We start from the raw sequence: 57,671 nt of genomic DNA on the forward strand, positions 1-57,671 counted from the left end.
GGTACAAGCTACGCTCATTGGGTAAGCACGAGTACGATGTGTCGTGCATTGCAAAAACAAAAACTAACAGTAAAAAAAAGACGTTACGCAGCAGCCAAGGGAAAACAGAAAGAATCCAAAATTTGAGAACTGAGTATTGGCAAAAAGTCCAACAAATAGACCCAGAAAACTTAGTTTTCATTGATGAAATGGGTGTTTTATTGGGTTTAACAAGAACCCATGCTCGAAGTCCTCAGGGAAACAGGGTGTATGATTTTAAACCATTTTATCGGGGAGCGAAGGTAACAGTAATCGGGGCAGTAAGCATGAAACAAGTTTTGGCTGTGATGACGTTGAATAGTTCAATGGATGGAAATGCATTTAAAGTCTTTATTGAAAAGTGTTTACTTCCCCAACTCTGGACGGGTGCTGTAGTTGTTATGGATAATGTCCCTGCACATAAAGTGGAAGGAATCGAGTCTTTAATTCAATCAAAGGGTGCAAATGTTCTTTATCAGTCACCTTATTCTCCTGACTTTAATCCCATCGAACATTGGTGGTCACAATTAAAAGCTTTTTTACGCTCCTTTTCTCCAACCTCTTCAAAAATGGTTGATGTTCTCATCGCAACTGCACTTAATTTGATTAATCCAGAGCATTTAAAAAACTGGTTTACAAACTGTTGTTACTGTACCTCATAAACCTGCAATACGCTGTATATCAGGGCGCGCTTCGTGAATTTGGGAATGAATTGCAAAAGCTGCCCGATTTACTGGTGCATTTCCTTTAACAACTTCCCCGTGACTATCCACCAAAATCAGGTCAGAAACGCGGATATGACCGAAGTATTTCCCAAAAGGATTTACCCAAAAATGATCGGTAAATTCTGGGTCGCGGGCTGTAATATGGCCTGCTGTTCCTTCACTAAAGCCAAAACGCGCAAATAGACGAAAAGCCGCAGCTAAGTGTTGTTTGCGGTAAAGGCGTTCATCTTCAACTCGTTCAAAAACTGGTGGTTGGGGTCTATCGAATTTCGGCATGATTGTTTCTTTAATCCCCATAAGGTGTATTGGAATATCCAGAACGAAAAGACCGCAGACTTCGTTGTTCTGGATGATACTGGTTTCTCAAAATGCTGCCAGTATCATTTCCCATAACATGAATTGAGATGGATGGAGTAAATACCGTGGTAGCTTTCACAGAGTGAATATCTTTATCGGGAGGCAACAGACGGTAAATATCGCCACTTTTAACTTGATAACGATCGATAATTTCTAACTGAGCAAATCCTTGTAATTCACCTTTATCCAGACGACGGTACACAGTTTCTTCTTGTTTGCCTTGATACAAACCGACAAGCCCCCAAGATAAATGGTCGTGGACAGGAGTGATGGAATCAGGGGGAATCACTAAACTAAAAATAGTTAGCGATCGCTCTTGAGAACGATAAAGCAACCATTGTCCGATATCTCCACCCAAACCACTGCTAGAATTTGGTTGAGCAAAATGCTGTGGTAGCCAATCTCGTTTCTTGAGTAAGGCAGCAAAATAGGGTTCAAGGGTATCGAGAGTTGCTGTGCGATCGCCACTTGTACTAGCAATAATTTCTTTGGCAGTTGCAACAAACTCAGAAAATCCCGGACTATCAACAAACCATTGGTCTGCTTTTAAGGGTTCGAGAATAGTTGTGTGAGGCATGAAATTTCAGATATAGAATTTAGGATGAGAACTTAGACTTTCTCGTCTTTTAATCTAGGCAACAGTGGCTGTTTGTTTTTCTCGTCGCTGGATTTCTTGACGTACCAACGGAATTACATCTCGACCGTAAGCGATCGCATCTTCAACTGGATCGAAACCACGAATCAAAAGTGTTGTCACTCCAGCTTGATAATAGTCAAATAACGATTCTGCCACTTGTTCGGGAGTTCCTACCAAAGCAGTCGTATTCCCAGAGGCCCCTGTAACCGCTGCAATGGGTGTCCACAAACGCTTATCGTAAATTTCGCCATCTTTGGCAAACTCCAGCAGCCGCCGCGAACCGACGGCTTGGGGTCTAGCTGAAACACCAGCTGGTAGTTGAATGCCTGCTTTCACCCGGTTTTCTTTCACACGCGAGAGAATATATCGGGCTTTTTCCCATGCTTTATCTTCCGTCTCAGCCAAAATCGGACGTAAGGAAACACTAAACCCTAAAGACTTTCCTGATGGTGCGGCGGCTTTGACTTCAGCAATGCGTTGTTTAATAGCAGCGATGGGTTCTCCCCAAAAAGCATAGACATTACTGTGTTTTGCACCGACACCCACAGCCGCACCAGAAGCACCACCAAAGTAGATAGGAAGATGAGGTTTTTGTAATGGTTTTACATCCGAAAATGCTTGTTTAACTTGGTAAAATTCACCCTCATAATCAAATGGTTCCTCACTTGTCCAGACTTGCCGCACAATGTCGAGATATTCATCGGTACGACGATAGCGGGTATCGTGGTCAAGCCAATCACCATCCCGTTGTTGTTCGGCATCACTACCACCAGTAATGATATGCACAGCAACGCGACCACTAGTAAAATGATCTAAAGTTGCCAGTTTGCGTGCTGCTAAAGTAGGAGCGACAAAACCCGGTCTATGGGCCAATAAAAACTTCAGTTTTTCTGTGACATTGGCCGCATAATTCACAACATTAAAACCATCAGGCCCTGTAGAACTGTATCCAACTAGCACCCTGTCAAATCCACCATCTTCATGGACTTTTGCAAACTTACGAACATAAGCAGTATCTATACTCCCCCCCGTCAGCGATACAGCAGCACCATGTAATTCTGATGCTTCTCGCGTGCCAATCATGCCAATAAATTCAAGCGGCATACAGTTTTACTCCTACTTTTTAATTAACAAATTGGGGATTTCCAACAAATTAGATTATTCAATTGGCAAAGACGATTGTGAGATTCTTCTCCCCATCTCCCTCATCTCCCCCATCTCCCCCAGTTCTTCAATTAGAAGTTCCCAAAGGACAGACCGCAGCTGCAATATCTACTCGTTGAGAAAGAATTTTTTGCTCTAATAGCCAGTCAGCAGTTTTTTGTAAATTGCTGATGTCTTCACTACTAGGAAAAACATAAGATTCTCGACCTCGATTTTTAGTCGCCTGTTTAGCCACAGCCTCAGAAACTTTTAGCTCTTTAACCATATAAGTTGCGGCAGCATCAGTATTTTGATTCAGCCATTCTCCATCCTGACTCAAAGCAGTCAGAGCCGCTTTCACTGCTACGGGATTTTCTTTAGCAGCATCAGTGCGAACCACCATTACACCGTAGGTAGGAGCGGGGTGAGTAGTGGTAATTCTCCGCGCATGATATTCTAGTTGAGCAATGGAAATATAAGGCTCCCAAACTGCCCAAGCATCAACAGCACCTTGGTACAAAGCTGGTGCAGCATCATTTGGCGATAGATAAACTCGCTGGACTTTTTCTTTGGGAATCTTTGCTTTTTCTAAAACTTTTAATAGCAAATACTCTCCTGCACCCCCTTGATTAACTGCGACTTTTTTACCTACCAAATCATCAGGTTTCCTAATAGAGGAATTACCACGAACTAAGATGGCACTGCTTAAAGAATCTGGTTGAGGACGCTGTAAAGAACCGATACAAAGAGGCTGTCCAGCAGCAATCCCAGAGATGGAAGGAATATCACCGCACCCACCAATATCTGCGCGATTTCCATTCAAGGCTTGCAAGAGTGTTGCACAACGGTCAAAGGGGCCACTCCACTCTACTTTGATATTTCGAGTTAGTAGCTGGCGCTCTAATTCGCCACGCTGACGTGCAATGGGAATCACCCCGCCTTTTTGATACCCCAATCGAATTACTTGGGGTTTTTCTGAAGTTTGGTTACTTACAGGTATTGCTGTAGAGTTAGTGGTAGTTTGAGTACAACCAGCAGCGAGCGAACTTGTAATTAAAAAGCTACCGATTTGCTGCCGTCTTAACTGTGAGAGAGGAATCATCAAAGTAGTACCAATGAATTAATAACCTGCTCTTTGATCTACAATGTTACGTAGAGGTTTACCCTGGCGATAACGTGCAAAATTGTCGAGAAAAAGAGCAAGCGATCGCTCCTTAACTCTGGGAGAATTACCAGAACAGTGAGGTGTAATAAAAACGTTGGGTAACGACCACAATGGGCTTTCTAGTGGTAGCGGTTCGGCGAATACAGTATCTAAAGCAGCACCCGCAATCTCACCATTCTGCAAGGCTTGGATCAGTGCAAATTCATCCACAATTGCACCACGAGCAATATTAATTAAATAAGCATTGGGACGCATTAAGCGCAGGACTTCCGCATCAATCATGCCTTTAGTATCCCAGGTCAAAGGTGTGCCAATTACAACATAGTCAGCTTCGCCTAAAAGCGCTTTCCATTCATCTGCACCTACTACTTTGTCAAAGTTAGATAGTGGTTGCGGGTGACGGCGACTGCCAAAAATTCGCATCCCAAAAGCTTTAGCACGGGAAGCAATTTCTTGCCCAATTCCACCTGCACCAATAATTAATAACGTTTTATCTAGTAATTCTTGAATTGACAGACCTTTTTGCCAACGGTGTTGAGTCTGTTGTTGGTGTAATCTGGGTAATTGCTTGGCATGAGAGAGCATATAAGCAATGACGAATTCAGCAATAGGAATCGCATGAACCCCCGCACCATTAGTCAAAATCAGGTTGCGTTCGATATATTTGGGTGTAATGATGTGGTTTACACCTGCATTTGGGGCGTGATGCCAACGCAGTTGAGGCGCAGATTCTAGGACTCGATGCAACGTTGTCAGTTTGAGAAAAAACCAACTAAAGTAAACCTCAGCATCTGTAGCATCGCCATCCAAGTTGCCTTCGCTATCCACACGCACAACCACTATGTCCTCAGGTAAATGCGCTTCAAGTTCTGTAGCAATGTCTGTTGGTAGAATAATTTTCAAAGCTGACAACTCCCTTAATATAGCTGGGGACTGGTGACTGGTGACTGGGGACTGGGTGAAAAGTCTTTTTGTGTCTAGGTTTGATTGTCTGTTGATGTCCTAACACTACTGGCGACGGCTATAGTTGCTTTTTCGGTAAATTTTCAGCAGTACATCCAATACTTTGTTGCAGAGATTATTTTGGCAAAATTAATGCAAATATGACATTTCATCTTTTGGATTGAAGGTAGAAAATTAAGCCTAGGCGATCGCCTGTTTCTTTCTAATACCTATTTCTTCTGCTTGTATCCAAATCTGAGTTTTGCTGATGAGTAAAAAAGCAGGTGCGATGCCTAAATTGAGAAAGTTCCATCTCCGACATTCTCGCACCAGCCTCAACTACTGTAACTTGTAACTTATCCATCCCCAACACATTACAACCTAGTGCTTGGCTTAAAAAAGCACAGCCTTCAGTGGCAATGATGACTGCGTGCGATAATCTTGCCTTACCTTTGGCGATCGCACTCGATAATTTTACTACTATTTGTCGGTCGATTTACCGTATTTTATATATAAAAAAGCTTTACATACTTTTTTCGGAAAATCAAGGACTATCTGCATAAATGTTAAAAGAGTTAGAAGTATGCCAACAGTGAATAGTTGTCTTTTCAGCAACACCTGAGATTTAAACTGTTTGCAACTGAAGGTTTCTTTGGAACAGTTTTAGAACCTGTTGCCAAGCATCGGCCGCAGCTTCGGGATTATAGCTGGCGCGATGGTTGCAGAAAAAGCCATGCTCTGCACCAAAATAGCGGAAGATTTCATGAGGAATGTGATGTTTATTTAACTCTGCTTCAATCTGTTCTATATGTTCTAAGGGGATTCCTTTGTCTTCAGTACCAAAGAAGGCGTAAATGGGGGCTTTAATCTTTGATGTCCGAGCGATAGTAGGCTCACCACCACCGGGTGTAGAGTTGGTAATGCCGCCACCATAGAAGGAAGCAGTAACTTTAATGTCTGGCAGAGTGGCTGCTAGGTAAACAACATGACCGCCAAAGCAGAAACCAATAGAGCCGATCGCATCGTCTTGGACATTTGGCAAAGTTCTCAAATAAGCGATCGCGGCTTGAATATCACTCAATATTTCTTCTGCTGTGGTTTGCTCTTTATAGGCTCTACCACGCTGGATATCTTCTGGGGTGTATTTAGCCTCGAAACCGGGAGCAGTACGTTGATAAAGTGCCGGAGCGATCGCCACATACCCTTCCTTGGCAAACTTCTCGGCCACTTCCCGAATATGAATATTCACCCCAAAGATTTCCTGAATCACAATAACAGCAGGGAAAGTTCCCTCTTTTGCAGGTTCAGCTAAGTAAGCATCAATTTGCAAATCGCCGTTTGGGACTTTAACTTGAGTTGTGCGAATTTCTGTGCTTGTCATTTTCGGGTGTAGTTCGCAATCTTGTTGAGAGTGGATTGTTTTTGATACAGATAAGTATACTACGGTAAATTTATCGTATTACCGTAATTTATATGGAGTATCATTCCACAACCAAGTCAGAAAAGCAAGTCTTATCGGAAAGATTCCCAGCTCGTGATATTTGCACAAGGGCAAAGGGGAGCAAAAGACTAAGGGACTTCCAAATAAATATCCCATCGCTGGGGAGCAGGCGAGAGTTATTGTACAAGTTCTTTCCCCTGTGCTCCTCCGCCCCTCTGCCCCTTCTTCACTTCAAGAAGAGTGAGAAATGCGGGTTAATTTTGTACTCTCAAGTCAGCTTGTAAACTTTGTAACTAAAGATAAAACCAATGGAGGAAATCGAAGTGTGGCTGGATGCAATCGAACATATTCAAATAACATCATCTCCGGAAGCAGAAAATGCCATGCTGTTTTTTTACAGCCAAGTTTTGGGACTGACAGAAATTACTAAACCGGAGGCTCTCAAAGCTAATGGTGGAGCATGGTATGTACTGGGAGATATTCAGATACACGTCGGTATAGAAAAGCAAGCTAATAACCAAATATCTAGGCGGCACATATGTTTCCGAGTTTACAGCTTAGAAGCATTCGCCAAACATCTCCAAGCTCATGGAGTAGAAATTATTAGCGATCGCCAATTTATAGGCGGATACAATCGCTTTTTTATCCGCGACCCTGGAGGGAATCGCATAGAGATAGCAGAATTCGCCCCAGACAAAACAAACTCTTGACTTTCAGGTAAAATGTGCGATCCTAATAGTTAGAATATCTAATTATTAGAAATACATTAAAGTCGTGACAACACTTAGAGGCAACGCTGATTTATCAGAACCACTTGCTAGTAACCCTAAAGCAGCGATCTTAGAGACACAAGGACTGACACGTTACTTCGGTAAAGCGATCGCTGTAGATAATTTGAGTATCACCGTAGAACAAGGTGAAGTATTTGGCTTACTCGGCCCGAATGGGGCAGGCAAAAGCACAGTAATTAAGATGTTGACCGCACTACTACCAGCAAGTGCAGGCAGAGCGACTATAGCTGGCTATGATGTAACTCATCAAGCTGCGGCTGTGAGGCGGCTATTTGGCTATGTACCCCAAGCTTTGTCTGCTGATGGTAGTCTTACAGGCTACGAAAATCTCTTAATCTTTGCCAAGCTATACGACATTCCTAGTAAGCATAGGCAAAGGTGCATCCGAGAAGTTCTAGACTTCATGGGTTTGCAAGCAGCGGCTCATCGTCTAGTACGTAACTACTCTGGTGGCATGATCCGCAAGCTAGAAATTGCTCAATCTATCATGCACCAACCGCGAATTTTGTTCCTTGATGAACCGACTGTAGGACTAGATCCAATTGCCCGCACGCAGGTATGGCAACTCGTGCAACAACTGCGTACAGATTATGGCACAACCATATTTTTAACCACTCACTTTTTAGAAGAGGCCGATAATTTGTGTAACCGAGTAGTCATCATGCAGCAAGGCGAAGTTGTGACAAAAGGCACACCTAGCGACTTAAAAGCTTCTTTGGGTAAGCCGAATGCAACTTTGGATGATGTGTTTATTCACTACACAGGAGATTTATTAACATCAGGAGTTAACTATCGTGATACAGCAAGAACCAGACGTACAGCCCAACGGTTGGGTTAAGGCAAAACCAACTCAGCGAGCCAATTTTATCTCTGCAATTATGCAGATATTTTCCAAAACCCTTGTAATTGCCGAAATGGAAGTGCGGAAACTCAGGCACGATCCCACTGATTTAATAGTCAGAGCCGTGCAGCCATCATTGTGGCTGTTAATTTTTGGGCAAGTATTCACCCGGATTCGGGCAATTCCGACAGGCGACTTACGCTATTTAGACTTCATGACTGCGGGTATTCTAGCCCAAAGTGTATTGTTTGTCGCAATTTTTACGGGTGGGATGACGCTGATCTGGGAGCGAGACTTAGGAGTTGTGCATAAATTCTTGGCTAGTCCGACACCTAGAGTAGCAATGGTATTAGGTAAATCTTTGGCTTGTGGAGTCAGGTGTTTATCACAGGTATTTGTCATTTATGGATTAGCTCTACTATTAGGTGTCAAACTCAACCTTTCTCCTCTAGCTTTTATTCAAGTGCTATTAATTGTCATGCTGGGAGCAGGTTGTTTTTGCACTTTTTCTTTAATTATTGGCTGTCTAGTGAAAACTAGAGAACGGATGACAGGTATAGGGCAATTGTTAACTATGCCGTTATTTTTTGCCAGTAATGCCATCTATCCGATTTCAATCATGCCCAACTGGTTAAAGTTCCTATCTCACATTAATCCCTTGACTTATGAAGTGGATGCATTACGCGGCACAATGTTAGTAAATGGAACTAGTCTTTATGCCTATGGTTGGGACTGTGCAATTCTCTTGTTAACATTAATCGGCTTAACCCTAATCTGCGGACGACTTTATCCACGGGTAGCAATGTGATTAGGAGAATAAATAGCCTATGAACGGTAAACCTTTGCCAGGCGCAACTTCTGAAGAATGTGCCGCCAGCGTAATGGATACAATTCCTTTAATGATGCGGTTTATCCGAGCGGATATGCGAGCTTGCAGTGCTGCTTGTTTATCTATACCACAGTTGCGATCGCTAGCATTTCTCAACCGCAATCCCAGTGCTTCATTATCTGATTTGGCAGAGCATCTAGGTGTCACCTGTGCGACAGCATCAGCAACCACAGAACGGCTAGTACAACGCAACTTAGTGCAACGTATAGACGATCCCCAAGAGCGGCGGCGAGTTCTCCTCAATCTGACTGAAGATGGAAAGCATCATTTAAAACAATCCCAAGACCAAACTCGCGCTCATATTGCCGAGCTTTTCACAGGTTTTACAGAAGAACAAATTTCCCATATAGAACAAGGGTTAGCTCTACTAAAAAATGTCTTCGAGCAAACGGAACTTAAACCCCCCCAACACTAAGTCTGCACAACACGATCCTTTTGCAGCGCTGAGATTTCGAGATTATCGTCTATTTACCATTGGGCGCGTACTTTTGTTCGTTGGGTCGCAAATGCAAACCGTGGCCATTGGCTGGGAACTCTACGAACGCACCGATTCAGCTTTGGCCTTAGGTGGTGTCGGGTTAGCACAGGTCTTGCCAATGATTGCGCTCACCTTGATTACTGGTCATGTCGCGGATCGCCGCGATCGCAAATTGACAATGTTGCTGTCAGTGCTGCTATTGGCTTTGTGTTCCCTAGCTTTAGGAGTACTTTCCTGGACTAAAGGCGCAGTAGTGTTAATTTACACCTGCTTGGTATTGACAGGTGTTGCCAGGGCTTTCTTAAAGCCTGCTAGTGATGCTTTGATGTGGCAATTGATACCTGTCAGTGCCTTTACGAATGCAGCAACTTGGAATAGTAGTAGCTTTCAGTTAGCCGCAGTCATCGGCCCAGCCTTGGGAGGATTTGGCATTGCCTTTTTAGGAAGTGCTACAGGAGTGTATGTACTGGCTGCGATCGCGGGATTGATGTGTTTTATCTTAACAGCGGCGATTTCCAAACAACAAACAATTCGTTCCACAGAACCAATCTCACTCAAAGCACTCTCCGCAGGCGCTAAATTTGTCTGGGAAAACCAGCTGATTTTAGCAGCCATTACCTTAGATATGTTTGCAGTTTTGTTAGGAGGTGCGATTGCCCTACTACCCATCTTCGCCAAGGATATTTTGCATGTAGGGCCATTAGAGTTGGGTTATCTGCAAGCAGCCCCCTCCATTGGGGCTTTATTTATGGCGATTGTACTGGCGTATTTACCGCCGTTACGCCAAGCTGGCCCAGCCTTACTCTGGTCAGTAGTTGGCTTTGGTGTTGCGACAATTATCTTTGGGTTATCTCGTTGGTTTTGGCTATCACTATTGATGCTAGTGCTGAGTGGCGCACTAGACACGATTAGCGTTGTGATTCGCCATACCTTAGTGCAAATTAGAACGCCGGATAATTTACGCGGTCGGGTTGCAGCCATCAATAGTGTATTTATTAGTGCCTCCAATGAATTAGGAGGCTTTGAATCAGGCTTGACAGCTGCTTTATTTGGCCCAGTCATTTCTGTAGTTGGTGGTGGAATTGGCACGATTGCAGTGGTAGTTGCTGTAGCTGCCATCTGGCCGGGAATTGCCAAACTAAAAGCATTACAAGACTAGGAGTCTGCCAACCCAAAAATGTTAGGTGGAGGTTGGGAAAAGGGGAAAGAGGAAAGGGTAAGGGATAAAAAACCTTTTCCCCCACCAAAATTAATTAAATGCTCTACTTAGTTCCTATAAGCAGGTATCAGAAATTTAAGGATTGAGTTATGACAGGAAAATTAGAGGGTAAAGTAGCAATTATTACTGGAGCTTCTTCAGGTATTGGTGAAGCCACTGCGATCGCCTTAGCAGCAGAAGGAGCAAAAGTAGCGATCGCAGCTAGAAGAAGCGATCGCTTAGAAGCATTAGCAAAACGCATTGCAGCCAGTGGCGGTCAAGCATTGCCCATCGTGACTGATATCACCGACGAAACACAGGCGAAAAACTCTATCCATCAGGCAAATGCAGAGTTGGGACGAATAGATATCCTTGTTAATAACGCAGGTGTAGCGCTGACTGGTAATATTGATGGCGGCAACACTTCAGACTGGCGACGGATGTTTGATGTCAATGTTCTGGGATTGCTTTACACAACTCATGCTGTCTTACCTATTCTTAAAGCCCAAGGTGTGGGGCATATCGTCAATATCTCATCAGTCGCAGGTCGGATAGCTCGTGCAGGTGTGGGTATATACAACGCAACGAAATGGGGTGTAAATGCAATCTCAGAATCCTTGCGCCAAGAAGTGTTAAAAGATAATATCCGCGTTACAATCATCGAGCCAGGTTTAGTAGAAACGGAAATCAATAATCATACTACCGACCCTGTAGCAAAAAAAATCAGTGAAGAACGACTGAAAGCGATCGCACCATTGCAAAGCGAGGATATTGCAGCCGCGATCGTTTATGCTGTAACCCAGCCACAGCACGTTAATGTGAATGAAATTCTGATTCGACCAACTCAGCAAGAACGGTAAAGTTGCTGAATGCTGAATTAGTTGTCGTAGAGACGCGATTAATCGCGTCTCTACATGCCACCGCAATCGAAGGCACTTTTTTGCTAATTATTCCTAATTTTAATTAGGATTTTTCCCCTCAATTACGAATTACGAATTAGTAATTATTATCAGCTTCTAGTTTGTCTTGATTTACCCAACGATTGACAAACTCATTGTTGTTTTTTTGTACTTTGACTTGCACTTGCTTAGAGCCTAATTTGACTACTTCAGCAGGGATTCTTTGGATGCGATCGGAGTCAGCGCGAGCTTTATAAAGCCAAATAACTTTTTGTCCTACGAAATAGTGAGGATTTGTAGTTAAGGGTGCTGTTACATCTGCCCAAGAGGATGTAGCAATTACTAAACTTATTAAAACTATTAAAACGATTTTGAGAAATTCTTTCATAAGATGGTTGAGGCGATCGCCACCAATTAGTGTTAAATTGCAATAGACTTAGGACGAATTAATAATATTGCTGACTGAGAGCCTATATTGTGAACGTTCAAGATGGTTTGACTTTCATCAGATGTGCAGTCCAAAAGTATTTTGATTTCTGTATCACGCTTTTCCAAATCTACACTACAGATAATGGCAGTTACTGTTTTACCAGATAAACTGCCAATCCAGATATCGACATTAGAACCATCTCCAGCTTGAGTATCTTGCAAATATCCATAGTCAAATGGGTAAACAAAGGATGGATACTTTGGATGTGGGGTTCCTCTTGGACGTTCTATTTTGAGATTGCTAGCGGCTACTAATCGATCTAGTTTGTCCCAAAAGTCATTGCTATCGTTCATTGCAACTTATAACTCTCAATTTGAGACGTGCAGTACAGCTTTACCTGGAAAGTTTCTATCGAGTAGTTGTTGCGCTACATTAGCTATTTCTGTCCAAGAAGTTTCAACATCAATCACAGGACGCAGTCGCCCTATTTCCACTAAATTCAAAAGCCTTTGTAAGCCTACTGCGGCTGATTCTCGTCTCAACTCGTGGAATAAAATCAGACCGTATAAACTAGCACCACCTGTTGCAAAAAAACGTTGGGCATTGAATGTCACCTCTGCTCCCCCGGAAACTCCAAACAGGACTACTATCCCATCTTCTGCTAACAACTCAAGGGCTGTTTTGAGGATATTTCCACCGACTGACTCGACAATTAAGTGATAAGGGCCGTATTCGCTAGCTGATGAAAGATCGTCACCAATGATTACAGAATCAGCGCCAGCATCTTTCACAAATGTCTCGTATTCTGGACGGCGAATATGGGCTGTTATTTGTGCGCCGCTGAGGCGTGCTAATTGAATAGCGAAGTGACCCACACCACCAGATGCCCCTGTAATCAAAACTGGACGACCTAAAACTGAGCCACCTTTGAGCAGGGCATGATACGCAGTTAAGCCGGCGACAGGTAGTGTAGCAGCTTGAGCAAAGGAAACTGACAACGGCAATGCTGCTAGTGAGTGAGTTGGAACTGATACTAATTCCGCCCATGCACCAGAACGAAGTAAACCGACGACTCGCGTTCCGGCGGCAGGCCCGGAACCATCAGCAGCAGGGGTTTCGACAACACCTGCTAAATCCCAACCCGGTCGCCAACCTGCTTCAGCGGTGGTAGCGCGTCGGACTTCTCCTCGGTTCAGGGAAATTGCTGCTACTCGAATCACAGCTTCGTTGGCAGCAGGGGTGGGTGCGTCTACATCGCTCAGTACTAAACGCTCCGATACACTAGGGTTAACAACAACAGCACGTATTTTACTCATTTGATTAAACTTAATTGAAGAAGAATTTAAAATTCAGCAATCAGAACTTTCGTCGTGAGAAAAGTTGAGCTACTGCGCCCTTCAAGTTCCCCAGCAGCCTTTACAAGTGGCGTTCCTGGGCAGGGTTTCCCTCCCGCAGAACTTTTCGCGCTTTTGTAGACTGCGCTCATCAAAGATTTAGCTCTTATCTTAAACCTAATTCAAACGAGCAATTATCCCTAGTGGTTTGCCAAGGAAACTTTGCTTGGTTAAAAATTCTTCGCGTCCCCATATCCTCGCGTCTCCCGAAGTTTGCTCAACGGGGGGAACCCCCGCACGCAACTTCTCTTCGTGTCAGCCTTTATCCAGAAATTTTGGGTTGGTCGAGTACTAGCTAGATTAGCTTTTGACTAAATTAAGTTCACTTAAAATTTTCTTTTGATGCCTGAAGCTACTACTAGATAATGAAATATACCTTAATAAAGTCATGAAACTTTGATATTAGCTGAATTTAGGAAAATATACTCATAGCATTTTTGAAACTCATAAGTATCTTCAATAATACTTAGAGCTATAATGCTTAGTATATAAGGGTTTGACGGCTCAAAGAGTAGAAAAAAAAGTAGTGCTATCTCTTAACTGCTTTTCTATGAGGCAGATGAAAAAATCAAGCGCGCTAACAAGAAATTCTTGAGACTAAGGAATAGCTAACTTCAATGAAGTAATTCTCGATCGCTAACAGAAGAGCCTCTGACCTTAATTGATAAGCATTTCAGCCAATTAGACGATTATCAAAGATTAAAAAGCCGCACAATTTACATCAAGTACATAGATTTAGTGTTCTTCAAATTCTTCAATTTATGGAAACTATTGATTTCCCAAAAATAAAGTTTTACCTTGCTATTTAGTCAGCTATTCCAGCAACTGCGAAACAAGGAGAAAGTTTATGATGACGACTGAATTGATACTCACCGAAATGGAAGCTTGCAAACAAATCTGCATCGAATGCCAAACTACTTGCATTGATACTCTCAAATACTGCAAGAGTCAGGGCGGTAAATATATGGATATGGGTATGATGTCGATGATGCGGGACTGTGCAGAAATGTGCATGATGTGCGTCAACATGATTAATGATGGTTCCGAGTTTATGGGAAACACTTGTAGTTTGTGCGCCCAAATTTGCGATCGCACCGCTATAGCTTGCGAACAAATGGGTAGCGATGCCACAATGATGTTGTGTGCCACTATTTGTCGCAAGTGTGGTGAATATTGCAATTCAATGGGGCTAAATTCTGCTTCCTATTTCCGCAGATCGAGTCTGGTGACAGAAGATGCACTACTGTCTAGCTGATTTACCCCCAGTATTGAGTCTTTTAATTTATCGCAGACTGATAGTTCTAACTGAAATTTATACTTGCCCTAATGTCTTGCGTTTTTCGTCACTCAAAAATATTTTTGGGTGACGAAAAACTTAGAAAAACATCAAGTCAAAGGTCAATAAATATCTTATGTAATAGTAGGAATCAATAAAATCATTGCGACTTTTGAATTTTGACTTTTGCCTTTCACCCAGAATAAGTACTATTTATATTGGTTGGTAATATGCAGGCAAATTCTAGCGATCGCTGTTGTATAGGAATAGTAATAATAAACTCTGCTCCCCTAGCGGGTGCTGAAATACAGTGCATCTGTCCTTGATGTTTTGAGACAATTTGATAACTAATACTCAATCCTAAACCTGTTCCTTTACCAACAGGTTTTGTAGTAAAAAAAGGATTGAAAAGATTTTGCCAGACATCTTCAGTCATTCCAACACCATTATCTGCGATCGCAATCGAAACAAAGCAATTGTCAATAGCCGTAGTCCGAATCAAAATTTGAGGTTCAGCTTTTTTGTCGGTAATTTGTTTTTGATTGTACTCTTCCAAAGCATCAATAGCATTAGCAATCAAATTCATAAACACTTGGTTGAGTTGTCCGGCATAACATTCTACTAATGGTAAATTTCCATACTCTTTAATAACTTTAATACTCGAATGATTTGTACTAGCTTTGAGTCGATTGTGCAAAATTAGCAGCGTACTATCTAAGCCATCGTGAATATTCATCGGCTTCATTTCTATTTCATCTACACGAGCAAAGTTTCGCAACGACTGAATAATCTCGCAGATGCGTTCGGCTCCCATCTTCATAGAAGACAATAGTTTAGGTAAATCATTAATTAGAAATTCTAAATCTATCGCTTCTGCCAATTCCTGAATTTCTAATGGCGGTAGAGGAATGTATTTGGCATACAAGTCCAAAAGGTCGAGTAAATCTTGAGCATATTGATTCGCATGAGTTAAGTTTCCATAAATAAAGTTAACTGGATTATTAATTTCATGAGCAACTCCTGCTACTAATTGTCCAAGGCTAGACATTTTCTCACTTTGAACTAACTGGCTTTGAGTTTCTTGCAGTTGGCGAAAAGCAATTTCTAGCTGATTAGCTTGTTCTCGATAACGATTTTCTGATAGTTGTAAAGCTTGTTCTGTTAAAATCCGCTCTTGAACTTCCTGTTTCAGTTGCCGATTTGCGTGTTGAAGTTCTTGCGTTCTTGCATCTACTCGTTTTTCTAATTCAGCAGTTAACTGCAAAAGTGCTTGCTCTGCATTCAGACGTTCCTGCACTTCTTGTTCTAAACGTAGAGAATGCTGTTGTAGCCGCTTAGTCAAATTTCGCAGACTTAGGTGAATATTGACACGAGCTAAAACTTCTTCATGCTGCAATGGCTTAGTAATATAGTCTACCGCCCCAAGAGTCAATCCTTTGACTTTATCTACTGTTTCAGAAAGGGCTGTCATAAAAATTACAGGAATATCTTTTGTTTTTTCCTTGGCTTTTAAATGACGGCAAGTTTCAAAGCCATCTATTCCTGGCATAATTACATCTAATAAGATTAAATCGGGCAAAGCGTATTCTAATTGTTCAATTGCATCTTTTCCATCTTCAGCCACTAAAACTTGGAATCCAGAATCTGCTAAAAACTCAAATAGTACTCCTAAATTGGTGGGAGTGTCATCAACAATTAAAATTATATTCTTTTCTGTATTTTCCCGATTCACAGTTAACTCCCAGCGCTTTTGAGAAACTCACGAATTTTTTTTACTTGAAATCCCTTCGCTAATTGATACAGTTCTTGAGAGAAGGGAATATATTGAGAATTTAAATTTTCCAAGCGATTGGCTTCTTCAATGATTCCTTTGATGTCTCCTTTACTAGCTAAAGCTAACAAACTAGATATTTCTACATTGCTCGGAAATATCAAACTTTGTTCGATAATATTTTGACAATTTGCAATTTTTTGTGATTCTTCATCATAAATCCATTCGCATTTTAAATATACTTGCAGTTTAGTTAATAATTCCGATATTCGCACTGGCTTAGGAAGAAAATCATTACAACCAACTTCCTGACTTTTTTGGCGATCGAAATCAAAAACACTAGCAGAAGTTCCTATGACTATAATGTCTTTAATTTCTGGCGATCGCCTTAATCTTTGAGTTGCTTCTAAACCGCTGATTGTTGGCATCATCAAATCCATTAATATACAATCTGGCTGCCATTGTACCGCTTTCTTCAAACAATCTTGACCATCAACTGCTTCTAATACTTCAAATCCAAATGGCGCTAGCATATTTACTAAAATTAACCGATTTTCTAATTTATCGTCGGCAACAATAATTCTGAGTTTACGACCTTGATAACCGATAATGTTTGACGTTACTGCTTTCACCGCCTCTAAAGATTGTTCAACTTCAGGCAACTCTAAATCAAAAAAGAAAATACTTCCTTTACCTAATGTACTTTCAACTTGAATTTCTCCTCCCATCATCTGCACCAATTTACGGCTAATAGATAGCCCTAATCCTGTACCTTCTACTTTGCGATTCTTTTCACCTACTTGATGGAAAGGCAAAAATATTTGTTGTAATTGTTCTGGAGCCATACCGACTCCTGTATCTTCCACCTGAAACCGAATTTGATGATTGTGATAGCCAACTGTTAAAGTAACTTCACCCTTTTCAGTAAACTTGACTGCATTACCCAATAAATTAATTAAAACTTGCCGCAGTCGTTTTTCGTCTGCTCTCACTCCTTGAGGTAAGTTAGTTGTTGATTGATAAATTAAAGAAATACCTTTTTGTTGAGCGCGAATCTGACAAATTTCGACAATCCCTTCTAAAAATTTGGTAAAATGAAACTCTGTAAGATGTAGTTCCAATTTTCGCGCTTCTATTTTAGAAAGGTCTAAAACTTCATTAATTAAGTTTAAAAGGTGATCGCCGCACTGATAAATAGTATTTATACCATTTTTCTGGGAACTAGTTAAATCTTTATCTCGTTGTAAGATTTGGGCATAACCTAAAATCCCATTTAAGGGAGTGCGGAGTTCGTGACTCATATTTGCTAAAAATTCACTTTTCGCCCGATTAGCAGATTGGGCTGTTGCTTCTGCTTTTTGCAAATGCACATTTTTTTCTTGTAACTCTTGAGTTCTTTCTTGCACTTTAGCTTCTAAAGTGGCATTAGCTGCGGCTAAATCGCTATAGAGACGAGCATTTTCAATAGAAATTGCTGCTTGCGAAGATAAAAGTTTTAAAACTTCTAATCTATCAGATGTAAATGCTTCGGTAGTCAGGTTATTTTCTAAGTAGAGAATGCCACTCAGTTTTCCTTGGTGGACAAGCGGCGTGCATAATAATGATTTGGGTTTGCGCTCGACAATATAGGGATCTTTCGCAAAAATTCCTTCACAAATTGTCTGACTACATAAGACATTTTCCTGAGTTCTAGCTACATAATTAATTACAGATATAGGCAATTCCTGGCTAGTCATTACTGGCTTTGATTGCATAACGATCGCATCATCAGATTCTACTGTTGCTTGGGCTTCTATTAGTAAAGTTCCATCTATTTTTAAAATTAGATATCCAGTTTGAGCGCCAGCATTCTCCAGTACAATTTGCATTAATTTAGCTAGCAACTTACTCAAAACAATTTCACCAGAAAGAGCTTGAGAAGCTTTCATCACTGTCATAAAATCGAGATTGTGAGTACCTTTGATGATTGTGGAATTTTCCTGAGTAAATTCTTGGTAATTCGTTTCTAGCTTTTGTGCGTTTGACGATATCGTAATTAATTTTCGATAGCGTATTTCTAAATCTTTGACTTTCGCAACAGCCCCCCAACCCATATAACTATAATAGGCATCTGTCATATAAATTTTAGCAATTTTCTCTCTGCTTAACGACAAATGATACTCAGCGGCTAATTCATTTGCTAAGGCTTCTTCTTGTATATATCCCTGCTTATTTGCTCCTATAATGGCTCGTTCATAATAATCAACTGCTTTCTCATACTGTTTTAAAATTCGTGCTTTCTCAGCTTCTACTAACTCATATTTATGCTGAAAATTTACTGGAGCGTAATCTGCCCATCTTTCCATTTCTTGCTGATTAGCTGATACTTGACTAAGATACTCTTCTTGTTGCTTTGGCTCAACTTGGTTATACAAAGCCAATAAATTTAGAGAATAGTAAAAATTAGTTTGGGCAATGTGTATCATGCCCGCTAAACTGTGAGTATATTGAAATGCTAATTTAGCATATTCAAGTGACATTTTAAAATTTTTAAATAAATAATATAGCTGACTCTTTAGAATATAATAAGAAAATAAAGCCATATGATTTTTAGTATTAATCAATATATTTAAGTCTGTTTGTTCGTTAAAAAATACTCCTATCAATAATTCTGGTTTTGCCAAATGACCTCTTAAATTATCAACTCCTTGTATCCAAATTCTGGTATAATCTATATCAAATTTTTGGTTATATTTCCGAATCATGGCTAAATACTTATTTTGCTCTTGAGCAACTTTTTTTAAAGGTTCACCCATAAAAAAGATAGAGTTACAATAAAATGTAGCGCCACGACAAGCTAACTCTATATCTCCAGTTTCTAGAGCACTTTGAATACCCTCCTGAAAAGGCTCTATTGTATTTCTTGAATGTTCGTTCCACTGTCTAACAAAAAAATTATAGACTGCATATATTTTCGCTTTGAATTCTTTAGCATTAATTTTATCCAATAGCTTTAAGCTTAATTTACCAAGTCGATATGCAGATTCAAGGTTAGAAGATACTCCACAAAGGATTAGCCCATATAGGGCATACCCATAAGCAGATGCAGGTGAATTACCGTATTTGACACATAAATCAACAATTTTGATGATGAACAAAGGACATAAATGGGGAGCAGCAACAAAAACAGAAGGTATTACCGTTACTAATATCCGTAACGCAGCAATTTTATAGCTATCGCTCATCTGCGGTAAATTTACTAACTCTTCAATACTCTTTCCAGATAAAATAGTTTCTGGATCGAGTAACTGTACCAAAATACTGGGATCTTCCGGCATTTGAGGTAGGGGTTCTTCCAAAATATTTAAAATATCCAAAGCAGTATCTATTGCTGCTTGCATTTGATTTTGAGCAATATAAAACTGAATTTGTGTCTCATACACTGGGACTTTTTCAAGTAAATTTTTAGCATTTTTTATCACAACACTACTAAGGTGTGAAGCCCTTTCAAAGTTAGTGTTGAGATATTCAATCGCTACTGTTTCTACATATAGTGCTAGTGTTAATTGATATTGACTTTCCCAGCTATCTGCTGTTAAGAGGTCTATACCAAAATTTAAATATTTGACAGATGAATCATAGGCTGTTGCTACTTTTGCTTTTTGACCTGCTATCAAATTTAATGTTGCTAGCTCACATTTTTCGGACTCAGCAGTAAGTAATTCCGCACCATAGTTGAGTTGATTAACTAGTGCGAAAATCTTGTCTTTGCGTTCCTCTGATGTGGTATTTTGTAGCAATAATTGACCAATTTTCAGGTGTGTTGCTTTCTTCTGTTCGTTAGGAATTAGAGAATACGCAGCTTGTTGCACGCGATCGTGCAAGAATTTATATGTGATTGTTTGAGATATATTAATTAATCTTCCTATTGTATCTACCCCGTTTTCTATTTCCTCTTGAGCAAACACTAGGGGGATTTTGTAGGAATTGTTTAAGGGCAAAATTAAACCTGCTTGCAGAGCTTTCCATAAATCTGCTGCTGTTTCCGACTGAGTTGTTTGATTAACAGTTGCTAAAACTTCTAAAGTAAACTTATCTCCGATACAAGCCGCTATTTTTAAAACATTAATTGTCTCTGGTGAAAGCTTTTGAATTTGGCTGACCATTAACTCGACAACATTATCTGTGTTATTAATATCTTTTAGCTGCTCAATATCCCATTGCCATATACCTTCCAAAAAATTAAAAACTAAAAAATTCTCTTGATAGAGATATTTGAGTAATTGGGTTAAGAAAAAGGGATTACCTTGGGTTTTGTGAAATACTATTTTGGCTAGCGATTTAACTGTTAAGCTCCTGCTACGTAAAGTATCAGCAACTAACTGATTAACACAGTCAATATTCAAACTTCTGAGAACAATATTATTAATAGTATTCCTAACTATCTGAATTTGCTCTAAGGTATAAACTAAAGGATGAGTCGCACTGACCTCGTTATCGCGATAAGCTCCAATTAATAATAAATATTCGCTGTCCGAATCGGTCATAATTAGCTCGATTAACTTTAAAGAGGCTGAATCTGCCCACTGTAAATCGTCTAAAAATAAAACTAAGGGATGTTCTCGTTTAGTAAAGACATGAATAAACTGTTGAAATACCCGATTAAAACGATTTTGTGATTCTATTGCTCCTAATTGTAGTATCGCAGGCTGAGAACCAATAATCCGTTCTACTTCTGGTATCACATCTATGATGATTTGTCCGTTGTGACCAAGTGCTGTTAATAGTTTAGATTTCCAATTTTCTAATGATTCTAGACTTTCTGTTAACAGTTGTCGCATTAATTCTTGAAAAGCTTGAATTAATGAAGCATAAGGAATATTCCGTTTAAACTGGTCAAACTTACCAGAAATAAAATATCCTCTCTGGCGGACAATTGGCTTATGAATTTCATTTACCAAAGAAGATTTGCCAATTCCAGAGTATCCAGATACCAGCATCATTTCTATTTTGCCGTTACTAATACGTTCAAAAGCATCTAATAAGATATTTACTTCTGCTTCTCTACCATAAAGTTTTTGCGGGATAATAAATTGACTGGATAAATCTAGTTGACCAATAGTGAATTCAGTAATTTGACCGTTATTTTCTAACTGCTGGAGACACAATTTTAAATCTGCTTTTAATCCCAAGGCGTTTTGATATCTATCTTCAGCCGTCTTTGCTAATAGTTTCATCACAATTTCAGAAACTGCCAGGGGGATTTCTGAATTTATTTCATGAGGTGAAGCTGGAGTTTTTGCAATGTGTGAGTGAATAATTTCTAACGAGTCTTTACTATCAAACGGTAGCAAACCAGTAAGCATTTGATAAAAGGTGACTCCCAAGGAATAAAAATCGGTGCGATAATCAACTGACCGATTCATTCTCCCGGTTTGTTCGGGGGACATATAGGCTAGAGTGCCTTCTATTAAGTTAGGGTTACTCACAGTTTGATTTTCTCTAGATAACTGTGAGGCGATACTAAAATCAATAAGTTTAATAGTTAAATTGGTTGCATTAATAACAATATTTTGGGGCTTAATATCTTTATGAATAATTTGAAGCTCGTGAATACTTGCCAAAGCTGCTGCTAGTTGAATAGCAATTATTAAAAACTCTTTCAATGATAATTTATGTAAATCTATGAAATTTTTTAGCGATATAGCTCCAAAATCTTCTAAAACCAATGCTAATCCGTTTTGATGCTTTTCTAAAGCTAAGGTATTGATGACTCCGGCAATATCTATCAAGCTGCTGAGGATTTTATATTCGTGTTTGAGTGTAGTTAACTCTTCTAAGGTAGGATATTCAGCTTTGAGAACTTTAATGATGACTGAAGTTTCATCTATCTGTTTAATAGCACGGTAAATAATACTGGAAGTACCTTCGCACAAGGTTTCAGTAGGAATATAGCCAGGAAGCGTTAGCATTATTTCAGTTGTATAGAAAATTAATGAAAGTAAAATAGGTAGAAGTGATGGAACTACTTAAATTTTAAGATTATCTTGATTTACAGGTTAATGGTTCCCAAATAAATTGATAAAGTTTTACAAGCTAAATAAAACTCAATCATTGATATAGAGGTAGGAGAAAAAAGTTTTTCAGCTAGTTCATCTTACATAATTATATTTATTTGCGCTTTTATACTTAAATAATTCTGCCAAAGGGATACTAGCTCGACTCTATTTTTGAAATTTATGTCTCAGTTATAGCAAAGTGCTGAGTGCTGAGTGCTGAGTGCTGAGTGAAAACCCAGTTGCTTGGTGGCTTTGAGCTATTAATATTGTCCTAACCTATATGACTACGGCTATAAAAGAATTATTGCAATTTATTGAAAAATTTGAAATTGAAAATTGCGGCGATCTGTGTATAAAATTTTTAATCAGCTGGGCTACTATACCAAGTCTGATTCAGCCATACTAAATGTCTGGACTACCTTGGTTAAGTACTCTAGATTATTTTGTCCAAATTTGAAGTTTAGTCGAATAATCAGTAACACAGGAGCTTATTTAGTTGTGATGAAGTTATTTTCAAGAGTTAGCGATCGCTCTTAACGCTCAAATTTCCAACTGCTAAGATGGTCACATATACCGAAAGATTTATATCGAACCTAAATTATCGGATTCTACATCCACAACTCATTAACGAACTCCTACCCCCACAAAAAATGGGGGTATTTTGTTTGCTTACATTGTCCCCAGCCGAGCCAAAACAAATCCAAGCAACTACCGCAACTTCCTCACCGCGTCTTTCTAAGGCAAAAGATTGTGCAACTTAAAGGCAGATTAGCCGATCGGGAGATCGGTAGAATCCAAAAAACTAAGCTTCATCGCCAGTCTCATTGACTGGCTGTTGCAACGGTTTAACTACAACGCGACCGTTTTCAACTACAGTACAATTTTTAACCGCGCTCTTGCTGTGGTGAACTGGCTCGCCCTGACACTTGTTTTGGTGGGAGATGTTTTGCTCCTGCTGTTGGTTCAGGACAACAACACTACAAGCGCATGAAGGTAACGACATATTGGATACTTTGCTCTCTATATCTATTATCGCATTGCTCATTTAATTTGCATGAAAAATGTGCTGCCTATACTTTAATTCCAGACAGGAAGCTTGTTAATAATGTTCATAGGGATGTCAAGTAGAGTTAATGTAGTATAAGATACACAAAATATCTGATTGAGATTTCAGCGCAAGTTATTGCGTATATCAAAGATTGTGAATGTAAGTACTTGCTTTAATGTACTCATAACTTTTTTGATATATGTAAATCTAGTAAATAGGAAAACGGCACAGATCCCGCCCCGTTTTCCTCCCCAGCCAAACTTATTTGGAGGGCGTAGATTGCGGGTTTTGCTGATGAAAAAATTTTTGAAATATCTAAGTTTAGGTCTGCTATCTACGTTTTTGACAGCTACTCCTGGGCTGGGTGCTGAACGCATCAGCTTTTTTTACCCTCCCTTTGGCGAATTTTCGTTGTCTGTGAATTCGCTAGAAAAGTTTGCTAAAGAAGGCAAAATCAACGATGATTTGAGATTTTATGCCAGCCGCGCGACTCCCGAACAACTCGCTCAACTGCGGGAACTACTCCAGCAGCGTTTCAAGATCACGCCAACTTTAGTATCTCAAGTTACCTACTCGCCTATAGGTGAAAGGTTAATGGAGCGTCTGGGAAATTTGGTGCTGACAGAATCTCGCAAAAATGGTTTCTATGCTTTGCGCGGTGCTTTGATTGTGGCTGCTGCTGATAAAGAAGGTTTGACAATTGTGAACTTGTTACGCAGGTATCCTAGCGAAACTGTGCGGTTGAATTTCACAGAAGGGCTAAAGATAGTTGGTGACTTGTCAGATTTGCTCAAAACAAGGGATAAAGTGATTGCTTTTGTGCAAAAAGAAGCCAGCGCTCAAGCTGCCAATTCTAATGCTAACTTCTCTCTACAACCAGATTTGCGATCGCCTGGAAAATTTCAATGGCAGAAACAATCCTTGCAACTGAATGACGTTTCTCGCAATCGCCGTCTACCAGTCGATCTCTATTTACCTAAAGCCGCACCAGAGGGAGGATCTGCCTTTCCCTTAGTTGTGATTTCTCATGGTATCGCCTCAGACCGCTATGCCTTTGCCTACTTGGCCGAACATCTAGCATCTTATGGGTTTGCGGTTGCTGTACTGGAACACCCTGGTAGTAACGCCGAACGCATTCAGCAATATTTTGCAGGTTTAGCCGCCCCACCAGATGCCAAAGAATTTATCAATCGACCTTTGGATATTAAATATCTCCTCGATGAACTCCAGCGCCGGGAAAAGTTCGATCCCGCCCTGCGAGGGAAACTAAATTTTCAGCAAGTCGGGGCGATCGGTCAGTCATATGGAGGTTATACTGTTTTGGCTCTAGCTGGAGCGCAAATTAACTTTAACAAACTCCGACGAGACTGCACTCCGAATAATTCATCGTTGAATTTGTCGTTGATTTTGCAATGTCAAGCAGCTGACTTAACTCAAAAAAATTACTCACTCAACGACAATCGCATTAAAGCCATCATTGCGATTAATCCTATTGATAGTTCGGTTTTGGGTCAAACCGGGATCGGTCAAATTCCAGTTCCGGCGATGCTGGTGGCTGGTAGCCAAGATATATTTGCTCCACCAGTATCCGAGCAGATTCGCCCTTTCACATGGCTTGCTAATCCTAATAAGTACCTAGCTATCATTGAAAACGCTACTCACTTTACTGCCATTGCAGAATCTCCCGCTAATAAAGGTGTATTACCTGTGCCAGCTGGCTTGCTCGGCCCTGACCCTACACCTGTATATTCTTATCTCAAAGCCCTAAGTGTAGCTTTCTTAGAAACTCATCTGCTCAACCGCCCGGAATACCGCTCTTATTTACAGCCATCTTATGCTCAATTTATTAGTCAAGCTCCTCTCAATCTCAGTTTGTTAAAGTCGCTAACCGCAGATCAATTGGCTCAAGCAATAAATCAACCTCTTCCTAAGTCAACCAAATCATCACCTCAATTGCTCCCTACCCCGCGTTAGTTATAGCAAGTTGAAAAAGCTGGTAAAGTTGGGGAGGCATTACAATCTTGGAGCCTCTCCTTGTTGTCGCAACTGCCATTGTTGATTGAGACGAACAAACTAAAAATGATCTGCTTGCTAATCCTAGTAAGCTTTGAGAAAAAAGTAGAGCGTTCATAGAAAACTCCATTTGAGAAATAAAATTTCACAACAAAATATGCTTGCATCAAATCGTTACAAGCAGACCGATCTAATAAATGTATTGCTGACGAATTATTCTTTAGGATAGTAACTTAGATATAGGTCAAAGCTGTGTCATAAGTATGTCAAGATGATTTGTAACTATTAGCAAGCTTGCGCTGTTGAGTCAATCTAGCACTGCTGATGTCCAGAAAAATCCTCAAATTGAAAAATAAAAATATTCAGCAAGATTGAGTAGTAAAAATTGCAGAGCTTGCTAAAATTTTTATCTATTTCTTAAAAATAAATAGATCGAGGATGGCATGGCTGGGAGTACTCATGAGATGAATTTGTTGAGAATGCTGACGACAATCGACTCTGCAATGTTTCCCAAACTATGTGTCTTTTTTACATCATAACTATGACTTAGATGTAACAATTATTAGGTTATTACAGATTTTTTTACTGATTGTCAAGAAATTTCGATATTTATCTAGTGGTATTCATAAAAACTTATTAGCTAAATTATTTCTTATATATATACTTCTTCACAAGAAGTATTAAGAAATACTTATTAAAAAATATTGCAATAGCTTGATTTAATTGTTAACGTGTGTATGGCAGCGATACTGGTGAGTGCTCTAAACATAAGAGAGGTAATACCTATGAGCTATATCCATTCAGCCAATTGTGTGAAGCGTTGATTTTCAATCTGGGAAACGAGGTTAATCTGATTTGTATGAGCAAAATGCAGATTAGCCCAAGAATGTATCGTTGCCAAAGACTTACGTTTTAATTTCAATGACAATTGATTGTGTCTTACCCTGACCAGGATGCAAGTAGCTGTGGTTTGTCGGTAATAACTAAGAGTACGGTAAGACAGAGATTTTGGAGGTAAAAACCGATGAATATTCAAGACAAAGTTGCTCTAATTACGGGGGCTTCCCGTGGTATTGGACGAGCGATCGCTTTAGCACTAGCGCAACAAGGCATGAAGCGGCTGATCTTGACAGCACGCGATCGCCAAAAGTTAGCCGAGGTAGCCAGTGAAATTGAGGCTATGGGTGTGGAAGTTGCGATCGTAGTAGTGGATTTAAGTAAGCCAATAGAGGTAAACGTTGCTGTTGCCCAAGTTTGGCGCAGTTATGGCCCGATTCATCTACTGGTTAATTGTGCGGGCGTAGCATACCAAAACTCATTTCTGCGAGCGAAACTGTTCCAAGTGCAAGAAGAACTTTCTGTGAATTTATTAGGCATGTACACCCTTACCAGCCTGATAGCTAAACGCATGGCCAGCCAAAGGCAAGGGACAATTGTCAATGTATCGAGCTTAATGGGGAAAGTAGCTGCACCAACAATGGCGACTTATTCGGCCACGAAGTTTGCAATCTTAGGGTTTACCCAAGCTTTGCGCCGAGAACTAGCCCAATACAATATCCGGGTAATAGCATTACTGCCTTCCCTCACCGACACAGACATGGTGCGCGACTTAAAATTGTTTCGCTGGACGATCCCGATGACTCCCCAACAAGTAGCTAAAGCATTAATCGCGGGATTGCAAACAGATGCACCAGAAATTTTAGTCGGATGGCAAAGCCATTTAGCTGTGTGGTGTCAACGCCTTGCCCCGTGGTTACTAGAGATGATTTTACAGATGGCAACACCACCAGCGCCAAGCAAGCCGCAGCTTGACGAAAAACCGAGTTTATTAAATCGAATCCAGCGTTTCAATAATTTTTGGCGGCTATCCAGAATAGATTCATTGGTGTCTGCACTGAAGTTCTGAGTGAGTACAGGTAATTGTAAGGGCGAACGTAACAGCGCCCTTACAATTACCTGAAAAACGTTGTAAATCTTTGGAAGCGATCGCCTCGTCTGTGCTTGTTAAGCTCAAATCTTCGGAGTTAATTAGAATTCACGTCTGCACTCAAGATAAAGCGGTAGAGTGTAAACATAAAATTTCAGCTTTTATCCTTCATGCTGTCCTTAAATACCATAGATTTGCCAGAAATTATTGATGGCTTGCCAAATATTTCTGGATGGGAGAAAGAAGTTCTCTCTGTCGTCAACCAAGATGCACCTATATTCTTACCCTCAACCAATATAAAGTTAGAGGATGTGAATGCAGTATTTGCGATCGCCTTACACATGCACCAGCCGACTATACCAGCTGGATCTGGTGGTTCGCTGATCAGCCATCTGCAATATATGTTTGAACATCCCAACGAAGGGGATAACCACAACGCCGGGCCGTTTGCCTATTGTTACAGCCGCATGGGGGAATTTATTCCCGAACTCGTCCATCAAGGTTGCAATCCGCGTGTGATGTTGGATTACTCAGGCAATCTGTTGTGGGGACTCAGGCAAATGGGACGCGACGATGTCATCAATAACCTCAAGAGGATTACTTGCGATTCTACCTATCAGCCTTATGTCGAGTGGTTGGGTACAATGTGGAGCCATGCTGTTATTCCTTCCACCCCTATACCAGATATGAAATTGCACATTCTGGCATGGCAACAGTATTTTGCAGCTATTTTTGGCTGGGAAGCATTAGCGCGAGTTAAAGGATTTTCTCCACCAGAAATGCATTTACCAAATCACCCCGATACCTTATTTGAATTTGTCAAAGCGCTTAAAGAATGTGGATATCGCTGGCTACTAGTGCAAGAACATTCTGTAGAAACAATTAATGGTGAATCTCTCACCTCCAAACATTTACCACATCGTCTAATTGCTCGAAATTCCCAAGGCGAAACAATTAGCATCACAGCCTTGATTAAAACCCAAGGTTCGGATACTAAATTAGTTGGTCAGATGCAGCCTTATTATGAAGCCAAAACTCTATCAAAACAAAAATTGGGTAGTATTTTTGTGCCACCAATAGTTAGCCAAATCGGTGATGGTGAAAATGGCGGCGTGATGATGAATGAATTTCCTAGCGCTTTCAAACAAGCTTGGTGGGATATGATGCATAACGGCGGAGGGAAATCTGGTGTTGTTGGGGTGTGCGGTACAGAATATTTAGAATTAATTGCGGCTGCTGGTTGCAAACCTGAAGATTACCCAACTTGCCAGCCAGTAGGACAATATCAAATTTGGCAACGAGTTTCACCAGACAATTGTCAACCTGAAGCTGTAGAAAAAGCCATTGCAGAATTAAAGCAAATTAATCCCAATTTTCATATGGATGGCGCTTCATGGACGAATCATATCAGTTGGGTACAAGGATATGAAAATGTTTTATCACCAATGAATAAACTCAGTAGTTTATTTCATGAAAAACTCGATAAATTAATCTCTACTGACACTGCTGAAAGCATTACTAGAAAATCTGATTATCGTCAGATTCTCTTACACAACTTGTTACTACAAACAAGCTGCTTTCGTTATTGGGGACAAGGCGCTTGGACTGACTACGCACGAGAAATTTATCAACGTGGTGAACATTTGCTGCAAGCTTAAAGGTAATTGTAAGGGCGAACGTAACAGCGCCCTTACCCGTGTACCTCATTTACCTGAAAAACGCTGTCTCATCAAACTAAGGGTAATAATATTTCAAATTCAGTGCCTACACCTATTTCAGAACGGAAATTTAATTTCCCGCCATGCCTTGCAGTAATAATTCGGTAACTTACCGCCAAACTAGTTTCTTTATCAGCCCGTTTTTTAACAGAAAAAGACTCTAGAATTTGCTGTTGTGATTGAAGAGACATCCCCAAACTATTATCAGCAATGCAAATTGAAATCCAGCGAGAATCTGGTGCATTTAGTTTGGTTGCTTCTTTAGAGATGACTGCTGTATTAATCTCAATTCTAGGTTTTTTAACAGTTTTAGTAGTTTCTGGATGAAGTTGCTGTCGTGCTGCTTCATCGAGTAAAGCATCCACACATTGAATTAAAATATTCATTAATACTTGATTTAACTGTCCGATGAAACAAGACACTGGTGGCAATTGTCCGTAATTTCTAATAATTTCAATTTCTCCTTTTAAACGGCTTTTTACAAGTAAAATAATACTATCTAAACCAGCATGTAAATCCATCGGTTTGGGAAAAACTTCATCAATATGACAGAAGTTTTGTAACCCGGCAACAAGCTGTTTTAATCTTTCTGCACCATTGCGAATACTATTAAGTGCTTTTAATAAATCCTGTTCTAAAAAGTCAAATTCAATTTCTTCTTTAAGTTGCTGAATAGTTTCAGAATTATGAGGTGAACCTTTTTCGTAAACTGCTAATAACTTTAATAAGTCTTGGCTGTAGTTAGAAACATAAGTTAAGTTACCCCAAATAAATCCTACCGGATCTAAGATTTCATGTGCTACCCCATCAACTAAGCGCCCAAGACTAGCCATTTTATCATTTTGAATCATTTGGGCTTGGCTGCGTTCATATCGCACCTGAGTTTCTATTCCTTGAATTTGCCAAGAAGCAAGATTCAAGTCATGCATATCTAATAATCTATAGGTATTAGCAGATGTTTGTACTACAATTGGTTCTGCTAAAAATTCAGGCGATCGCCTCAAAGTATGTTGCATCGCTGCCAAAATAGACGTTGTATCGGGAAGCAGCAAAATAGCTGTTCGCGCATAGCTGTAGAGAACATCTAACGTTTCTTTGACAAACAACTCTTGCCCGTAAGGACGAATCAAAATTTCCAGCAGTCGCCGCCGCGAAATCATCCCAACGTATTTTCCTCGTTCTAGCAAAATTGCTCCTGGTAGCAGTGGGTATTTTTCCAAATAATTAGCAACTTCCGCACCAGTGCAACTAATTTCCACCTGAAAGTTGTACACTGGCAGTTCTTGGAGAGTTGATTCCAAACCGAGATCGCGATCGCTACCCACAGACAAAATTGGCGATGATATTAAGGAACTAAATTCTTGTGGCACTGGATACCCTGATGTATAAAAAAGACTGGCAAAGAATAAGCTAATATTCTAGCCTCTGTTAGTATTTGTGCAATCAACAGAGGTTGAAGAGAGCGGGGGGAGCTGGGGAGGCTGGGGGAACTGAGGGAGCCGGGGAAACAAGAATAACAACTCACTACTGACAACTGACTATATTTATTTGATTTTTCACTTGCAGTTTGACAATTTTTATAGTAAAAACCAACCACAGCTTATATTATATTTTTTGAGAAATGGGCAAAATCACGGTTATTAGCAACCAATAGCGATCCCCAAATGTTTAAAAACTATGAATCCTTTGTAAAAATGCATAGAAGTTAACATATTAAGTAGCCTACTTACAGCAAGTATAAATATTATGTAATTAAACATAATGCGACTAAATGCTTTCCCCAATAACTTGGAACTATTTTGGAAAGCGGATAATCTTAAAAATGGTTATCATCGGTAGATGCACTCAGGTAAAATGACAATCTGTGACTAGCTAGCGTTATTAGTGCGTCAGCACCACTACAAACCAAATCCCTATTTGCTGTTTCAATAATGCTCAACTGTCCATACATGCTTTCGATCCCCATTTAGATAGAATGACTAGGCATATGCTAAAAACTTCAAACCGCTTTTGACTGCGAGGCCCATGAATCAACTGAACAATGGTTTCACTATATTTCTGAGTCTGCTAGTTGAAGCGATGCCGTTTTTGCTTCTGGGGGTTTTCTTATCTAGTGTGTTGCTGTTATTTATTGATGAGCGCAAACTAGTAGAAAGAATGCCTAGAAATCCGCTATTGGGTGCTTTAGCAGGCAGTGCGATCGGCTTTTTGTTACCAGTGTGTGAGTGTGGCAATGTGCCAGTAGCACGGCGGTTGCTGATGCAGGGAGTACCCACGCCTGTAGCGATTGGTTTTTTACTAGCAGCACCAACGATTAACCCAATTGTGATTTGGGCAACTTGGACGGCGTTTCGAGATCAGCCAGAAATAGTGGTTTTGCGAGTTGTATTTTCTTTAGTAATCGCCACAATTGTTGGTTTTGTCTTCAGTTTTCAAAAAGATTTGACTCCTATTGTCCAACCTGCGATCGCTCGATATTTAAAGTTTAATCTACCCGCGCAGCCCGAAATCAAACGCCGTGGGAAGCGTTACCAAATAGAACCCCAAGCATCTACACCTAGTTTATTGCAATCTGGAACTTATATCTTAGGAGGAAAAGCAGGTTTACCCCAGCGGATGGATACTAGTTTAGGACAGGAAAATGTTATAGCCTCTTCTAATAAACCTTTAGCAGATAAACTACGCCTACTAATGGATAACAGCATCCAAGAATTGCGAGAATTAGGAGGTGTGATGGTTTTAGGAAGTGCGATCGCTGCCGCTATTCAAGTTCTAGCTCCCCGTGAATTAATCCTTAGTCTGGGTGCTGGCCCCATTAGCTCAATTGTGGTCATGCTGATATTAGCTGTAGTAGTGTCAATTTGTTCTACAGTCGATTCATTTTTTGCCCTATCTTTTGCTTCAACTTTTAGCAGTGGTTCCTTGTTAGCATTTCTGGTATTTGGCCCAATGATTGATATCAAAAGTGTTGGGTTGATGTTATCTATTTTTAAACCCCGGACAGTCTTTTACTTATTTGCTTTAGCAGGACAATTAACTCTTTTGTTCACTCTTTTCCTGAACTTACATGTCCTTTAATTGTTAGTTGTTAAAGAGTACAAGAGAGACGCGATTAACCCTTGTCTGTACAAGAGTCAGTTATTATTCTCCCCCTGCTCCCTCATCTCCCTCATCTCCCTCATCTCCCTCATCTGACAACTGACCAATGACTAATGGCTAAATCGAAAATCCCAAATCTTTTATTACCTTGGCTGGATGTTATCGCAATTACAGCTTGGGGTATTTTGCTGTTGAGATATTGGCTAACTGGCAAACTTAACTTGTTGATTCACCCAAGTTACTTTTGGTTAGTGATAGTCACTGGTATAACATTTATACTTATTGGTTGCTTTAAAGGGCAAGAACTTTGGCGGCGACGGCAGCGTGACATTGTGCCAACTACCCAGCATATAAGTTTATTTGCCCCTGGTTTGGGTAGTGGCTTTTTGTTAACCGCAGCAATTCTGGGATTTATTATTACACCGCAAGTTTTTGCCAGTGACAAGGTACTGCGGCAGGATGTAGCCGATCTAGTATCAACTACACGCGTTAAACCCCAAGCCTTTCGAGCTTCTGTGCGACCAGAAGAGCGATCGCTGGTAGACTGGGTACGCACTCTCAATGTCTATCCCGAACCCGATTCATATACAGGACAGAAAGTCAAAGTTCAGGGATTTGTCATCCACCCACCAGATTTAGGACAAGAATACTTGTTTTTAGCACGATTTGTCCTATCTTGCTGTGCAGCAGACGCATATCCTGTAGGATTGCCCGTGAAATTACCAAATAATCAAGAAAAGTACGCACCTGATACTTGGCTGGAAGTAGAAGGGCAAATGACCACAGAAAATTTAGGAAATAAACGCCAACTCACCATTGCTGCTAACTCCTTAAAAAAGATTCCTCAACCTCAGAATCCTTATAGTTATTAGTCAGCGGTCAGTAGTCAGTGGTCAGTAGCAAAACACAACTAACAACTGACAACTAATAACTGACAACTAACAACTAACAACTGACAACTAACAACTAACAAATGTCTATTAATAAAGCATTTATCCAACCACTAGATCGCGTGGCGATCGCACTAATATTGCTGCTTTGTCTGCTGATTGGTTTTTTGATAATGCAAGGTGATGTGGTAACAGCTCGCGTCCGGGATTTTAGCTGGCAAAATCAACAAATTGGAGCAGAAGATTTATCCTTTACTCTGACGTTTAGTCGCCCAATGGACACAAAAAGCGTAGAGGAGAACTTGAAAATCAATCCAGATGACGTAGAAGGTAAATTTAGTTGGGCAGGGCGACGGATGGTGTACACTCTCAAATCGCCGGCAACCTATGGCATCGATTATCAAGTGAATTTGCAGGGAGCGAAAGATAAATTTTCTGTTATGGAAGGTAAAAATAGGGTTATACAACCTTTCACAGGCAGCTTTCGCACGCGCGATCGCGTGATTATTTACATAGGAGCAGATTCAGAAAACCAGGGGCAATTAGTTCTCTACAACTTGACCCAAGGGCAACTAAAAGTACTGACCCCCAAAGACCTCATTGTTATGGATTTTAAACCATTTCCAGATGGGGATAAAGTTTTATTTTCGGCTCGCAGTTCCAAGAGTCAAGACTTACTAGAAGCGCAGTTGTACGCAGTGACAACAGGCATTGCAGATCAATCTGGACAAGCACAACCGGCGGCTAGAGTTGACTTGATTTTAGATAATAAAGAATATCAAAATCTGAAATTTGACTTGTCTCCAGATGGAGAAACTATTGTCGTGCAACGGGGAAACAAAGCTAACCCTAACGACTTTGGCTTATGGTTTATGCCAGCAACCAGCGACAAATCAGGAGAAAAACCCACTCCTAAACGCTTGCAAAGCCAACCAGGAGGAGATTTTATCATCACTCCTGATAGTAAAGCTGTAGCAGTTGCCCAAGGACAAGGAGCGGCTATCTTACCAATACAAGGCGATGGTAATAAACCTTTAGATTTTTTACCGCAGTTTGGACTAGTGCAAGCTTTTTCTAAAGACGGTTCGCAAGCTGCAATGGTGAAATTCAACACAGACTACACGCGAGATTTATTTCTGGTGACAAACCAAGGCATCCAGAAATCCCTGTTAAAAACACCAGGTTCAATTATCGACTGCCAATTTTATCCCGCTCCCGCTTCTTCCACCCTTTACTGCTTGCTGACACAACTGATATCACAAACAGAATACGTAGAACAACCTTATGTAGTGGCAATTGACCTAAAAACTGGAGAACAGAAACCTCTGTTAGTGCTACCCATCGACCAGCGCAACGTACAAATGAGCATATCGCCCGATGGTTCGAGCTTGTTATTTGACCAAGTAAAGCCACAAGCCAACACAGATGCATCATCTGCAAAGACTTTAACAACAGATGATGGAGAAGCGATCGCAACCAGTAGCTTATGGTTCATGCCTTTATTGCCACTTAATGATGCCGCTATTAACTCAATCAGACCAGAAAAACTTCCTTTAGTGGGATTTCATCCCCGTTGGTTGCCCTAAAAAAGTGCTGAGTGCTGAGTCCTAAGTGAGGAGTGCTGAGTGCTGAGTGCTGAGTGCTAAGTTAGGAGTCAGTTGTCAGGAGCAGAAGTAATTATTATTTCTTGTCTCCCTTGTCTCCCTCATCTCCCTCATCTCCCTGCTCCTGTGCCCCCTCTGCTTCCCCTGCTCCCCTGCCCTCTACTCCCGATTCTAATTCTCAAAATTAGTTATTTTTTGGCAGGAAAATGTTTGTTTAATTGTATACGGTGCTAATATCTCTCTAACGCATGAAGTTGTATTGGGAAGCTATTACCAATTAAATGTTTACCAACGCAATGCCGCGTAAATCCTTTGCTTGGCATCTGTACTGAAATCCGTAGATTGGTAGCATTTGAACTATTATCCCCGCCATTACTAAGGTTGACGGGGGATGACATCAGAATGTTATAACGTCATCAGGTCTAGATGCAAAACGGGGAACACTAATTAATGTGTTTAGGGTTTCAACTTGGTTTCTAGAACCAACCCTGAGCGAACACATCAGCATTGCTAAAGCTAGCATTGCTAAACATTTTAAGTTGGTGGGTCAAGAGTGATGAATGAAGCTGACACCTCAAACAACAGGGCTGTGATGGAATTTCTCAATTCTGCTAATTCACTACAACCGGAGCAGGCAAGCTGTCCTTTTTACTCAGTCGTGCCTTCTGAAAATACGGCATCTCAATTGCCGCTCCTTAAACCAGCAGAAGATAAACAGCACGACCCGCCAGCTGCCGCATCATCCCCGACAATTCCAACTCAGCCAGACTGGGTTGCAGAGCCTGACAACGAAAAACAAACACTCATTGATGCTGAATTTCAAAAGCTGCTGGCATTGAATCAGGAGTTGCGTACTGATAACAATGATTTATATCAACAAGTAGAGCATCTTCAAGATGACTTAGCTGAGTCAGTTAAGGCTTTAGAGTGGCAAAAAAGGCGCTCTAGTGTCACCGAGTCGATGCTTAACCAACAAGCTCAAGAACTGGCCGCAGCTCAAGAACAGATCCAATCTCTATTTCAACAGTTAGAAACTGCTACACAAACTGTTCAACGTCAAGAAATATTTATCGATACTTATAAAGCACAATTACAAATTAGCCAACAGCGCCTTGCTCAGTTAGAACGGGAATGTGCGCTCCTGCAAACTAACTATAACGAACAATCTCAGCAGGTCTTGCAATCAGACAATGCTTGTCGAGAGCTACGTACTCGGCTAATGCGCCAACAACGCCAGACGCTGCAATTTAAAGCGGCGTTGGAAAAATGTTTAGATACAACTGTTCCTAGCTATGACTCTCTAGACGAAACAGCAAATAATACTCCCCAGACAGCCAGCCATCAAACCAGATTCTCTAAAAAAGCTCGGTCTTTATTTCCCAACGTCCAACCCATCAGACCTTGGTCGGCAGAACCAGAATCCTTTACTAATAAAATTGACTATCCTTGGGGTAAATCTTCACCACCTCCCTCATACGGCAGTAATTATCCCACTTCTAATCCATCATCTCCTTGGAACTGGCCAAATCAAGAAAACACGCCTACTCCCTCTCAACCACCTACCTTTTTAGAAACTGATGAACCGACAACATCAGAAGGCGATTTTCCAAGTACGCCGGAAAACATTTCATCTTTGGAATCGTCAAAACTAGATGAGCAGCTAGATAGTCTCATCCAAATGTTTTTTACCTCCCAGTCTGCAACTGCATCATCAGCATCGCCTAATGTTGCAATAAATGTAGACAGCGATCGCTCTGATGTCCCTGTCTGGGAAACTTGGGCAACAACCCTTGAGGATGATGAAGAAGCAGAGACTTCACCAGAAGAAGAATTGGTAGCATCTGAAGGAGAAGTCACGCACACCACTAGTTATGCTTCGTTAGCGGATGATTTTATCCTTTCATCAGAAAATAACTCATCGTTATCTTTCACTTTGCCTGTGACTAAGAAAACTAGTGAAGAGCCAGAGAATGATTTGTTAAAAACTTCACAAGTCAATCAAGTGGAATTATCAGAGACTGAGTTGCCTCAAGAATCCTATGATAATTCTACCTACGAGAATCAATCGCCTTCACCAGTAGTTTATCCAGAGCGCCCGCCCAAAGGACGTACATCTTTGTCATCGGTAGAGTTGCCAAATTTTCGTCCTAATAGTCAATAGTTATTTGTCAGTTGTCAGTAGTTGGTTGTGTTTTCTACTGACAAAGCCCCGTTGGGGCGCAGGGCTGTTTCATTGCACAAGGGCAAAGAGTTTGTCAATCTCATTAGAGAGAAATCTATGGGCAGTTCTAATGGAAATGTGACCATTTAGGCGGAGTATATTAATTGCGAGCGCTCGTAGAACAGAGAGATTAGCCAGGGGATTACCCAGATGTATAGTAGAACGATCTTCATTCAAAACTACATCCTTAACCCAATGAAGTCGATTTTCTATACCCCAATGACCGCGAATACCCTGAGCAAATTCTTGTGCCGTGCAAATAAGGCTACTGATGTAGCAAGCAATATCATGGTATTGTTTACCCCCTCTTGTCCCAACTCTTTCAACCCGAATTAAAGACTTAATCCCAATCCATTTTGGGTCTATCCCATCCAAATCGTGAAAAACTTCGACAGTTCGCTTTGTTAGTCTATCCCTTGTTTTTTCAGTGGCGATATAACGACTTGTTGGCTTTGTTTTAGCAGCAACGTTGTGGATATGACGATCAAGTTTTGGCTGATTTTCTTTCACAGCAATCACGTAATCGTTACCACTGTCTATAATCAACTGGCAAGTTTTTTTTGGCAATGCAAAGAATCAAAGCTGAATTATTGCCAACTGGAGGTCGAGGTTCATGATTTATATTAGGAATTAGCGTTGTTTCAGGTATTGATTTTGTTGCTGAGAGCGAAAATAAAAGAATATATAATCAGTAAAACATCTTTGTTAACTTTACCAAAATAAAACGCTTAAAGGAAGAAAATATGAATCAAATAGTCCAGCCACAGACAATCCTAGCGACCAGCCAAAAGTGTTAATATTAGACAAATTCGCTGACATTAGCAAATAAGAGCGAAGGGTATCCACAACGCGAAAGGATTTTGGAGAAAATTCAGAATTATCAATCTCAGCTTTTTCAGCAGGCTCGAAATAAAGAAGGTTAGTTTTTACTTTTAAAAATCAGCTATGATACCATTTCGCCCAAAGTTTGACACAGATGTAAACCCTGAAGGTTAGGGAGTATGTCAACACAGCAATACCACGCTTGATAATTTCCCCTTATTCTTAACTTGTCATTAACGATCTGGGAATACTAAATGCACCAGAAATTGTGAGGATTTAGCTGTATGGTCAGTGCTGTTGTCAGTATTCTTGGATATTGCATCATTGAAGAACTCTACAGTGGTTCTAGAACCCAAGTTTATCGAGCAGTTAGAGAATCCGACTTAGCACCAGTAGCGATTAAACTACTGAAAAATCCTTTTCCTAGCTTCCATGAACTCTTGTCGTTTCGCAATCAGTACACTATTGCGAAAAATCTCCATTCACCTTCCATTATTCAAACCTATAGCCTCGAACCTTATCAAAATGGCTATATCTTAGTTATGGAAGACTTTGGGGGAATTTCTCTCAATGATTATTTTGCCCAAAATCAAAGTATCGCGTTTTTAAAAGAGTTTTTAGTAATAGCGATCGCTTTGTGCGATACCTTAGATATACTCTACCGCGAGCGCATCATTCATAAAGATATTAAACCCAGCAATATATTAATTAATCCCGAAACCAAACAAGTTAAATTAATTGACTTTAGCATTGCATCTTTACTACCACGAGAAACCCAAACACTAGTCAATCCTAATGTTTTAGAAGGGACACTAGCTTATATATCTCCAGAACAAACGGGGAGAATGAATCGTGGAATTGATTATCGCACAGATTTCTATTCCATCGGTGTAACTTTCTATGAATTACTTACAGGAGAGTTACCTTTTCAAGCTAATGACCCAATGGAGTTAGTACATTCTCATTTGGCAAAACTCCCAGAAAAGTTAAGTAATCCCAAAATAGAACTGCCTTCAGTTCTGGGTGAGATTGTCATGAAATTGATGGCAAAAAATGCTGAAGATAGATATCAAAGTGCATTAGGATTAAAGTTTGACTTAGAGAATTGTTTACAGCAGCTAGAAGCAACGGGTGAAATTAAATCCTTTGAAATTGCACAGCGCGATGTGTGCGATCGCTTCCTCATTCCTGACAAAATCTATGGACGAGAAACTGAAGTTCAAACCCTGCTGCAAGCATTTGATAGAGTTAGTCTTGGCGCAACAGAAATGATGCTCGTTGCTGGGTTTTCAGGTATTGGTAAAACTGTGGTTGTCAACGAAGTACATAAACCAATTGTCAAACAACGCGGCTATTTTATCAAAGGCAAATATGACCAATTTCAACGCAATATTCCCTTCAGTGCTTTTGTGCAAGCATTCCGGGATTTAATGGAGCAATTATTAGCAGAAAGTGATATCCAAGTTCAGCAATGGAAAGCTAAAATCTTAGAGGCTGTTGGCGAAAATGGGCAGGTAATTATTGAAGTCATTCCCGAACTATCAAGAATTATTGGCGAACAACCACCAGCGATAGAGTTATCAGGAACGGCGGCAGAAAATCGCTTTAATTTATTATTTCAAAAATTTACCCAAGTCTTTACCAGTGCATCACATCCCTTAGTAATATTTTTAGATGACTTGCAATGGGCAGATTCGGCATCGCTGAAGTTAATGCAGCTATTAATGGCTGATACAAGTCATCTTTTCATCATTGGTGCGTACCGAGATAACGAAGTCACTCTACGCCATCCATTAATATTGATATTAAATGAAATTGCGAAATCACAAGCAAAGATTAATACGATTACTTTAGCACCCCTGAGTCAAGTGCAAGTAAATAAGTTAGTTGCTGACACGCTCAAATGTTCAGAAGATGTAGCATGGCATCTTTCTGTATTAATTTATCAAAAAACTAAAGGAAATCCATTTTTTACCACACAGTTTATCAAAGCATTACATCAAGATGGATTAATTCAATTTGATTTTGAGTTAGGCTGTTGGCAATGCAATCTATCAGAAGTGACAGCTCAAGCAGTTACAGATGATGTTGTAACTTTTATGAGTTTGCAACTGCAAAAATTACCGCGATCGACTCAAGATGTCTTGCAGTTAGCGGCTTGTATTGGCAACTCTTTTGATTTAGCAACTTTGGCGATTGTTTCGCAGCAATCAGAAATTGAGACGGCTGCGGCTTTATGGAAAGCTTTGCAAGAAGGGTTGATTTTACCAATTGGTGATGTTTATAAGTTTTATGTCGGGAAAGAAAATCAAGCACGTACATCGGAAAATAAACAGATTGTTACATACAAATTCTTGCATGACCGAGTACAGCAAGCAGCTTATTCCCTAATTCCTGATGACCAAAAACAGACGACTCATTACCAAATCGGACAACTGCTGCTGCAACAGATTTCCGCACAAGCAAGAGAAGACCGGATTTTTGAAATCGTCAATCAATTAAATTACGGCACGGCTTTAATTAGCGAACAAACTCAACGAGATGAACTAGCACAACTTAATCTGATTGCATCTCGCAAAGCCAAAAATTCTACCGCCTATCAAGCAGCACGTGAATATGTCACAGTGGCATTATCTTTGTTGGCAGAAAATACTTGGCAGCAGCAGTATGAAATGACCCTCACCTTGCATGAATTAGCTGCGGAAATAGCACTGCTAAATGGTAATTTTGAGGCGATGGAACAGTTCATTGATACTGTTATTCAACAGGCACATTCTTTATTAGAAAAGGTTAATGTTTACTGCATTAGAATTCAATCTCATATTTTTCAAAGTAACTTGACCTCAGCGATCGCGATCGCTCAACCAGTCTTACAACAGCTTGGTGTTACCTTTCCCCAAACACCCACACCATCAGATCTGCAACAAGAAATCCAAGAGATTGAGCAACTGATTGGAGATAGGCAAATTGCCGATTTGGTTAACTTACCACAGATGCGAGATGCCGAAAAACTCGCTATTCTCAAGATTGGCAATATCATCAGCCCAGCAGCTTACCTCACTGGCTCACCGTTGTACCCATTGCTGAATACTTTGTCCGTTAAACTCTCGATTCAGTACGGTAACACATCGACTTCTACTTTCGGCTATGCGAACTATGGCAATATTCTCTGCAATTTCTTCCAAGTCGTAGATACAGGAACACAGTTTGGTTCTCTGGCACTTCAGATTATCTCGAAACTTGATGCCAAAGCCACTAAAACAGAGGTTTTGATGCTCTTGGGGTTGTTTATTGTACACCGCAACTCTCACATTCAAGAAACACTACCCCTTTTGCAAGAAGGTTACACCAGTGCCTTGGAATTTGGAAGCCTTGTATTTGCTGGGTACAATGGTCACAGTTTTTGTCTCAATTCTTTTTGGAGTAATCAATCCCTGACTACCTTAGAGCAGGATATTTACGCCTACTGCCATAGTTTGATGCAAATAAATCAATTGACAACCGCAAATTATTGTCGGATTTATTGGCAACCGGTTTTAAACTTGCTGGGTGTTGGAGAACACACCACATTTTTGTCTGGAAAAGCTCTTGAAGAAACAGAATTTCTCCAGCAGCTACAATCTGCCAATGATGGATATGGATTGTATATTTTCCATTTATATAAATTAATGCTTTGTTTCTTGTTTGGAGAAATTGAGCCAGCGAAAAATCATGCTATTGAAGTCAGGCGCTATTTTATGGCTGGTGCGGGATTAGTCAGCGAACCAGTATTTTATCTTTATGATTCGCTGCTGACTTTGGCACAATTGAATCCAAAATTAGACGAAACATCAAAAGTATTGCAGAGTGTAATAGAAAACCAAACCCGGTTACAGCAATGGGCGGATCATGCACCCATGAATCACCAGCATAAGGTGGATTTGGTAGAGGCAGAAAAATACCGGGTATTAGGCAAGAATTATGAAGCAGGGGATTATTACGATCGCGCTATTTCTCTTGCTAAAGCCAACAGCTACATCCAAGAAGAAGCCTTAGCTAACGAACTAGCAGCTAAATTCTACCTGGGTTGGGGTAAAGCCAAAGTTGCCGCAGGCTATATGCAAGAAGCTTACTATTGTTACGCCAAATGGGGTGCAAAAGCCAAAGTTGCCGATTTAGAAAAACGCTATCCCCAACTACTTGCCCCCATATTACAGCAAACCCGTTCGACCCTCTCAATTAACGAAACCATCATCCCCTTGGGGACTGTCACCCCCACCAGTGGAGCCACTTCTAGCAGCAGTGTCTCAAATACCCTAGATTTAAAAGCGATTCTCAAAGCTTCCCACACGATCTCCAGTGAAATCGAACTGGAAAAATTGCTTGCATCGTTACTAAGAATCGTCATCGAAAATGCAGGGGCTGATAAATGTGTATTAATGCTGTTACGAGACGATCGCCTGTTAATTAAAGGATCGATGTCCCAGGGAACACAGCCAGCTGTGTTGCAGAGAATTCCTATTGAAGATAGTCAAGATATTCCCCACAAATTAATTTATAAAGTCAAGCACAGCAATCAAACTGTTGGCCTGGTAAATGCGACAGCAGATCCGCTTTTAGCCAATGACCCGTATATTGTGCGTCAACAGCCGAAAAGTATCTTGTGTAGTCCGATTTTGCATCAAGGCAAGTTGATGGGCATTTTATATCTCGAAAATAATTTAGTCAGGGGGGCGTTCACCAGCGATCGCATGGAACTCCTCAATCTACTTTGCGCTCAAGCCGCAATTTCCCTAGAAAATGCGCGACTTTATGAGCAAGCCCAACAAATGCTAGCAGAACTGAGTGCTAGCAAAGTCCGCTTTCAGCAGTTGGCGGATAATCTTCCTGGCATAATTTACCAGCTGCGTCTCGCTCCCGATGGTTCTGTTTCAATTCCCTACATTAGTCCGGGCTGCGCGGCTTTATATGAAGTGCCACCCGAAGATTTCTTGGCAGGCATCACACATTTTCGGATGCTGGAGCATCCAGACGATCGCCCAGCCCTCACCCAGGCGTTCATTGATTCTGCCGAGACTCTCACCGCTTTTGAGCAGGAATGGCGCATTATTACGACCTCTGGCACTGTGAAATGGGTGCAGGCGGCATCACGACCGGAACGGCAAGCCGACGGTTCGATCGTTTGGGATGGGGTGATGATAGATATTAGCGATCGTAAACTTGCTGAACTTGCTTTGCAACAAGCGCAATTACAAATAATTCAAAGTGAGAAAATGTCTGCTTTGGGTAACTTAGTTGCGGGTGTCGCTCACGAAATGAATAATCCTTTGGGTTTTATTGCTGCCAGTCTTAAACAAGCTAAACCCACCCTTAATGATATTGTGGAACACTTAAAACTTTACCAAGAAACTTGCTCCGACCAAAGTGAAAAAATTCTAGACCATGCCCAAGAAATTGACTTGGAATATAGCTTAGAAGACTTGCCCAAAATACTTGATTCCATGACAATGGCGTGTGACAGGCTCAAAAATATCAGCACTAGTTTACGTACTTTCTCTCGTGCTGATAAAGATTACAAAGTGCCGTTTAACATTCATGAAGGCATTGATAGCACTCTTCTCATTCTCAAACATCGTCTCAAAGCTAACGAACAACGTCCGGCAATTGAAGTCTTGAATCACTACGGTAATTTACCAAAAATAGAGTGTTTTCCAGGGCAATTAAACCAGGTATTTATGAATATTATCGCTAATGCCATTGACGCATTAGAAGAGTCGAATTTTGGACGAAATTTTGAAGAAATCAAAGCTCAACCCAACAGGATTAGCGTTACAACTTCACTAGAAAATAATCTAGTTAAAATCGCTATTACTGATAATGGCAAGGGCATAAATGAATCGGTTAAACAGAGAATATTTGACCATTTATTTACTACGAAAGCTGTCGGAAAAGGCACGGGGTTAGGGTTGGCGATCGCAAAGTCTATCGTCGAAGAAACTCACGGTGGAAAACTAAGTTGCAAATCTGTTCTGGGTGAAGGCACAGAACTTTTAATTGAAATTCCAGTGTAAGTAGCAGCTACACAAGCAAAGCTTGCCTCCTGCTGCTCAAAAGCTTTGATTTTGCGCTTTTTCCGTGCAGGCGGACTTGCTTGTTGTAGCCGGGAATTCTATTCGTCGGGGAGGGGTGCAAGATATGTGTTACTGTTTTTTAGCAAGCACTTCTTGAGGGGTAATTTGTGCATATTGTTCTGGAGTTAAAAAATCCTCTCTGACATTTACCTTCTTTGGTATTAGTCCCAAGCTATACCATTTTTCAGCAATTCCCTGTTGTTTATCAATGATTTTATCGGTGATGGGCACGAGTGTGAAATCATACTTACTGTGCATCACTTCTAACGTAGCTGGATCTAGTTGAGTGGCTGGAGCAAGTAATTGTGCGAGTTCTTTGGGGTTATTCTTCGCCCAATTTTGGGCTTTTTGCAGTTCTTCTAGAAATACTTTTATCGCCTCTTGATTCTCTTGATAAAATTTACGGGTTGTCGAGTAATAGTTATTACTATCCCGCAAACCATTACCACCATCTGTCAAAACTCGTCCAACTTTCTGCTGTACATTTCTAGTCACAAATGGTTCCCAGATAAACCAAGCGTCTACTTTTCCTTGACTAAATGCTACATTGGCATCTGGAGGTGGTAAGAAAACAGACTGTATATCACTAAGTTTTAGCCCTTCTCTTTCTAAAGCTCTAACTATGAGATAGTGACCGATAGATGCTTTTTGAGAAGCAATTTTTTTACCTTTCAAATCGCTGACTCTTTTAATCTGAGAATTAGTGGGAACTAAAAGCGAAATTGATTTACCATCAGGAGAATTAGCGGCCAAATAGACAAGAGATGCTCCAGCTGCTTGAGAAAAAATAGGAGGTGACTCCGCTGTTAAAGCAATATCAAGTCCCCCAGCATTCAGCGCTTCAAGTGCTTGAGGTCCGGCGGCGAATTCCGGCCATTCTACTTTGTAACCTAAAGGTTCTAATCGTTTTTCTAGAATATGTTTTTGTTCGAGAACAGCTAAGGCTGTAAGTTGTTTAGAACGAGAAATTCTAAATACTTTATTTGTAGTATTACTAACTACTTTAGATGAATCTGGTTGTTGTTGAGTATTATTTTGTGCAGAACTACAACTAAATAATGTAGTAGACAATACTAGACTATAGCCCAAGGTAAATAATGCGTAACGACGAGTAATCTTTCGGCGTTTCCAAAACTCAAAGTTATTTTTTAAAGATTGCATTAATTGACTCATATTCTATTACCAAGCAATTCAAAATTAATGAAATAAGGTGGATAAACCACCTTAAACAACCGCTGAGAGGTATACTGTGGCGAAAACTTGTAATTTAGGAATATTGGGTAATTAAAGGTAATTCTGCATTAAGTACCCAATTGCCAATATCGCGCAATTTATAATCTACGGGGTCGTGGAGTGTGAAAGTACGTAAATCTCGCCAGTAACGGTCAAAGCCATATTTAGTACTCGTAGAACGAGTTCCCATTACTTCAAAAATACCTGTGGTGATATCTAAACCAACTTTAGTAACAAAAGCTTTAGCTGCGAAAACCGAAATTGCTACTTCTCCTCTCTCTTCAAGAGTCAAATTAGCTTCTTTCTCCCATGCCTGTTGTACTTGAATAGCAGCTTTATCGGCTAAACTAATTGCTGCTTGCAGTTCTGTCCACAAATTCCCATAGTGATGCAAAATATAAGGGTCTTGTGTAGCACTATCAACACCAGATGTAATCCAAGGTTTGGTCTGATTAATAGTGTATTGTTTGGCAGTTGCTAATGCTCCTTCAGCAATTCCTAAATAAATATAGGTTTTTGTTAGTTGAGCAATGATTCCCAAAAATGTACTAAAAGCACCATCAGGAGGATGAGGATATCCCAAAATGTCATCTTTTTTTACCAAAACATCATGAAAAGTGAATGTATCGCTGTCTGTGCGTCTTTGTCCAATATTGTCCCAATCTTGGTTAGAAGCAACACCAGTTCTATCTTTGGGAATTACGAATAATAACGGCAACTCTACACCATCTTGTAAAGCGGAGAAAACACGTAAATCTGCAATGGCGACACCTGTACCGAAACTTTTCAGACCACTGACACGAAAGTGTTCTCCATCAGGTGTAATTTTCAGCCTTGTATCCCTAGTGTTGATTGCATTCGCCCAAAATAAATTTTTTTCGGCAGTCTCCCGATAATATCTTTCTTTTTGCTCTGGTGTTCCCGAAACATGAGCTAAGGCAGTTAAATTCAGATGGTTGCCATACAACTGTCCGATAGAACCATCTGCTTTTGAAAGTTTTTGGACTATTTTTAAAGCTTCTGCCCAAGTCGCACCTATACCACCATACTCTTTTGGTACAACCAAAGGTAGTAAACCAGTTTCTCTTAACCGTTGGATTTCTACATCTGGCAGTCCTGCTTGGTTATCTCTTTCCACAGCGGTGGCTGCTAATTCGGTAGATAAAGAATTAGCAATATTAATCCAGTATTTGGATTCTTCTTTAACTAACAGTTGCACCATTATTTATTGTTCTCCTCTCCCGTTATCTTTAGTTTTTCGCCACCCAAAATCTGTTTGAGTGGCGAAAACTCAGAGAAATATTAAGCCAAAGGTCAGGAAATATCTATGCAGCAACAGGAGTAGCGAATCTCGCATATCGCTCGATGTAAAACTCCTTGCTATTAGCGATCGCAACTACTGAATCGCGTTGTTTTAGAGCCTTTTTCCACTGACGTAGACGAGTAAATTCTTCTGGGATTGCAAAGTCTCGATAGTGCTTCAGTGCAGGCCAACGCTCAAACCAGGGGTAAAAGGTGAAATCAACCAGACTGACGGATTCACCAAACCAATAGGGGCCGTCTTTTGATAATTTCCCTAAACCTTCATTTTCGATAAACTGCAAATGTTTGTATAGTTCTTGTTTAGCTGCTTGTTGCTGTTGGATATCGGGACTACGCAATAAAGTAGAAAAAGCCGGAACAAACCTAGTATTGGCAAAATCAATCCAGATGCGAGCTTGGGCTTTATCAATGGGACTATTGGGTAAAAGCGGCGGATTAGGAAATACCTCGTTGAGATATTCGTTAATTACTGCTGATTCCCAAACTCGATGATTGTTATGTGCGATCGCAGGTACTTTTCCATAGGGAGAAATATCTGTAAATCCCTGCGGCTTGTTTTGCAAATCAATCTCAATCAAGTCAAAGTCGATGCCTTTTTCTTGTAGTACCAAGCGCGAACGATGAGCATAAGGACAAACGACTGCACTATATACTTTGATTTCAGCCATGTTGATGTTCCTCTCTGAATAGGATTGGTTTCTTAGCTTTGGCAATTAAATCCAAACTCATAACTCAGCATTTTTATGGTGCTGGATTCTGATATTTAAGATGAACTGCATCCAATTCTGCCAAAATATTTTTATCAAGAACTACATTGATACTTTCTATATTTTCTTTGAGTTGTTCTAGTGTAGTAGCACCAATAATTGTACTAGCAACAAACCAACGACTCCGAACGAATGCTATAGCTAATTGTGCGGGACTTAGTTGATGGCGTTTGGCAATTTCTACATAGGCTGCTACTGCTTCGCTGACATTTGGTTTTAAATAGCGCTGACCAAAATTTTCAAACAAAGTAACTCTTGCTTTCTCTGGTTTACCGTTGAGATACTTACCAGTCAAATAGCCAAATCCCAAAGGACTATAAGCTAGTAAAGGAATGTTTTCGTAATAAACTGCTTCTGCAAGAGCGCCATCAAAAACTCGATTGAGTAAGTTATAGGCATTTTGAATAGAGACAACTTTGGGCAATCCTAATTGTTTAGCTGTCTGGCTAAATTGTACAACTCCCCAAGGAGTCTCATTGCTTAAGCCAATATAGCGAATTTTACCTGCTTTTATGACATCAGCAAAAACTTCTAGTTGTTCGGCGATAGGAACTGTTTCTCCTACTTGCAAAGGGTCAAAAACTGTTTGCCCAAAACGCGGTACGTAGCGATCGGGCCAATGAATTTGGTATAAATCAATATAGTCTGTTTGTAATCTTTTAAGACTATCATCTACTGCTTGTTTGATATTGTCTCGGTCAATTGCTTTGGCTCCACCACGCACCCATTTAAAACCTCGACCAGGCCCAGCAATTTTAGTAGCAACTATTAATTTATCTCGCTGTTGATGCTTTAACCATTCTCCAATGTAAGTTTCAGTTGAACCATAGGTTTCAGCGCTAGTTGGTACTGGGTACATTTCAGCCGCATCAATGAAATTAATTCCCTGATTAATTGCATAATCTAGCTGTTCATGGGCTTCTTCAATAGTATTTTGCTGCCCATAGGTCATAGTACCAAGGCAAATTTCAGAAACTTTTAGTTCGCTATTACTTAGTTGATTGTACTGCATTTTTCTAATTTATTAATTACTAATATCGTAATATTTGTATGTAAATAATATCAATCAATAATTAATCCTTATTCTGCAAGTTTTTATTTTTTGTAGAAGCACTAAGGATAAACTCAATATACTACGGCAATTACGTCAAAATAAAGTATTTTAAAATAAAGTTTACAAATCTATCTCAAATAAATCTATTTAAGGACTTGACTAGGGCTAGCGATCGCTCACATTTTTAAATCGATATAATTTCCTATATGGCTTAGTTATTAGCCCATACCCTCCTAAAATAACCAGAGTATGACAAGCTTACAAATTGTAGACAAAAATTTTTCACAAGTTCCCATCATTGATGTTAGTGTGCTGGTTTACCAAACTGGGAACTCTTCTGGAGAAACACGACAAAATCGCTTGGAAGTTGCAGCCCAAATTAGACAAGCGTGCCAAGATTACGGTTTTTTCTATATCGTTGGACATGGGGTTGACGAACAACTACAACAGCAGCTAGAACATCTCAGCCAACAGTTTTTTGCACAAGATATCGAAACTAAACTTCAGATAAATATGGCTGTTGGTGGTAGAGCATGGCGAGGATATTTCCCAGTTGGAAACGAGTTAACATCGGGTAAACCTGACTTAAAAGAAGGCATTTATTTTGGTGCAGAACTAGAAGAAAATCATCCACTTGTGAAAGCTGGCGTACCCATGCACGGTCGCAATCTCTTTCCATCGAATATGCCGCAATTTAGGGAAACGGTGCTTGAATATATAGAGTCAATGACCAAACTCGGACACATCCTCATGGCTAGCATTGCTCTGAGTTTGGCATTAGAAGAGTCTTACTTTGCTGACCGCTACACAAAAGACCCATTGATATTGTTTCGGATTTTCAATTATCCTCCCAATCCATCGTTATCTGAGGCTAAATCTGAATGGGGCGTTGGCGAGCATACTGATTACGGAGTATTGACTATTCTCAAGCAGGATAATGTCAGCGGATTACAAGTGAAATCAAAGTCTGGTTGGATAGATGCACCTCCTATTCCTGGTTCGTTTATATGCAACATTGGAGATATGCTCGATCGCATGACACAAGGATTGTATCGCTCAACACCTCACCGCGTTCTGAACCAGTCAAAAAGTAATCGTTTGTCGTTTCCATTTTTCTTCGATCCTAATTTCAACGTTGAAGTCAAACCCATTGAACTGAACGAGGTAGTAGTGAATGATGATAAAAGCGATCGCTGGGATAAAGCTAGCGTTCGTGAATTTCGCGGAACCTATGGCGACTATCTATTAAACAAGGTGTCTAAAGTATTTCCAGAATTACGTCAAACAGTGTTTTAGAGTGCTGAGTGAAAGTTACTAACCTTCTGCCCTCTGCCTCCTGCCTTGAAAAAGGGTGTAGGGTGTGGGGTGTGGGGTGTAGGGAATATTCCTTTTTCATGCATGGTGATGAGAATTTTTTCATCGGGACTGCCTTCTGCCTTTCTTAGTAGACTGATGTCAATAGTTTATCTACTGCTACTCGGAATGCCGTTGCTGCACCAGCACTCATGTCACGAGGGGCGCAGATGCGATTTCTCACATATGCGAGTGCGATCGCTCCCACAGCTGCGAAGATCGGATCGATACTGCTATTTTTACCACCTGTCCTTCCCCCAGGTAAGGTTGCGCCATTACCGTTAATTAAATAATCGGCCAGTTGTCGCAGGTGAAAATCAACCGCTTCTTTAATTGTTGTAATATCACCATCTGCTGCTAAAGCTTGGACTCCAGAGTTTTTGAGAATATCTCCTATGGCAACTTCTCGGTTATCGCTCAGTCTTTCAGCTGCTTCCGCTCGATATTGAATTTTCTCACTATCTACTGCATCAAGAGGCAAGGGATTTCCAATCGGTTCCACACCCCACCTGCGCCGCAAAAGTAAATTATTGGTAATATTATCTGACTTAACCCTTTGATAAGCAGGACGCTGATTGAGTGCGTCAAACCAAGCATTAATTCGAGGAAAGCGAGGATTTCCTTTGAGGTGATATCCCCGATACACAGGTAAATTAGCCGCTAATCTATCGAGATGAGGGCTATACATAATATCTACTAAGCTAAACGTACTTACAAAGTAGGGGCCGGGATATTTGGCTAAAGCTTGCTCTAGTTCATCTAACTTAGCCTCAAACGCCGCTTGTAAGTTTGCCAACTCATGAGCATCTGCGGGTGCATCTCTGAGGAATTTGTAGACAATATCTCTAAACCCGTTAGTCTCAGCCTCCTCAACCAATTGTCTAGCCACAGCGTTTTCTTCTGGATCTTCAGGTAACAATGCAGGACTAGGAAACCTTTCTTCTAAAGCTAAGAGAATATCTTTAGATTCATACACTAACTTCTCTTCAATTTTTGCCGCCGGGACAAGGGTTGTAGGAACCAAGTCAACATACCATTGAGGTTTATTACTCAGATCGATAAACTCTGTCGCAAACGGAATTTCCTTTTCTTCCAGAGCAAACCAAACTCTTTCGCAGAAAGGACACCAGGAATTAGTATCTCGATAAAGCAGGACTGGCGGTGTTGTATCTGGAGGAATTTTGTGTAAACTACTGGGGATCGGTGCAGTAGAAGGAGATTGTCCCGGCCTCTTCACCCTACGCGCAGAGGTATTTTTTCTAGCAGTTTCTAACAGTTCTTCCCAACTGGATACTGTGTTTTGAATAGACATTTTTTACCTCGCTTTACTAGGAATGCCAGAAAACACAAATAACTGTTGCTCTTTAGGTTTAGGCAAATTTTCACCAAGGTAACGATGAATACCTATACCCATATCCTGAGTCGCAGTCAGCTTAAAGTTCACTTCCTCAAATCCAGATGTACGTAAAATTTTCCGCACATTGTCAGAGTAGGCAATACCGTTTGAGTGTCCGCGAGTCCAGATCACAAAAGTACCTTTTTTACTGAGAAAACTTAGGTTATCCAGAAGGCGATTAAGTTCGGCTTCATCAGCAAGATTGCCAAAGACACCACAGACGATCGCAATATCTGCCGGTATTGCTCCTATATAATTAGTGGCGATCGTTGCATCACCATTGATAAACTCAATTTGCTTTGCCAAACCCAAAGATTCTATAGTTGCTCGTCCGCGTTCAACTAGATTTGAATTTATTTCAACAAGTCGTGCATAAACATCCTTCGCACGGGGGTGATTTTCTAGGGTTCCGAGTAAATCTCGCCCATCACCCGCGCAAACACTCACTATCCGGATAGCTCCAATAGGGGATGCATTTAAACTATAAGCAATATACTCGCGCACGATTTCTAGACGCTGTTGCAACTTTGGCTCAGTGTTGTAGAGGTCGTGCCATTCATACCAATCTTTTGGCATAAGGGGTGATTCCCGTTTCATGCACACTGTGTTGTTACAAACTACGGTTACTCTATCGAGTAGCTGTAATTTTGGATGAAGGCAGAGTATCACAAACATTCACATAAAATCAAGTCTGATTCTGGATAAACATCCTTTCCAGGCTGATTATATGGATTTCACTTATTTCCTTAGCAATTAAAATTACTTTCTTTCCCAGTTCATTTGACTACGATCTCGCTATGAACGCGTTGCTCCCGTTTAGACTTTACTGCGTTCCTAATTTTGAATGCGAGCGATATTTTTAACTTAGCTATAGGTATGATTGCTATATAAAAATTTTTTCAGTTTATCTCAAATTTTAATTACTCAATTTTCTTTCTACTGGCTTTAACATTAGTAAGTAAATGGACATAATTAACTATAAAATATCAAGCTATAAAACCCTGTCGAAAACTAGCTTTTCACTCCTGTTTCCTACTTAAAATTTTTAATGGAATTCTCAGCTAAAATTAATCTAATTAATAGTGAATACATTTAAATTATTATGTGAGAGGTTTTGTAGAGCAAAGAGGGCAATAAAATAAAAATATTTAGCAATCTTAATGAAATGGCTGCCGTTTTCACTGTATGTATATAACAAAGATAATTTAAAATTAGCTATAAATAAAGATATAGCAATATAATTTTATTATTAAAGCATTCTTAATCGCTATAAATATAATTAAAAAAGTGAAGCAAATTAGCAAAATTTGGATAAATCTAGATCCATTTTCATTACAGTTACGTCTAACGATTGGCATAGCTATATTTTCGGCTTTGGTATTAGGTAGCCTCGCAACTTGGATTAGTTGGAAAATGCAGCAAATCTTAATCGATAGTCATAAACAGAATATAGAACAAATCGCTAAACGTTTACCGCAAGATGTAAAAATTTATAGTGAAATGATGCAATCGGAAACTGGGTTGCAAAAGGCTATTGATAACTTGACAAATACCAATATATTGTTATGGCTAAAAAGTCCTAAGAATAAAATATTAGCAAAATCTGCAACTTTAGATTCATTATCTGATTCTATGGTAGCTGAGTTAATGTCCCTAACCCAGATGCCGATTAAACCACAAGTTTACCAAGTTAACCACAGTTACTTTATTTTATGTGGTAGTTCTGTAGAAGTGCAAGGTAAGTTGCTAGGCGACTTATTTGTAGTCAAGGATATTACCCACGAACAGACAATGTTTGTGCTAATGGTGCAGAGTTTAGGTATTACTAGTATTTTAGCAATTATTGCCTTAACAGTTGCGATCGCATTTTATATTAAGCATTCTTTAAAACCTCTGCGTCAGCTAAATCAAATGACTGCTGTCATTTCCGTAGAAGATTTAGGGCAAGCACAACTATATCTTGATAATGCACCTAGCGAAGTCAAAGAGTTAGCTCAAACTTTAACAATGCTGTTATCGCGCCTGGCTCGATCTTGGGAACAAGAGCGAGAATTTGTCAGCAATGTTTCTCATGAGTTACGCACACCGTTGACAATTGTACATGGTTACTTGCAAAGCGTTTTGCGACGGCAAAATAACTTAACTCAAACTCAACAAGAAGCTTTAGAAACTGCTGCATCGGAAGCCGAACGTACCATCCGTCTATTACAAGATTTACTAGATTTAGCACGTGCAGATAGCGGTTATTTGCACTTTCAAATAAAATCTTATGTGTTGAATGACTTAATTGAAGAAGTTGTGGTGATGGCAGAAAAATATAGCGATCGCGTAATTACCATTGAGTCAAAAACTTATCCAATTGAGGTAAAAGTAGATTACAGCCGTTTCAAACAAGTATTACTAAATTTGATAGATAATACTGTGAAATATTCTGAAGCTGGTACGCCTATAATTTTTAAATTAAATCAACTTCAAGACAAAGCAATTATTCAAATCTGTGACAAAGGTTTTGGCATTCCTTTACAACACCAAGCACGCATTTTTGAGAGATTTTACCGCGTAGATGAATCGCGCAGCCATATAACAGGTGGGTGTGGTTTGGGTTTATCTATTGTCAAGACACTTGTAGAGGGTATGGGAGGTAGTGTGAACGTGCAATCAAAGTTAGGGGAAGGAAGTATGTTTACAATTAGTTTACCTATATAGCTAGTGAAGGTAAGAGGTAATACTAATTCGTAATTAAGAAAGTCACATTTGGTTTAGGTTCTTATGTTTAGATCTGTATCATTATTTGTGGAAAATAGTATAAGACAATTTATAGAGTCAGCTTTTCAATTGTAAAAGTAAAAAGACTTAATTTAATTAAATAAAATCTCGTATTCAGGGCTTTAAATCCTTGAGCAGAACGATAAATTCCTCACTATAAATAATCTAAAGCATAGGTGGTAAAGTCACAATTTAATCTAAGCTGAAGTACGGCAGCACTTTTATTCTAGAATTACCTACTTGAGGAGTAAAAATATGACAGCACACATACTTTTAGTTGAAGATGAAGTCAAATTAGCGCGATTTGTGGAATTAGAACTGAGTAGCGAAGGATACAAAGTTAGTATAGCCTATGATGGTATCACAGGACTGACATTGGCACGTGAGTCATCACCAGATTTAGCGGTTCTAGATTGGATGCTGCCAGGACTATCAGGTTTAGAAATTTGTCGTCGTCTGCGAGCAACAGGTTCTTCTATGCCTGTGATTTTGTTAACAGCAAGAGATGAAGTGAGCGATCGCGTGGCAGGATTAGATGCAGGAGCCGATGATTATGTAGTTAAGCCCTTCAGCATCGAAGAACTGCTAGCTAGAATCCGCGCTCATCTGCGCCGCACTCAAGAAACAGATGAAGACTTGTTGCAGTTTGAAGACTTAAGTTTAAATCGCCGCACTCGTGAAGTATTTCGGGGTAAACGAAGTATTGAATTAACAGCAAAAGAGTTTGACTTATTAGAATATCTTCTTTCACATCCCCGCCAAGTTTTTACTAGAGATCAAATTCTCCAAAAAGTTTGGGGTTACGATTTTATGGGTGATTCTAATATTATCGAAGTTTATGTTCGCTATCTACGTTTGAAGCTCGAAGAAAATAACGAGAAACGTTTAGTGCATACAGTGCGTGGTGTAGGTTATGCACTACGGGAGTAGTAAATCATCTAAAATTACACGGCATCTACTACTAGATATCTCTTTTTCATCACCAAGCTCTATAACCAGCATTTTTAGTTAGATGCTCTTGTTCCAATACTCTAAACCAGTTACAAGTATATCTTCCAACCACTGCTTAAAACGCTCTGTAAGATTGCTTTCTTCATCAGCATAGGAAAACTGAAATGGAGAGTCAGTTAAAGCTTGAATATCGCTAATATTTCGTTCACCTTCTTCTGCATTATCTCTATGATACGCACAGGCAGAACAAACAAGTAGACCACGATACTCATGTCCAAGAACATGCAAAGACAATAAGATTGTTGTTGTTGATTCTACGTCGATTGTTAATTGTATCCAACTATGATATGGACGAAGATTTGCAAAGTATCCTAGCTGTTTAGCTGTTTCGACAACTTGATAACGATGATAATAGGATCTAGGATCGCCAGGGGGAGCCGAGACTATAAAAACCTGAGCATCATTTATGAGATTTTGAACAGATAACCTTATTTCATTAGCAATATCTTGTAAACGAGCGGATGCAATTTCAAAAAGGTTTGTAGCGAAACTCTCGACTTTTTGACAGCGATCCTGAATAGTTGCTGATTGATTTTGCTTTAGCTTGTCAGCTATAGAAGCTATAACAACTTGAGCGCGTCGCGCTTCTGACAAGATTTGTTCAGATAAACCAAGACTACGAATAAATGCTTGCTTTTGACTCCTAGAAAATAAGTTAATCAAATTTGATAAATCACCTCGATCTGCTTGCTCTGAAGCCGCAATATAAGCTCCTCTGTCGTCACGAGTCAGAACCAAAGGAAACCATCCAGCTTGGATGAAAACTAAGCTAGCGAGGCAGCGAGCAACTCGACCATTGCCATCTTGAAATGGATGAATTTGTGTAAAGCGATGATGCAGCCATGCTGCTTCAACTTCAGGAGGAATTTGTCTTGCTTGATGTTGATGATGCCATTGAATCAAATTATCCATTTCAGAGGCGACTTGTTCTGGAGGACAATATTCGTGCATGGAGCCATCAGGTCTTTTAGGGTTATTAGGGAGTCGCTTCCAGTCACCTTTTATAAGATTAACGCGAATGATTTGTCCTATGGGTGTTTCAGCTTCCGTATAATCTTGATTCTGGGTTAGAAGTTGATGCAACTGTTTGGTGTAGAAAGTCGTTAGAGTTCTCTGTCCACCTACAAAATCAAACAGCCCTTCAATTGCTGCTTCTTGATCCTGGATTAAAGATACAACTTGTCTAATTGGGCGATCTGTAGCTCCATTAGGAATTAAAGCCTCATTGATTCCTTGCTCAATCAATAACCGAGTGATTCCTCGGTCTAGCGTGTACAGTCGTTCGATTATTCCGGTTTCTATTGCAATCTCTCGGCGTAACCTCTCCATAAAGGTTTTGAACTCGCCAGAGGAACGAAGACGCTGTGCTTGTTCATTCCAAACAGTAACTAAAGGTGGCAACTCAGCACTAGCTAATTTTTCCCAGTTTAATGGTAAATCTTCTATTGGTTGCCACTGCATAAAAAACTGTGAAATAATCTGCATAAATAGCCTAACATTCGTTAACCTCTTAAGCCATCTGTTCCATGAGGCGATCGCCTACACGTAAAGCATGAACCAGAATGATGAGAGTAGGGTTAACACAGAAGATGATTACATATCATCTCTAGAAGCATTCTGAGCATAATCGGCTGCTGCTTGGGTACGACGGCGGCTCATTTTCTGTTCGTAAGCATCGTAAGCAATACACATCCAAATTAAAGTCATGAATAAAATATTTTTGTTAAAGCTTTCTGCTGCATTAGGAAACAAACTGCCAGCAGGAATAATGCCAAATGCCAGAATAATACTAAATGTCATTAGAATCAGTAGTAATCCTGTCCACCGCACCCAATAATTGAGAGCAAATAAAGCACCTAAAATGATTTCTGCTAAAGGTAGCAACCAGCCATAAGGAATGGCAATGAACCAAGGCAGTGGCCCTACACCTTCCCATCCCGGTGGAATTCCAGGGCCAATTATTTGCAGTTTCAGCGTCAGCACAGTTTGATAGAAACCATTAGGAACGCTGAAGTTAAGATAGTTAGCAATCCCAGAGAGGAAAAAGAAAACGCCCATCGTCACGCGATTGACAACAAAAGCAATCCGTAGGTTGAGTAGGTATTTCATCAGTAAACTCCTAAAGATGAGATTGGGGTTTGAATAGTTTGCACAAGAAAGGATGGTAAATTAAGAATCTCTATGCTCTTCAATGAGAAGAGGGTGCAAGCTGGTCGAGCAACGTCGGTACGCCCGTCCAACTGAAGTTTTGCTGAAATTGCATCGGTTGAGCAGCCCGCCAGACTAGGGGAGTTGCCAAAATCAGTCCGGCAGCAATGGTTGCAATTCCAGATAGCCAAGGAGTTTGTCCTAACTGCATGTGGGAAAAAGGGCGATCGCGCTGAAATAATTCGTCGGTTAACCACTCAGTTGTGACTTTGCGATTATGTGCAGAGTTGGGTAGCAGTTGTAGATATGTTGCTTCCCTGATCAAATGACCGGGCTGGCCTTTTATCTGAACTTTATTAAACAAGTTAGCAACACCTTCATTGAGTCCCAGTTTCATCAAAGTGCCGCGCATTTGAATTTGCACGGGTACAGTTGAATTGCCTTGCCAAAGCCTCTGAAGATTGTGAGCGATCGCTTTTCCTTGTTGGTAGGCAACTTGGGCTGTGGGTGGTTGGGGATTATTTTTATCTGCGGCACAGTCTCCAGCCGCAAAGACTTCGGGAAAATCAGGAAGCTGCAATGTCGGTGTCACCACCAGCCGTCCGCGTTTGTCACGTCTTTGGGCTAAGATTGGTAACTCCATCAACAGCGGATTGGGAGTAGTGCCGGCAGTCCAAGCGATCGTTCCGGCTTGTAAAATCTGTGTTTGGTCGTTTTGCTGATATTCCACACCAT

Annotated in this window: 43 protein-coding genes and 1 pseudogene (1 of these 44 running past the window's edge); 20 read left to right on the forward strand and 24 right to left on the reverse strand. The window is 40.3% G+C overall.

What is annotated here, in order from left to right:
- Positions 1-680, forward strand: a 680-nt coding sequence (locus I8752_RS21275) for an IS630 family transposase (protein WP_214434278.1), incomplete at its 5' end; no start/stop codon positions are given.
- Between the two features lie 15 nt (positions 681-695).
- On the opposite strand, the pseudogene I8752_RS21280 reads toward I8752_RS21275, so the two are convergent.
- The 6 genes and pseudogenes from I8752_RS21280 to I8752_RS38115 all read right to left on the reverse strand — a co-directional run.
- Positions 696-1,019, reverse strand: a pseudogene (locus I8752_RS21280) (class II aldolase/adducin family protein); the annotation flags it as partial.
- A 10-nt stretch (positions 1,020-1,029) separates the two neighbouring features.
- Complete coding sequence (locus I8752_RS21285) at positions 1,030-1,677, reverse strand: cysteine dioxygenase family protein (RefSeq protein ID WP_214434279.1); 648 nt, start codon at positions 1,675-1,677, stop codon at positions 1,030-1,032.
- A 54-nt stretch (positions 1,678-1,731) separates the two neighbouring features.
- Complete coding sequence (locus tag I8752_RS21290; protein WP_214434280.1) at positions 1,732-2,841, reverse strand: LLM class flavin-dependent oxidoreductase; 1,110 nt, start codon at positions 2,839-2,841, stop codon at positions 1,732-1,734.
- A 127-nt stretch (positions 2,842-2,968) separates the two neighbouring features.
- Complete coding sequence (locus I8752_RS21295) at positions 2,969-3,982, reverse strand: aliphatic sulfonate ABC transporter substrate-binding protein (protein WP_214434281.1); 1,014 nt, start codon at positions 3,980-3,982, stop codon at positions 2,969-2,971.
- A gap of 18 nt (positions 3,983-4,000) precedes the next feature.
- Complete coding sequence (locus I8752_RS21300; protein WP_214434282.1) at positions 4,001-4,948, reverse strand: D-2-hydroxyacid dehydrogenase; 948 nt, start codon at positions 4,946-4,948, stop codon at positions 4,001-4,003.
- A 240-nt stretch (positions 4,949-5,188) separates the two neighbouring features.
- Positions 5,189-5,317 carry a hypothetical protein gene (locus tag I8752_RS38115; RefSeq protein WP_263985761.1) on the reverse strand — a complete coding sequence of 43 codons (129 nt, stop codon included), beginning with the start codon at positions 5,315-5,317 and terminating at the stop codon, positions 5,189-5,191.
- Positions 5,318-5,406: 89 nt separating this feature from the next.
- Between I8752_RS38115 and I8752_RS21305 the strand changes: the two genes are divergently transcribed.
- Positions 5,407-5,550 (forward strand): hypothetical protein, encoded by a 144-nt coding sequence (locus tag I8752_RS21305; RefSeq protein ID WP_214434283.1) that lies wholly within the window; start codon positions 5,407-5,409, stop codon positions 5,548-5,550.
- Positions 5,551-5,612: 62 nt separating this feature from the next.
- Here I8752_RS21305 and I8752_RS21310 read toward each other — a convergent pair whose 3' ends face one another.
- Positions 5,613-6,368: a dienelactone hydrolase family protein gene (locus I8752_RS21310; protein ID WP_214434284.1), complete on the reverse strand. Its 756-nt coding sequence runs from the start codon at positions 6,366-6,368 to the stop codon at positions 5,613-5,615.
- A 368-nt stretch (positions 6,369-6,736) separates the two neighbouring features.
- On the opposite strand from I8752_RS21310, the gene I8752_RS21315 reads away from it, so the two are divergent.
- The 6 genes from I8752_RS21315 to I8752_RS21340 all read left to right on the forward strand — a co-directional run bounded on the left by I8752_RS21315 (position 6,737) and on the right by I8752_RS21340 (position 11,485).
- A complete protein-coding gene (locus tag I8752_RS21315; protein WP_225895813.1) occupies positions 6,737-7,138 on the forward strand; it encodes a VOC family protein in 402 nt (133 codons plus the stop codon).
- A gap of 64 nt (positions 7,139-7,202) precedes the next feature.
- Positions 7,203-8,057, forward strand: coding sequence for an ABC transporter ATP-binding protein (locus I8752_RS21320; protein WP_214434285.1), 855 nt, complete (start codon positions 7,203-7,205; stop codon positions 8,055-8,057).
- Positions 8,014-8,868 (forward strand): ABC transporter permease, encoded by an 855-nt coding sequence (locus I8752_RS21325; protein WP_214434286.1) that lies wholly within the window; start codon positions 8,014-8,016, stop codon positions 8,866-8,868. The genes I8752_RS21320 and I8752_RS21325 overlap by 44 nt, the downstream gene beginning before the upstream one ends.
- 19 nt (positions 8,869-8,887) lie before the next feature.
- The gene (locus I8752_RS21330) at positions 8,888-9,364 is read left to right on the forward strand and encodes a MarR family winged helix-turn-helix transcriptional regulator (RefSeq protein WP_214434287.1); all 477 of its coding nucleotides are present in this window, start codon (positions 8,888-8,890) and stop codon (positions 9,362-9,364) included.
- Positions 9,324-10,586, forward strand: a complete 1,263-nt coding sequence (locus I8752_RS21335; protein WP_214434288.1) for an MFS transporter — start codon at positions 9,324-9,326, stop codon at positions 10,584-10,586. Before I8752_RS21330 ends, I8752_RS21335 begins: the two co-directional genes overlap by 41 nt.
- 149 nt (positions 10,587-10,735) lie before the next feature.
- Positions 10,736-11,485: an SDR family oxidoreductase gene (locus tag I8752_RS21340; protein ID WP_214434289.1), complete on the forward strand. Its 750-nt coding sequence runs from the start codon at positions 10,736-10,738 to the stop codon at positions 11,483-11,485.
- Positions 11,486-11,621: 136 nt separating this feature from the next.
- Here the strand turns inward: I8752_RS21340 and I8752_RS21345 are convergent, their stop codons facing one another.
- The 3 genes from I8752_RS21345 to I8752_RS21355 are packed head-to-tail and all read right to left on the reverse strand — an operon-like array spanning position 11,622 to position 13,270.
- Positions 11,622-11,912: a hypothetical protein gene (locus tag I8752_RS21345; RefSeq protein ID WP_214434290.1), complete on the reverse strand. Its 291-nt coding sequence runs from the start codon at positions 11,910-11,912 to the stop codon at positions 11,622-11,624.
- A 32-nt stretch (positions 11,913-11,944) separates the two neighbouring features.
- Positions 11,945-12,307: an inorganic diphosphatase gene (locus tag I8752_RS21350; RefSeq protein WP_214434291.1), complete on the reverse strand. Its 363-nt coding sequence runs from the start codon at positions 12,305-12,307 to the stop codon at positions 11,945-11,947.
- A 15-nt stretch (positions 12,308-12,322) separates the two neighbouring features.
- Positions 12,323-13,270 (reverse strand): zinc-binding dehydrogenase, encoded by a 948-nt coding sequence (locus I8752_RS21355; protein ID WP_214434292.1) that lies wholly within the window; start codon positions 13,268-13,270, stop codon positions 12,323-12,325.
- A gap of 928 nt (positions 13,271-14,198) precedes the next feature.
- Here I8752_RS21355 and I8752_RS21360 point away from each other — a divergent pair.
- A complete protein-coding gene (locus tag I8752_RS21360; protein ID WP_214434323.1) occupies positions 14,199-14,603 on the forward strand; it encodes a four-helix bundle copper-binding protein in 405 nt (134 codons plus the stop codon).
- A 214-nt stretch (positions 14,604-14,817) separates the two neighbouring features.
- Here I8752_RS21360 and I8752_RS21365 read toward each other — a convergent pair whose 3' ends face one another.
- From I8752_RS21365 to I8752_RS21375, 3 genes are all read right to left on the reverse strand, one after another.
- Positions 14,818-16,356 (reverse strand): hybrid sensor histidine kinase/response regulator, encoded by a 1,539-nt coding sequence (locus tag I8752_RS21365; protein ID WP_214434293.1) that lies wholly within the window; start codon positions 16,354-16,356, stop codon positions 14,818-14,820.
- A gap of 2 nt (positions 16,357-16,358) precedes the next feature.
- The gene (locus I8752_RS21370) at positions 16,359-22,349 is read right to left on the reverse strand and encodes an AAA family ATPase (RefSeq protein WP_449757750.1); all 5,991 of its coding nucleotides are present in this window, start codon (positions 22,347-22,349) and stop codon (positions 16,359-16,361) included.
- Between the two features lie 886 nt (positions 22,350-23,235).
- Positions 23,236-23,436: a hypothetical protein gene (locus tag I8752_RS21375; protein ID WP_214434295.1), complete on the reverse strand. Its 201-nt coding sequence runs from the start codon at positions 23,434-23,436 to the stop codon at positions 23,236-23,238.
- 339 nt (positions 23,437-23,775) lie between these two features.
- Here I8752_RS21375 and I8752_RS21380 point away from each other — a divergent pair, with 339 nt between their 5' ends.
- From I8752_RS21380 to I8752_RS21390, 3 genes are all read left to right on the forward strand, one after another.
- The gene (locus tag I8752_RS21380; protein WP_214434296.1) at positions 23,776-25,455 is read left to right on the forward strand and encodes an alpha/beta hydrolase; all 1,680 of its coding nucleotides are present in this window, start codon (positions 23,776-23,778) and stop codon (positions 25,453-25,455) included.
- A gap of 1,063 nt (positions 25,456-26,518) precedes the next feature.
- Complete coding sequence (locus I8752_RS21385; protein ID WP_214434297.1) at positions 26,519-27,400, forward strand: SDR family NAD(P)-dependent oxidoreductase; 882 nt, start codon at positions 26,519-26,521, stop codon at positions 27,398-27,400.
- A 191-nt stretch (positions 27,401-27,591) separates the two neighbouring features.
- Positions 27,592-29,079 (forward strand): glycosyl hydrolase family 57, encoded by a 1,488-nt coding sequence (locus I8752_RS21390; RefSeq protein ID WP_214434298.1) that lies wholly within the window; start codon positions 27,592-27,594, stop codon positions 29,077-29,079.
- A gap of 71 nt (positions 29,080-29,150) precedes the next feature.
- On the opposite strand, the gene I8752_RS21395 is transcribed toward I8752_RS21390, so the two are convergent.
- Positions 29,151-30,509, reverse strand: a complete 1,359-nt coding sequence (locus tag I8752_RS21395; protein WP_214434299.1) for a sensor histidine kinase — start codon at positions 30,507-30,509, stop codon at positions 29,151-29,153.
- A 655-nt stretch (positions 30,510-31,164) separates the two neighbouring features.
- Between I8752_RS21395 and I8752_RS21400 the strand changes: the two genes are divergently transcribed.
- The 4 genes from I8752_RS21400 (at position 31,165) to I8752_RS21415 (ending at position 36,893) form a co-directional block, all read left to right on the forward strand.
- Positions 31,165-32,217 carry a permease gene (locus I8752_RS21400; protein ID WP_214434300.1) on the forward strand — a complete coding sequence of 351 codons (1,053 nt, stop codon included), beginning with the start codon at positions 31,165-31,167 and terminating at the stop codon, positions 32,215-32,217.
- A gap of 134 nt (positions 32,218-32,351) precedes the next feature.
- The gene (locus tag I8752_RS21405; RefSeq protein ID WP_214434301.1) at positions 32,352-33,110 is read left to right on the forward strand and encodes a TIGR03943 family putative permease subunit; all 759 of its coding nucleotides are present in this window, start codon (positions 32,352-32,354) and stop codon (positions 33,108-33,110) included.
- A gap of 101 nt (positions 33,111-33,211) precedes the next feature.
- Complete coding sequence (locus I8752_RS21410) at positions 33,212-34,714, forward strand: Ig-like domain-containing protein (protein ID WP_214434302.1); 1,503 nt, start codon at positions 33,212-33,214, stop codon at positions 34,712-34,714.
- Positions 34,715-35,288: 574 nt separating this feature from the next.
- Positions 35,289-36,893, forward strand: coding sequence for a hypothetical protein (locus I8752_RS21415; protein ID WP_214434303.1), 1,605 nt, complete (start codon positions 35,289-35,291; stop codon positions 36,891-36,893).
- 69 nt (positions 36,894-36,962) lie between these two features.
- Here the strand turns inward: I8752_RS21415 and I8752_RS21420 are convergent, their stop codons facing one another.
- Entirely contained in the window at positions 36,963-37,520 is a 558-nt protein-coding gene (locus I8752_RS21420; RefSeq protein WP_225895814.1) for an ISAs1 family transposase, read from the reverse strand.
- Positions 37,521-38,059: 539 nt separating this feature from the next.
- Here I8752_RS21420 and I8752_RS21425 point away from each other — a divergent pair.
- On the forward strand, positions 38,060-43,825 hold the full coding sequence (locus I8752_RS21425; RefSeq protein WP_214434305.1) for a trifunctional serine/threonine-protein kinase/ATP-binding protein/sensor histidine kinase: 5,766 nt from the start codon (positions 38,060-38,062) through the stop codon (positions 43,823-43,825).
- A 129-nt stretch (positions 43,826-43,954) separates the two neighbouring features.
- Here the strand turns inward: I8752_RS21425 and I8752_RS21430 are convergent, their stop codons facing one another.
- The 4 genes from I8752_RS21430 to I8752_RS21445 all read right to left on the reverse strand — a co-directional run bounded on the left by I8752_RS21430 (position 43,955) and on the right by I8752_RS21445 (position 48,220).
- Positions 43,955-45,046 carry an aliphatic sulfonate ABC transporter substrate-binding protein gene (locus tag I8752_RS21430; protein WP_214434324.1) on the reverse strand — a complete coding sequence of 364 codons (1,092 nt, stop codon included), beginning with the start codon at positions 45,044-45,046 and terminating at the stop codon, positions 43,955-43,957.
- Between the two features lie 106 nt (positions 45,047-45,152).
- On the reverse strand, positions 45,153-46,340 hold the full coding sequence (locus I8752_RS21435; RefSeq protein WP_214434306.1) for an acyl-CoA dehydrogenase family protein: 1,188 nt from the start codon (positions 46,338-46,340) through the stop codon (positions 45,153-45,155).
- A 103-nt stretch (positions 46,341-46,443) separates the two neighbouring features.
- Entirely contained in the window at positions 46,444-47,109 is a 666-nt protein-coding gene (locus I8752_RS21440; protein WP_214434307.1) for a glutathione S-transferase family protein, read from the reverse strand.
- 73 nt (positions 47,110-47,182) lie between these two features.
- Positions 47,183-48,220 carry an NADP(H)-dependent aldo-keto reductase gene (locus I8752_RS21445; protein WP_214434308.1) on the reverse strand — a complete coding sequence of 346 codons (1,038 nt, stop codon included), beginning with the start codon at positions 48,218-48,220 and terminating at the stop codon, positions 47,183-47,185.
- Positions 48,221-48,511: 291 nt separating this feature from the next.
- Here I8752_RS21445 and I8752_RS21450 point away from each other — a divergent pair, with 291 nt between their 5' ends.
- A complete protein-coding gene (locus tag I8752_RS21450; protein ID WP_214434309.1) occupies positions 48,512-49,558 on the forward strand; it encodes an isopenicillin N synthase family dioxygenase in 1,047 nt (348 codons plus the stop codon).
- Positions 49,559-49,703: 145 nt separating this feature from the next.
- On the opposite strand, the gene I8752_RS21455 is transcribed toward I8752_RS21450, so the two are convergent.
- Both I8752_RS21455 and I8752_RS21460 read right to left on the reverse strand, forming a co-directional pair.
- Positions 49,704-50,927 carry a glutathione S-transferase family protein gene (locus I8752_RS21455; protein ID WP_214434310.1) on the reverse strand — a complete coding sequence of 408 codons (1,224 nt, stop codon included), beginning with the start codon at positions 50,925-50,927 and terminating at the stop codon, positions 49,704-49,706.
- A gap of 3 nt (positions 50,928-50,930) precedes the next feature.
- Positions 50,931-51,587, reverse strand: coding sequence for a class I SAM-dependent methyltransferase family protein (locus tag I8752_RS21460; RefSeq protein WP_214434311.1), 657 nt, complete (start codon positions 51,585-51,587; stop codon positions 50,931-50,933).
- A gap of 711 nt (positions 51,588-52,298) precedes the next feature.
- Between I8752_RS21460 and I8752_RS21465 the strand changes: the two genes are divergently transcribed.
- Positions 52,299-53,717 (forward strand): sensor histidine kinase, encoded by a 1,419-nt coding sequence (locus I8752_RS21465; RefSeq protein ID WP_214434312.1) that lies wholly within the window; start codon positions 52,299-52,301, stop codon positions 53,715-53,717.
- 315 nt (positions 53,718-54,032) lie between these two features.
- Positions 54,033-54,707: a response regulator transcription factor gene (locus I8752_RS21470; protein WP_214434313.1), complete on the forward strand. Its 675-nt coding sequence runs from the start codon at positions 54,033-54,035 to the stop codon at positions 54,705-54,707.
- Between the two features lie 78 nt (positions 54,708-54,785).
- Here I8752_RS21470 and I8752_RS21475 read toward each other — a convergent pair whose 3' ends face one another.
- The 3 genes from I8752_RS21475 to I8752_RS21485 form a co-directional block, all read right to left on the reverse strand.
- Positions 54,786-56,273, reverse strand: coding sequence for a Fic family protein (locus tag I8752_RS21475; protein ID WP_225895816.1), 1,488 nt, complete (start codon positions 56,271-56,273; stop codon positions 54,786-54,788).
- 108 nt (positions 56,274-56,381) lie between these two features.
- The gene (locus I8752_RS21480) at positions 56,382-56,897 is read right to left on the reverse strand and encodes a DoxX family membrane protein (protein WP_214434314.1); all 516 of its coding nucleotides are present in this window, start codon (positions 56,895-56,897) and stop codon (positions 56,382-56,384) included.
- Between the two features lie 79 nt (positions 56,898-56,976).
- Positions 56,977-57,671: the 3' end of an NAD(P)/FAD-dependent oxidoreductase gene (locus I8752_RS21485; protein WP_214434315.1), read on the reverse strand. 733 nt of this gene lie beyond the right edge of the window; only the last 695 of its 1,428 coding nucleotides appear in the window; its start codon lies beyond the right edge, outside the window; it ends in the stop codon at positions 56,977-56,979.

It is taken from the genome of Dendronalium phyllosphericum CENA369, from assembly GCF_016056275.1.
Classification (GTDB): Bacteria; Cyanobacteriota; Cyanobacteriia; order Cyanobacteriales; family Nostocaceae; genus Dendronalium; species Dendronalium phyllosphericum.

Coding starts and splice junctions, on each gene's coding strand:
- I8752_RS21445 (WP_214434308.1), bottom strand. CDS start 48,220: ATGCAGTACAATCAACTAAGTAATAGCGAACTAAAAGTTTCTGAAATT.
- I8752_RS21430 (WP_214434324.1), bottom strand. CDS start 45,046: ATGCAATCTTTAAAAAATAACTTTGAGTTTTGGAAACGCCGAAAGATT.
- I8752_RS21440 (WP_214434307.1), bottom strand. CDS start 47,109: ATGGCTGAAATCAAAGTATATAGTGCAGTCGTTTGTCCTTATGCTCAT.
- I8752_RS21480 (WP_214434314.1), bottom strand. CDS start 56,897: ATGAAATACCTACTCAACCTACGGATTGCTTTTGTTGTCAATCGCGTG.
- I8752_RS21350 (WP_214434291.1), bottom strand. CDS start 12,307: ATGAACGATAGCAATGACTTTTGGGACAAACTAGATCGATTAGTAGCC.
- I8752_RS21340 (WP_214434289.1), top strand. CDS start 10,736: ATGACAGGAAAATTAGAGGGTAAAGTAGCAATTATTACTGGAGCTTCT.
- I8752_RS21450 (WP_214434309.1), top strand. CDS start 48,512: ATGACAAGCTTACAAATTGTAGACAAAAATTTTTCACAAGTTCCCATC.
- I8752_RS21470 (WP_214434313.1), top strand. CDS start 54,033: ATGACAGCACACATACTTTTAGTTGAAGATGAAGTCAAATTAGCGCGA.
- I8752_RS21455 (WP_214434310.1), bottom strand. CDS start 50,927: ATGTCTATTCAAAACACAGTATCCAGTTGGGAAGAACTGTTAGAAACT.
- I8752_RS21390 (WP_214434298.1), top strand. CDS start 27,592: ATGCTGTCCTTAAATACCATAGATTTGCCAGAAATTATTGATGGCTTG.
- I8752_RS21475 (WP_225895816.1), bottom strand. CDS start 56,273: ATGCAGATTATTTCACAGTTTTTTATGCAGTGGCAACCAATAGAAGAT.
- I8752_RS21295 (WP_214434281.1), bottom strand. CDS start 3,982: ATGATTCCTCTCTCACAGTTAAGACGGCAGCAAATCGGTAGCTTTTTA.
- I8752_RS21400 (WP_214434300.1), top strand. CDS start 31,165: ATGAATCAACTGAACAATGGTTTCACTATATTTCTGAGTCTGCTAGTT.
- I8752_RS21310 (WP_214434284.1), bottom strand. CDS start 6,368: ATGACAAGCACAGAAATTCGCACAACTCAAGTTAAAGTCCCAAACGGC.
- I8752_RS21360 (WP_214434323.1), top strand. CDS start 14,199: ATGACGACTGAATTGATACTCACCGAAATGGAAGCTTGCAAACAAATC.
- I8752_RS21425 (WP_214434305.1), top strand. CDS start 38,060: ATGGTCAGTGCTGTTGTCAGTATTCTTGGATATTGCATCATTGAAGAA.
- I8752_RS21435 (WP_214434306.1), bottom strand. CDS start 46,340: ATGGTGCAACTGTTAGTTAAAGAAGAATCCAAATACTGGATTAATATT.
- I8752_RS21305 (WP_214434283.1), top strand. CDS start 5,407: ATGATGACTGCGTGCGATAATCTTGCCTTACCTTTGGCGATCGCACTC.
- I8752_RS21355 (WP_214434292.1), bottom strand. CDS start 13,270: ATGAGTAAAATACGTGCTGTTGTTGTTAACCCTAGTGTATCGGAGCGT.
- I8752_RS21335 (WP_214434288.1), top strand. CDS start 9,324: ATGTCTTCGAGCAAACGGAACTTAAACCCCCCCAACACTAAGTCTGCA.
- I8752_RS21385 (WP_214434297.1), top strand. CDS start 26,519: ATGAATATTCAAGACAAAGTTGCTCTAATTACGGGGGCTTCCCGTGGT.
- I8752_RS21330 (WP_214434287.1), top strand. CDS start 8,888: ATGAACGGTAAACCTTTGCCAGGCGCAACTTCTGAAGAATGTGCCGCC.
- I8752_RS21285 (WP_214434279.1), bottom strand. CDS start 1,677: ATGCCTCACACAACTATTCTCGAACCCTTAAAAGCAGACCAATGGTTT.
- I8752_RS21405 (WP_214434301.1), top strand. CDS start 32,352: ATGGCTAAATCGAAAATCCCAAATCTTTTATTACCTTGGCTGGATGTT.
- I8752_RS21380 (WP_214434296.1), top strand. CDS start 23,776: ATGAAAAAATTTTTGAAATATCTAAGTTTAGGTCTGCTATCTACGTTT.
- I8752_RS21290 (WP_214434280.1), bottom strand. CDS start 2,841: ATGCCGCTTGAATTTATTGGCATGATTGGCACGCGAGAAGCATCAGAA.
- I8752_RS21375 (WP_214434295.1), bottom strand. CDS start 23,436: ATGTCGTTACCTTCATGCGCTTGTAGTGTTGTTGTCCTGAACCAACAG.
- I8752_RS21410 (WP_214434302.1), top strand. CDS start 33,212: ATGTCTATTAATAAAGCATTTATCCAACCACTAGATCGCGTGGCGATC.
- I8752_RS21415 (WP_214434303.1), top strand. CDS start 35,289: ATGAATGAAGCTGACACCTCAAACAACAGGGCTGTGATGGAATTTCTC.
- I8752_RS21345 (WP_214434290.1), bottom strand. CDS start 11,912: ATGAAAGAATTTCTCAAAATCGTTTTAATAGTTTTAATAAGTTTAGTA.
- I8752_RS21460 (WP_214434311.1), bottom strand. CDS start 51,587: ATGCCAAAAGATTGGTATGAATGGCACGACCTCTACAACACTGAGCCA.
- I8752_RS21315 (WP_225895813.1), top strand. CDS start 6,737: ATGGAGGAAATCGAAGTGTGGCTGGATGCAATCGAACATATTCAAATA.